Source organism: Marinobacter gelidimuriae (genome assembly GCF_000372805.1).
GTDB lineage: Bacteria > Pseudomonadota > Gammaproteobacteria > Pseudomonadales > Oleiphilaceae > Marinobacter > Marinobacter gelidimuriae.
The window spans coordinates 1-56,592 of the sequence record NZ_KB889827.1 but is presented as its reverse complement, the minus strand read 5'-3'; the positions used below and the strand labels follow the sequence as shown (position 1 = coordinate 56,592).

General features: G+C 55.7%; 55 protein-coding genes and 2 pseudogenes. 39 read left to right on the top strand and 18 right to left on the bottom strand.

Going from position 1 to position 56,592, the window contains the following annotated elements; all coding sequences use genetic code 11:
- Window positions 1–37 precede the first annotated feature (37 nt).
- From A3OI_RS0100295 to A3OI_RS0100270, 6 genes are all read right to left on the bottom strand, one after another.
- On the bottom strand, window positions 38–1,570 hold the full coding sequence (locus A3OI_RS0100295; RefSeq protein WP_018402364.1) for an RNA polymerase factor sigma-54: 1,533 nt from the start codon (window positions 1,568–1,570) through the stop codon (window positions 38–40).
- A gap of 170 nt (window positions 1,571–1,740) precedes the next feature.
- Window positions 1,741–2,466, bottom strand: coding sequence for an LPS export ABC transporter ATP-binding protein (gene lptB, locus A3OI_RS0100290; RefSeq protein WP_018402363.1), 726 nt, complete (start codon window positions 2,464–2,466; stop codon window positions 1,741–1,743).
- Entirely contained in the window at window positions 2,444–3,031 is a 588-nt protein-coding gene (gene lptA / locus A3OI_RS0100285; protein ID WP_018402362.1) for a lipopolysaccharide transport periplasmic protein LptA, read from the bottom strand. The genes lptB and lptA overlap by 23 nt, the downstream gene beginning before the upstream one ends.
- Window positions 3,015–3,632 (bottom strand): LPS export ABC transporter periplasmic protein LptC, encoded by a 618-nt coding sequence (gene lptC / locus A3OI_RS0100280; protein WP_018402361.1) that lies wholly within the window; start codon window positions 3,630–3,632, stop codon window positions 3,015–3,017. The genes lptA and lptC overlap by 17 nt, the downstream gene beginning before the upstream one ends.
- On the bottom strand, window positions 3,629–4,237 hold the full coding sequence (locus tag A3OI_RS0100275) for a KdsC family phosphatase (RefSeq protein WP_018402360.1): 609 nt from the start codon (window positions 4,235–4,237) through the stop codon (window positions 3,629–3,631). Before A3OI_RS0100275 ends, lptC begins: the two co-directional genes overlap by 4 nt.
- Window positions 4,237–5,217, bottom strand: coding sequence for a KpsF/GutQ family sugar-phosphate isomerase (locus tag A3OI_RS0100270; RefSeq protein WP_018402359.1), 981 nt, complete (start codon window positions 5,215–5,217; stop codon window positions 4,237–4,239). Before A3OI_RS0100270 ends, A3OI_RS0100275 begins: the two co-directional genes overlap by 1 nt.
- Before the next feature lie 236 nt (window positions 5,218–5,453).
- On the opposite strand from A3OI_RS0100270, the gene A3OI_RS0100265 reads away from it, so the two are divergent.
- The 11 genes from A3OI_RS0100265 (at window position 5,454) to A3OI_RS0100215 (ending at window position 14,349) form a co-directional block, all read left to right on the top strand.
- Entirely contained in the window at window positions 5,454–6,263 is an 810-nt protein-coding gene (locus A3OI_RS0100265) for an ABC transporter ATP-binding protein (protein WP_018402358.1), read from the top strand.
- Window positions 6,260–7,042 (top strand): lipid asymmetry maintenance ABC transporter permease subunit MlaE, encoded by a 783-nt coding sequence (mlaE, locus tag A3OI_RS0100260; RefSeq protein ID WP_018402357.1) that lies wholly within the window; start codon window positions 6,260–6,262, stop codon window positions 7,040–7,042. The genes A3OI_RS0100265 and mlaE overlap by 4 nt, the downstream gene beginning before the upstream one ends.
- Window positions 7,043–7,069: 27 nt before the next feature.
- Window positions 7,070–7,519 (top strand): outer membrane lipid asymmetry maintenance protein MlaD, encoded by a 450-nt coding sequence (gene mlaD / locus A3OI_RS0100255; protein WP_018402356.1) that lies wholly within the window; start codon window positions 7,070–7,072, stop codon window positions 7,517–7,519.
- A gap of 36 nt (window positions 7,520–7,555) precedes the next feature.
- Complete coding sequence (locus tag A3OI_RS0100250; protein WP_018402355.1) at window positions 7,556–8,218, top strand: MlaC/ttg2D family ABC transporter substrate-binding protein; 663 nt, start codon at window positions 7,556–7,558, stop codon at window positions 8,216–8,218.
- Window positions 8,218–8,559: an STAS domain-containing protein gene (locus A3OI_RS0100245; protein ID WP_018402354.1), complete on the top strand. Its 342-nt coding sequence runs from the start codon at window positions 8,218–8,220 to the stop codon at window positions 8,557–8,559. The genes A3OI_RS0100250 and A3OI_RS0100245 overlap by 1 nt, the downstream gene beginning before the upstream one ends.
- Before the next feature lie 118 nt (window positions 8,560–8,677).
- Complete coding sequence (locus tag A3OI_RS0100240; protein ID WP_018402353.1) at window positions 8,678–8,920, top strand: BolA family protein; 243 nt, start codon at window positions 8,678–8,680, stop codon at window positions 8,918–8,920.
- 30 nt (window positions 8,921–8,950) lie between these two features.
- Complete coding sequence (gene murA, locus A3OI_RS0100235; RefSeq protein WP_018402352.1) at window positions 8,951–10,213, top strand: UDP-N-acetylglucosamine 1-carboxyvinyltransferase; 1,263 nt, start codon at window positions 8,951–8,953, stop codon at window positions 10,211–10,213.
- A gap of 41 nt (window positions 10,214–10,254) precedes the next feature.
- A complete protein-coding gene (gene hisG, locus A3OI_RS0100230; RefSeq protein ID WP_018402351.1) occupies window positions 10,255–10,893 on the top strand; it encodes an ATP phosphoribosyltransferase in 639 nt (212 codons plus the stop codon).
- A 279-nt stretch (window positions 10,894–11,172) separates the two neighbouring features.
- Complete coding sequence (gene hisD, locus A3OI_RS0100225) at window positions 11,173–12,480, top strand: histidinol dehydrogenase (protein WP_018402350.1); 1,308 nt, start codon at window positions 11,173–11,175, stop codon at window positions 12,478–12,480.
- Window positions 12,481–12,519: 39 nt separating this feature from the next.
- On the top strand, window positions 12,520–13,584 hold the full coding sequence (gene hisC, locus A3OI_RS0100220; RefSeq protein WP_018402349.1) for a histidinol-phosphate transaminase: 1,065 nt from the start codon (window positions 12,520–12,522) through the stop codon (window positions 13,582–13,584).
- A gap of 21 nt (window positions 13,585–13,605) precedes the next feature.
- Window positions 13,606–14,349 carry a Nif3-like dinuclear metal center hexameric protein gene (locus A3OI_RS0100215; protein ID WP_018402348.1) on the top strand — a complete coding sequence of 248 codons (744 nt, stop codon included), beginning with the start codon at window positions 13,606–13,608 and terminating at the stop codon, window positions 14,347–14,349.
- 18 nt (window positions 14,350–14,367) lie between these two features.
- Here the strand turns inward: A3OI_RS0100215 and A3OI_RS0100210 are convergent, their stop codons facing one another.
- Complete coding sequence (locus A3OI_RS0100210; RefSeq protein ID WP_018402347.1) at window positions 14,368–14,808, bottom strand: YhcB family protein; 441 nt, start codon at window positions 14,806–14,808, stop codon at window positions 14,368–14,370.
- A gap of 227 nt (window positions 14,809–15,035) precedes the next feature.
- Here A3OI_RS0100210 and zapE point away from each other — a divergent pair, with 227 nt between their 5' ends.
- Together zapE and A3OI_RS0100200 are read left to right on the top strand one after the other, a co-directional pair.
- A complete protein-coding gene (zapE, locus tag A3OI_RS0100205) occupies window positions 15,036–16,139 on the top strand; it encodes a cell division protein ZapE (protein ID WP_228702857.1) in 1,104 nt (367 codons plus the stop codon).
- Between the two features lie 95 nt (window positions 16,140–16,234).
- Window positions 16,235–17,422, top strand: a complete 1,188-nt coding sequence (locus A3OI_RS0100200; protein ID WP_018402345.1) for a thiolase family protein — start codon at window positions 16,235–16,237, stop codon at window positions 17,420–17,422.
- 61 nt (window positions 17,423–17,483) lie between these two features.
- On the opposite strand, the gene A3OI_RS0100195 is transcribed toward A3OI_RS0100200, so the two are convergent.
- Both A3OI_RS0100195 and A3OI_RS24355 read right to left on the bottom strand, forming a co-directional pair.
- The gene (locus tag A3OI_RS0100195; protein ID WP_018402344.1) at window positions 17,484–17,777 is read right to left on the bottom strand and encodes a ComEA family DNA-binding protein; all 294 of its coding nucleotides are present in this window, start codon (window positions 17,775–17,777) and stop codon (window positions 17,484–17,486) included.
- Window positions 17,778–18,197: 420 nt separating this feature from the next.
- Window positions 18,198–18,561: pseudogene (locus tag A3OI_RS24355) on the bottom strand (MBL fold metallo-hydrolase RNA specificity domain-containing protein); the annotation flags it as partial.
- A gap of 256 nt (window positions 18,562–18,817) precedes the next feature.
- On the opposite strand from A3OI_RS24355, the gene rfaH reads away from it, so the two are divergent.
- Together rfaH and A3OI_RS0100175 are read left to right on the top strand one after the other, a co-directional pair.
- Window positions 18,818–19,300 (top strand): transcription/translation regulatory transformer protein RfaH, encoded by a 483-nt coding sequence (rfaH, locus tag A3OI_RS0100180; protein ID WP_081622853.1) that lies wholly within the window; start codon window positions 18,818–18,820, stop codon window positions 19,298–19,300.
- Window positions 19,301–19,502: 202 nt separating this feature from the next.
- Window positions 19,503–19,871, top strand: a complete 369-nt coding sequence (locus A3OI_RS0100175; RefSeq protein WP_018402341.1) for a histone-like nucleoid-structuring protein, MvaT/MvaU family — start codon at window positions 19,503–19,505, stop codon at window positions 19,869–19,871.
- Window positions 19,872–20,018: 147 nt separating this feature from the next.
- On the opposite strand, the gene A3OI_RS0100170 is transcribed toward A3OI_RS0100175, so the two are convergent.
- Window positions 20,019–20,978 carry a sensor domain-containing diguanylate cyclase gene (locus A3OI_RS0100170; RefSeq protein WP_018402340.1) on the bottom strand — a complete coding sequence of 320 codons (960 nt, stop codon included), beginning with the start codon at window positions 20,976–20,978 and terminating at the stop codon, window positions 20,019–20,021.
- Window positions 20,979–20,981: 3 nt separating this feature from the next.
- A pseudogene (locus tag A3OI_RS24525) lies at window positions 20,982–22,018 on the bottom strand (response regulator).
- 120 nt (window positions 22,019–22,138) lie between these two features.
- Between A3OI_RS24525 and sbcB the strand changes: the two are divergent.
- The gene (gene sbcB / locus A3OI_RS0100160; protein ID WP_018402339.1) at window positions 22,139–23,662 is read left to right on the top strand and encodes an exodeoxyribonuclease I; all 1,524 of its coding nucleotides are present in this window, start codon (window positions 22,139–22,141) and stop codon (window positions 23,660–23,662) included.
- A gap of 69 nt (window positions 23,663–23,731) precedes the next feature.
- Here sbcB and A3OI_RS22995 read toward each other — a convergent pair whose 3' ends face one another.
- Window positions 23,732–23,899, bottom strand: coding sequence for a hypothetical protein (locus A3OI_RS22995; protein ID WP_177313666.1), 168 nt, complete (start codon window positions 23,897–23,899; stop codon window positions 23,732–23,734).
- A 640-nt stretch (window positions 23,900–24,539) separates the two neighbouring features.
- On the opposite strand from A3OI_RS22995, the gene prfB reads away from it, so the two are divergent.
- The 3 genes from prfB (at window position 24,540) to ung (ending at window position 27,936) form a co-directional block, all read left to right on the top strand.
- Window positions 24,540–25,635 (top strand): peptide chain release factor 2 gene (prfB, locus tag A3OI_RS0100145; protein ID WP_155902976.1). Its coding sequence is split into 2 segments (ribosomal slippage): window positions 24,540–24,611 and window positions 24,613–25,635, totalling 1,095 coding nucleotides; the frame shifts between segments, so codons are not numbered across the junction.
- Between the two features lie 57 nt (window positions 25,636–25,692).
- Window positions 25,693–27,225, top strand: a complete 1,533-nt coding sequence (gene lysS, locus A3OI_RS0100140) for a lysine--tRNA ligase (RefSeq protein WP_018402337.1) — start codon at window positions 25,693–25,695, stop codon at window positions 27,223–27,225.
- A 3-nt stretch (window positions 27,226–27,228) separates the two neighbouring features.
- Window positions 27,229–27,936, top strand: coding sequence for a uracil-DNA glycosylase (ung, locus tag A3OI_RS0100135; protein ID WP_018402336.1), 708 nt, complete (start codon window positions 27,229–27,231; stop codon window positions 27,934–27,936).
- Window positions 27,937–27,966: 30 nt separating this feature from the next.
- Here ung and A3OI_RS18950 read toward each other — a convergent pair whose 3' ends face one another.
- From A3OI_RS18950 to nadB, 5 genes are all read right to left on the bottom strand, one after another.
- Window positions 27,967–28,341: a hypothetical protein gene (locus A3OI_RS18950; RefSeq protein ID WP_018402335.1), complete on the bottom strand. Its 375-nt coding sequence runs from the start codon at window positions 28,339–28,341 to the stop codon at window positions 27,967–27,969.
- 106 nt (window positions 28,342–28,447) lie between these two features.
- Entirely contained in the window at window positions 28,448–29,500 is a 1,053-nt protein-coding gene (gene ygfZ, locus A3OI_RS0100125) for a CAF17-like 4Fe-4S cluster assembly/insertion protein YgfZ (RefSeq protein WP_018402334.1), read from the bottom strand.
- A gap of 31 nt (window positions 29,501–29,531) precedes the next feature.
- The gene (locus A3OI_RS0100120; RefSeq protein WP_018402333.1) at window positions 29,532–29,990 is read right to left on the bottom strand and encodes a hypothetical protein; all 459 of its coding nucleotides are present in this window, start codon (window positions 29,988–29,990) and stop codon (window positions 29,532–29,534) included.
- Window positions 29,974–30,246, bottom strand: coding sequence for an FAD assembly factor SdhE (locus A3OI_RS0100115; protein ID WP_007350845.1), 273 nt, complete (start codon window positions 30,244–30,246; stop codon window positions 29,974–29,976). Before A3OI_RS0100115 ends, A3OI_RS0100120 begins: the two co-directional genes overlap by 17 nt.
- 55 nt (window positions 30,247–30,301) lie before the next feature.
- A complete protein-coding gene (gene nadB, locus A3OI_RS0100110) occupies window positions 30,302–31,906 on the bottom strand; it encodes an L-aspartate oxidase (RefSeq protein ID WP_177313665.1) in 1,605 nt (534 codons plus the stop codon).
- Window positions 31,907–32,044: 138 nt separating this feature from the next.
- On the opposite strand from nadB, the gene rpoE reads away from it, so the two are divergent.
- The 12 genes from rpoE to pdxJ all read left to right on the top strand — a co-directional run bounded on the left by rpoE (window position 32,045) and on the right by pdxJ (window position 42,740).
- A complete protein-coding gene (rpoE, locus tag A3OI_RS0100105) occupies window positions 32,045–32,734 on the top strand; it encodes an RNA polymerase sigma factor RpoE (protein WP_018402331.1) in 690 nt (229 codons plus the stop codon).
- Window positions 32,735–32,745: 11 nt separating this feature from the next.
- Complete coding sequence (locus A3OI_RS0100100) at window positions 32,746–33,315, top strand: sigma-E factor negative regulatory protein (RefSeq protein ID WP_018402330.1); 570 nt, start codon at window positions 32,746–32,748, stop codon at window positions 33,313–33,315.
- Between the two features lie 30 nt (window positions 33,316–33,345).
- Window positions 33,346–34,416, top strand: a complete 1,071-nt coding sequence (locus A3OI_RS0100095; protein WP_018402329.1) for a MucB/RseB C-terminal domain-containing protein — start codon at window positions 33,346–33,348, stop codon at window positions 34,414–34,416.
- Window positions 34,413–34,892, top strand: a complete 480-nt coding sequence (locus A3OI_RS0100090) for a SoxR reducing system RseC family protein (RefSeq protein WP_018402328.1) — start codon at window positions 34,413–34,415, stop codon at window positions 34,890–34,892. Before A3OI_RS0100095 ends, A3OI_RS0100090 begins: the two co-directional genes overlap by 4 nt.
- 84 nt (window positions 34,893–34,976) lie before the next feature.
- A complete protein-coding gene (locus A3OI_RS0100085; RefSeq protein ID WP_018402327.1) occupies window positions 34,977–36,449 on the top strand; it encodes a DegQ family serine endoprotease in 1,473 nt (490 codons plus the stop codon).
- A 131-nt stretch (window positions 36,450–36,580) separates the two neighbouring features.
- Window positions 36,581–38,383, top strand: a complete 1,803-nt coding sequence (gene lepA / locus A3OI_RS0100080) for a translation elongation factor 4 (RefSeq protein WP_018402326.1) — start codon at window positions 36,581–36,583, stop codon at window positions 38,381–38,383.
- 71 nt (window positions 38,384–38,454) lie between these two features.
- Complete coding sequence (gene lepB / locus A3OI_RS0100075) at window positions 38,455–39,234, top strand: signal peptidase I (protein ID WP_018402325.1); 780 nt, start codon at window positions 38,455–38,457, stop codon at window positions 39,232–39,234.
- A gap of 26 nt (window positions 39,235–39,260) precedes the next feature.
- A complete protein-coding gene (locus tag A3OI_RS0100070; protein ID WP_018402324.1) occupies window positions 39,261–39,650 on the top strand; it encodes a DUF4845 domain-containing protein in 390 nt (129 codons plus the stop codon).
- A complete protein-coding gene (gene rnc / locus A3OI_RS0100065; protein WP_018402323.1) occupies window positions 39,647–40,336 on the top strand; it encodes a ribonuclease III in 690 nt (229 codons plus the stop codon). The genes A3OI_RS0100070 and rnc overlap by 4 nt, the downstream gene beginning before the upstream one ends.
- A complete protein-coding gene (gene era, locus A3OI_RS0100060; RefSeq protein WP_018402322.1) occupies window positions 40,336–41,253 on the top strand; it encodes a GTPase Era in 918 nt (305 codons plus the stop codon). Before rnc ends, era begins: the two co-directional genes overlap by 1 nt.
- Window positions 41,254–41,283: 30 nt before the next feature.
- Window positions 41,284–42,003 (top strand): DNA repair protein RecO, encoded by a 720-nt coding sequence (recO, locus tag A3OI_RS0100055; RefSeq protein ID WP_018402321.1) that lies wholly within the window; start codon window positions 41,284–41,286, stop codon window positions 42,001–42,003.
- Window positions 42,000–42,740 (top strand): pyridoxine 5'-phosphate synthase, encoded by a 741-nt coding sequence (gene pdxJ, locus A3OI_RS0100050; protein ID WP_018402320.1) that lies wholly within the window; start codon window positions 42,000–42,002, stop codon window positions 42,738–42,740. Before recO ends, pdxJ begins: the two co-directional genes overlap by 4 nt.
- A gap of 13 nt (window positions 42,741–42,753) precedes the next feature.
- Here pdxJ and A3OI_RS0100045 read toward each other — a convergent pair whose 3' ends face one another.
- Window positions 42,754–45,639, bottom strand: a complete 2,886-nt coding sequence (locus A3OI_RS0100045) for an ATP-binding protein (RefSeq protein WP_026223902.1) — start codon at window positions 45,637–45,639, stop codon at window positions 42,754–42,756.
- Window positions 45,640–45,879: 240 nt separating this feature from the next.
- Here A3OI_RS0100045 and cysM point away from each other — a divergent pair, with 240 nt between their 5' ends.
- The 8 genes from cysM to A3OI_RS0100005 all read left to right on the top strand — a co-directional run bounded on the left by cysM (window position 45,880) and on the right by A3OI_RS0100005 (window position 56,430).
- Window positions 45,880–46,773, top strand: coding sequence for a cysteine synthase CysM (gene cysM / locus A3OI_RS0100040; RefSeq protein ID WP_018402318.1), 894 nt, complete (start codon window positions 45,880–45,882; stop codon window positions 46,771–46,773).
- A gap of 25 nt (window positions 46,774–46,798) precedes the next feature.
- Window positions 46,799–48,145 (top strand): 23S rRNA (uracil(1939)-C(5))-methyltransferase RlmD, encoded by a 1,347-nt coding sequence (gene rlmD / locus A3OI_RS0100035; protein ID WP_026223901.1) that lies wholly within the window; start codon window positions 46,799–46,801, stop codon window positions 48,143–48,145.
- Between the two features lie 33 nt (window positions 48,146–48,178).
- Window positions 48,179–50,410 carry a GTP diphosphokinase gene (relA, locus tag A3OI_RS0100030; protein ID WP_018402316.1) on the top strand — a complete coding sequence of 744 codons (2,232 nt, stop codon included), beginning with the start codon at window positions 48,179–48,181 and terminating at the stop codon, window positions 50,408–50,410.
- Window positions 50,410–51,258: a nucleoside triphosphate pyrophosphohydrolase gene (mazG, locus tag A3OI_RS0100025; RefSeq protein WP_018402315.1), complete on the top strand. Its 849-nt coding sequence runs from the start codon at window positions 50,410–50,412 to the stop codon at window positions 51,256–51,258. Before relA ends, mazG begins: the two co-directional genes overlap by 1 nt.
- 95 nt (window positions 51,259–51,353) lie before the next feature.
- Entirely contained in the window at window positions 51,354–54,014 is a 2,661-nt protein-coding gene (gene ppc, locus A3OI_RS0100020; protein ID WP_026223900.1) for a phosphoenolpyruvate carboxylase, read from the top strand.
- A 196-nt stretch (window positions 54,015–54,210) separates the two neighbouring features.
- Window positions 54,211–54,864 (top strand): adenylate kinase, encoded by a 654-nt coding sequence (adk, locus tag A3OI_RS0100015; protein ID WP_018402313.1) that lies wholly within the window; start codon window positions 54,211–54,213, stop codon window positions 54,862–54,864.
- A 4-nt stretch (window positions 54,865–54,868) separates the two neighbouring features.
- Entirely contained in the window at window positions 54,869–55,627 is a 759-nt protein-coding gene (gene tsaB, locus A3OI_RS0100010; RefSeq protein ID WP_018402312.1) for a tRNA (adenosine(37)-N6)-threonylcarbamoyltransferase complex dimerization subunit type 1 TsaB, read from the top strand.
- Window positions 55,627–56,430, top strand: a complete 804-nt coding sequence (locus tag A3OI_RS0100005) for a class I SAM-dependent methyltransferase (RefSeq protein ID WP_018402311.1) — start codon at window positions 55,627–55,629, stop codon at window positions 56,428–56,430. The genes tsaB and A3OI_RS0100005 overlap by 1 nt, the downstream gene beginning before the upstream one ends.
- The last annotated feature ends 162 nt before the right edge of the window (window positions 56,431–56,592 follow it).

Here is a 56,592-nt window from a genome sequence, read left to right as displayed (position 1 = left end):
CTCCTGCTATTGCATTGGTGTTGTTACGTTGGTGCTGCTACACCAGTCGCTTTCTTTCGTTCGATGGAGGTATTTGCAGTGCCTCCCGGTATTTGGCCACGGTACGCCGTGCCACTTGGATTCCCTGCTCCCCAAACATGGCGGCAATCTTGCTGTCGCTCAACGGTTTTTTGGAGGTTTCGACGGCTATCAGTTTTTTTATCATGGCGCGGATGGCGGTTGAAGAACATTCTCCGCCAGCATCGGTGCTGACATGGCTGGAGAAAAAATATTTAAGTTCAAAAATGCCGCGAGGTGTGTGCATGAACTTCTGGGTGGTTACCCGGGAGATGGTAGATTCATGCATTTCTACGGCTTGGGCGATTTCCGAGAGGATCAACGGCTTCATGGCTTCTTCCCCCTGGTCTAGAAAACCCTGTTGATATTCCACAATACGGGTAGCCACTTTCAGCAGCGTTTCGTTGCGACTTTGCAGGCTTTTAATGAACCATTTAGCCTCTTGCAACTGATCGCGCATGTAGGTGTTGTCAGCGCTGCTATCGGCGCGCTTTATAAATGAAGCATAGCTGGCATTGACGCGAATGCGCGGTGCAATCTCTGGGTTCAGCTCTACCCGCCAGCGCTCGTTGCGCTTGTACACAATCACGTCTGGAATCACGTAGTCCGGTTCGGTTCGGTCAATCACATCGCCGGGGCGCGGGTTCAGGCTGGTAATCAGCGCCAGTACGTGTTTTAGCTGGTCTTCTTTCAGGCGGCTACGGCGCAGCAGTTGGGCGTAGTCACGATTGCCCAGCAGGCTGATGTAGTGGGTGATGACCATGCGCGCCTGAGAAACCCAAGGGGTGCCTGGTGGCATCTGGTTCAGCTGGATTAGCAGGCATTCCTGCAAGTCGCGGCCAAACACACCGGGTGGGTCAAAAAACTGCAGGCGTCTTAGTACCGCTTCCAGTTCATCCAGTTCCAGAGGGTCGTCGTCATGCTCGTCCTGCAGGCCGGTATAAATCTCGGCCAGCGAGCTGCTCAGGTAGCCGCGCTCGTCAACAGCGTCCATCAGGGCGTGAGCAACGGCGCGGTCGCGGTCAGTCATGGTGGTCAGGTTGAGCTGCCACTCCAGGTAATCGCGCAGGGTTTCAGTAGGTGAGTTGCGGGTTTCAAAATCGTAGTCGTTATCGTCGCCATTACTGCTGGCCGGCGCCGGCGCCGATTGGTATACGTCGTCCCAGGCGGTATCTACCGGCAGGTCGTCTGGCAGGGTATCGGGTATTTCATTTTCGCTGGCCCAGTCGGGACCGTTTTCGTTTTCGTCCCAGTCTTTGCTGGTGTCTGGAGAGGCATCTGCTGCGCTGGAGTCCGTATTTTGATCGGTGTTGGTGTCCGCGTGCGTGGGTTTCTCATCGCCGTGATCGTCGTCTTCCGGTGCTTCCAACATAGGATTGGATTCCAGTGCCTGCTGGATTTCCTGTTGCAAGTCGAGGGTAGAAAGCTGTAGCAGGCGAATCGCCTGTTGGAGCTGGGGCGTCATGGTCAGGCTCTGGCCCAGCTTGAGCTGCAAAGAAGCTTTCATCACCATTCTTGGAAATCCATTACTCGATCGGTTGGCGCGTGGCAGCCACTAAAAAAAGGTTGGCTAACCGGGGTTTGCGTTCACAAGCAAGTTCTCTGCCGAGTCTACTAGAGTTCGCCGGGGAATCAACCGATTCACCTGTGGCGATGTCATCGCAAGCCCACTTCTAAGGTTTATTACAACCGGAATTCATTGCCCAGATAGACCTCTTTCACCCGTTGGTTGGCAAAAATTTCGACGGAGCTGCCTGAGGCAATAATGTGGCCGCCGGAGACAATGTAGGCGTTTTCGCAGATGTCCAGGGTGTCGCGCACGTTGTGGTCGGTGATCAGTACGCCTATGCCTTTGTCGCGCAGGTGGCGAATGATTTGCTTGATGTCGCTAACCGAGATTGGGTCTACCCCGGCGAAGGGTTCGTCCAGCAGAATAAAAGCGGGCTCCATAGCCAGAGCGCGAGCAATTTCTACTCGGCGACGCTCGCCCCCAGACAGTGCCATACCCATACTGTCGCGGATGTGATTGATGTGAAACTCGGCTAGCAATTCCTCTAACTTCGCCTCGCGTTCCGCCCGCTTCATACTTTTGCGGGTTTCCAGAATGGCCATGATATTGTCGCGCACGGTGAGTTTGCGAAACACCGAGGCTTCCTGGGGCAGGTAGCCAATGCCTTTGCGGGCACGGCCGTGCATGGGCAGCGGGGTGATGTCCTGGTTATCGATCGTAATGCGGCCGTGGTCAGCCTGCACCAGCCCGACAATCATGTAAAAGCAGGTGGTTTTTCCGGCACCGTTAGGGCCTAGCAGTCCGACGATTTCGCCGCTGCGAATTTCCAGCGAAACGTCAATCACCACTTTTTTCTGTTTGTAGCTTTTTGCCAGATTACTGGCTCTGAGAACGGCCATCGGATTCCTGTGTGCTGCGCGGCTGGATCGTCATTTCTACCCGGCCTGACCCGGAGCCTGCTTCGGTACTGCCTTGGGCAGTGACGACGCGGTTCACGGTGTCGTAAAGAATCAGTTCACCGCGAAAAATATTGCCAGTTTGCCTGATCACTGCGTCGCGTTCAAAGGTCAGCTGCCTCTCGGCAGCTGACCAGGTTATGGAGAGGGCTTTTGCGTCGGTTTCCCCTTTTCCGTTGGCCGTGGGCTGAACGTAGTGGGCCGGGGTGCCGGTGGCTTCAATGCGGTTAAGCCCATTTATGTCGCGGTAGAGCACCACCTCTTGAGCAAACAGCCTGGTATCGCCTTGCACCAGTTCAACGTCGCCGGTGTAGGTTGCGACACCTTTGGCATCGTCAAGCCGTGCTGAATTGGCGGCCACGTTGATGGGGATGTTGGAATCAAGATCAAAGGCCAGGCCTGGCGTGCTGACGAGTAAGCCTGCCAGCCCGAAGCTCATGCCCAGCCTCATACCCAGGCCTCGTGCGCGGCGCCAAAAGGGTGTGTTACGTTCAGTTGCCAGTTTCATAGCGTCCTTCCACCTGGGAATCAAGTTCCAGAATACGTTCATTGAGCCAGGCTTTCATGCCCGTGGCGTGGGTGATGCCGGTGGCGTCAACGATTTCGACGGGGGCATCGGTGTACGCCATATTAGTGCGGTTATCCAGCGTCAATCTGGTCGTGCTCAAGGTGGCGCTGCGCTCACCAATCTGTCGAACAATGCGCACATCACCCTCAAGCTCCAGCTGGCTGTTGCCGTCGCGCAGTTTGCCGTGTTTGGCGGTAAGCTGCCAGGGTTCTGAACCGGGCTGGCCTTGGATCGTGGCTTGCGGTTCGGCCATGATGGCGTATCCGTTGGCCTCGAACTGTTCAATGCGGGGGCTGACAAACTGGATTTTGATGGCGCCTTGTTCGTCGTAAGAGGTGTACAGGGCGTCCACCACAAAGCTGTCGGGCTCGCGGTCACCGCGCAGTTCGCTGTCTTGTGTTGGCGTTGGTACTTCGTTGTCGCTATGCCATAGCAGGGCAGCGGTGGCAATGAACGTGGCCAGAAGGGCAATCGTTTGCCACCTGGGGCGTTGTTCCGGCAACAGCGCAACAAGCAGGCCGCTGCCTCTACCTAAGGTCACGGTGCGCTTCCCGTGTCGCAGGCGGGCTTAAGACAGGTTTCAAGGTAGGGCGCGAGGGCCGTGTCGAGCTTGCCCTGGGACGCGAGAATCAGGTCGCAAGCCTCGCGCACCGCGCCATCACCGCCGCGGCTGCGGGTGCAATAATCGGCGTGCTCCTGCAGCAGCCAATAGCCGTTGGGCACCGTAATGCCAAGGCCGGCGTAGCGGAGTGCTGGCAAATCCGGCAAATCGTCGCCCATATACGCAATATCACTGGCCGGGATGCCCAGCAGATCGACAATCTCCAGCAGTGCGGTGTGTTTGTCCTTGCGGCCTTGCAACAGGTGCGGGATACCCAGGTCAGTCATGCGTTTTTCGGTCAGTGGTGAACGCCTTCCGGTAATGACTGCGACCGTAATGCCTGCGGCCATCAGCTGCTTGAGTCCGAGCCCGTCGAGAATGTTGAAGGCTTTTAGCTCGTCACCGCTGGCACTGAAGTAAATTTTGCCATCGCTCATGATGCCATCCACATCCAGTGCAATCAGGCGAATGTTGGCTGCCTTGGCAAGCACGCTGGCCGGCCATTGCGGGCGGAAATTAGGGGTATTTTTTACAAGTGTGTCCATTAAATGACCCCCGCACGCAGCAGATCGTGCATATTCAAGGCCCCCACCAGCTCACCGTGCTCACCAACGACTGGCAGGGCGCTGATCTTCATTTCTTCCATAATATTCAGAGCTTCTACTGCCAGTTGGTCGGCGCGGATGGTTTTGCCATTACGGGTCATCAGCTGTTCTATGGCGGTGGTGTGTACGTCTACATTTTTATCCAGGCTGCGGCGCAGGTCGCCGTCAGTGAATACGCCTATCAGGGCGCCGTTACTGTCCACCACAGTGGTCATGCCCAGGCCCTTGCGGGAAATTTCCAGTAGCGCACCGCTGAGGGTCGTACCTTCACTGACTACCGGAACGCTATCGCCACTGTGCATGATGTCTAATACTCGCAACAGCAGACGGCGCCCCAGGCGCCCCCCGGGGTGCGAAAACGCAAAGTCTTCGGCGCTAAAACCCCGTGCTTCCAACAGGGCAACGGCCAGGGCATCGCCCATCACCAATGTGGCGGTTGTACTGGATGTGGGTGCCAGGCCTAACGGGCAGGCTTCTTTAAGTACGCTAACGTCCAGATTGGCCAATGCTTCCTGTGCCAGAACCGACTGCGGGTCACCAGTCATGCTGATCAGCGGCGTGCCCATGCGTTTCAACAGTGGCAGCAGGGTGACCACTTCGTTGGTATTGCCGCTGTTGGAGATGGCGATCACCACGTCCTGGCTGGTAATCATGCCCAGATCACCATGGCTGGCCTCACCGGGATGAACGAAAAACGCCGGTGTGCCGGTACTGGCCAGAGTTGCGGCAATTTTGTTGCCAATATGGCCAGATTTGCCCATACCGGTCACCACGACACGGCCGCGGCAAGCCATAATTGCCTGACAGGCGCTTGTGAATGATTCACCAATACGCTGCTCAAGGCTGGTAATGGCATCGCGCTCGATGCGGATGGTGTTGAGCGCGGATTCTCGGAAATCCTTTGGCACTGGGTCTGTCATCCTGTTCCTGCTCTTTTAGGTCTAATTCGGCTGATGGCCGAGATTTCGCCACTTGGGCTGTCATGAAGCGCCGCTTGGGCTGTCGTGAAACAGAGTATAACATTGCACAGCCGTGGGCTGTCTCTGAATGGGTCAAAACCCGGCTGCGGCCAGTTCGCAAGGTTACATTTTAGCCATAGCGGATTGAGCTTGAGTGCGTCTTGGCATAATGTAGCGGCTCTTTTAAGGGGTAGGTTATGGCAGAAGCTGCTTATATTTTCTTGGAAAACGTGGTTTTTTCGCGGTCTGGGCGGCGTGTTTTTGATGGCCTCAGTTTGCAAATTCCTCGTGGCAAGATCACTGCGATCATGGGCCCTAGTGGCACCGGGAAAACAACATTGTTGCGTCTAATTGGCGGACAACTGAAGCCGGAGTCTGGCTCGGTTTTGGTTGACGGCCACGACATACCCAAGCTGCGGCGCGGTGCGCTGTTTCAGCTGCGGAAAAAGATGGGCATGCTGTTCCAAAGCGGGGCCCTGTTTACCGATGTGAGCGTGTACGAGAACGTAGCCTTCCCCCTGAGGGTACACACCAAACTGCCGGAAGACATGATTCGCGACATCGTTCTGATGAAGTTGGAAGCCGTGGGCCTGCGCGGCGCGCGCGACCTGATGCCCGCAGAGCTGTCCGGCGGCATGACGCGGCGAGTGGCCTTGGCTCGCAGCATTGTGTTGGACCCAGAACTGATTATGTATGACGAGCCCTTTGCCGGCCAAGACCCCATTGCCATGGGCGTGGTGGTGAAGCTTATTCGACAACTGAACATTGCCATGGGTCTGACCAGCGTGCTGGTGTCTCACGACGTGCCGGAATCACTCAATATTTGTCACTACGCCTGTATTCTTTCTGACGGCAAGGTGATCGGCGCGGGCACGCCGGAGCAGCTGCGTGAGCACTCATCAGACAAGGTGCAGCAGTTCTTGCAGGGCAAGCCCGACGGGCCCGTACCTTTTCACTATCCGGCGCCAGAACGCGCCGTCGATTTCGGCCTGGGAGCAAAGCAATGATGGATGCGATTGCCCGCCTGGGCAAAAACACGCTGGATTTTCTGGCGTCTTTCGGGCGAGCCAGTCAGTTTTTGCTGGGCGTGCTGGTAGGTGTGCCAAAACCGTCGGTGGGCTTACCGCTGCTGTTGAAACAGATATATTCGGTTGGGGTGCTGTCACTGGTGATTGTGGTGGTTTCCGGGCTGTTTATTGGCATGGTACTTGGGTTGCAGGGCTACACGATTCTCAGCGACTTTGGCTCTGAGTCGGCCATTGGCCAGATGATTGCCCTGACCCTGGTGCGCGAATTGGGGCCGGTGGTGACCGCGCTCTTGTTCGCTGGCCGCGCCGGTTCGGCGTTGACCGCAGAAATTGGCCTGATGAAAGCCACAGAACAGCTTTCGAGCATGGAAATGATGGGCGTAGACCCTTTGCGCCGAGTGATAGCGCCGCGGTTATGGGCGGGCTTTCTGAGTATGCCCATTCTGGCCGTGGTGTTTTCGATGGTGGGTATCCTTGGTGGTATGCTGGTGGGAGTGGAATGGCTGGGTGTGTTCGAAGGCTCGTTCTGGGGCAACATGCAGGCTTCGGTTGATTTTCGTGACGACGTGCTAAACGGCGTCATAAAAAGTGTGGTGTTTGGCTTTGTGTGCGCCTGGATTGCGGTGTATCAAGGCTATGACTGTGTGCCAACATCCGCCGGCATCAGTTCGGCAACCACAAAAACCGTGGTGTATTCGTCGCTGGCCGTGCTTGGGCTGGACTTTATATTGACCGCCGTAATGTTCGGCAATTTCTGATTATCTGGAAATTAACAGGAGCCGGTGATGGCGCAAAGAACGACTGAAATAATTGTTGGATTGTTCGTGCTGGCAGGTATGGGTGCCATGATGTTTTTGGCGCTGCAAGTCAGCGGTTTGTCATTGGCTGCGGCTGGTAGCACCTACACCGTATATGCAGACTTTACCGATACTGGAGGCCTGGGGCCGCGGGGTAGAGTGTCAATGGCGGGCGTGCAGGTTGGTTCTATCGAGTCTATCGAGCTGGATCGAGACACGTTTAAGGCCCGCGTAACATTGTCTATTGACTCCGATGTCAACAACATTCCTGCTGACAGCGCCGCGATGATACGCACATCCGGTCTGCTGGGTGAGCAGTATATCGACATATCCATTGGTGGTGATTTGGAGTCGCTGCAGCCGGGTGACAACTTTTACACTACCCAGTCGGCGATGAATATCGAACGGCTGATCAGTAATTTTGCCTCTGGCCGCTAAGGCCTTTTTAACAAGCACCCAACCGGAGACACCAAGATGGCCATCGCGCGTTATCGATCCATTTTTCTGTTCGTTTTGCTCAGTCTGCTGGCCGTGTCTGTTCAAGCCGATACTGAAGAACAGTTACGAGCTTATGTGAACGACAACACCCAGCGCATGGTTGAACAGCTCAACCGGGAGCGGGGGCTATACCAAGACGACGCCGAAGCGTTTTACAGCAGCATGAATCAAACGATGGACGGCTTTGTTGACTTTCGCCGCATTGCTGCCCGGGTGATGGGGCGTTATGCCCGCCAGGCGTCTCCGGAACAGCGTGATCAGTTTGTAGAAAAGTTCAAGCGCAGCTTGTTTGAGAGCTATGCCCAGGCTTTAGTAGAGTCGCGCAACTTTCGCATCGAGGTGCTAGGCGCTACGTTCAACCCCCGCGATGATAACCGTGCGTCTGTGGATATGCAGGTGATCACCGAAACAGGCAATCGCTATCCGGTTACCTATTCCATGTATCGCGCCAAAAACGACCAGTGGATGATGGAAAACGTGATCGTGGAAGGCGTGAACATTGGGCTCGCGTTCCGTGACCGTTTCAGTCAGGAAATGGAAGCCAATCGGGACCAAGTGCAGGTGGTGATCGACGGCTGGAATGATGCGGCTGATAGCCTCAATCTGGAGCAGGCCATTGACGAAAAAGCAGGGCAATAATGAGCGCCAGTAACCCGCAGCCAACGCTTAATTTCAGCGACAATAACCTGACAATTGACGGCCAGGCCGATGCTATGGCCGCTGCCGACCTGCGCCAGCGCGGAGAGGCTTTGCTGGCAGGGGCCAAAGGCGACATCACCGTGGATTTGGCCAAGTTGACCAGCGCTAGCAGCTCGTTACTGTCAGTACTTTTGTGTTGGCAACGGTTCGCCCACGAGCGCTCGCTGAACCTGCGCTTTGATCACCCCGGTGAGCGCTTGCTGGCGCTGGCCGCGCTGGCGAATCTGAATGACGCATTACCAGGGTTTTCCGCTGTCAGGCCTGGCGTAAACGCGGATTAACCTGGCAAGCATCGCTGGCGGCCAGCATTGATGCGGATTATCCAATGCGAAAGCTGACCCTGGCTAAGGAATTGGTTACAATTCCGCCCCTTGATTTTTCAATGTCCGTGGAGTGTTTATGGATGTCGCCGAAATTGCCACGCTGGTGCAGAATGAGCTGCCAGACTGTGAGATTCAGGTGCAGATTGACGGTTCACATTGCATGGTTGTGGCAGTGGGCGACGTTTTTGAGGGTTTACCAACCATCAAGCGCCAACAGCTGATCAATAAAGCGCTGTTTCAGATGATTATGGATGGCACCATTCACGCTCTGCATCCCAAGGCCTTTACTCCCGCCGAATGGGCTGCGCGCCAGGGCTGATAGCCCGCAAAATACAGGATACTATTTGTTGTGGATAAACTTCTGATTCGCGGGGGCAGGCCGCTAGACGGTGAAATCCGCATTTCCGGCGCCAAAAACGCTGCTTTGCCGATTCTTGCTGCGACACTTTTGGCCGATGAACCGGTCACCATCAGCAATCTGCCGCACCTGCACGATGTCACCACCATGATTGAGCTGCTTGGCCGTATGGGCGTTGAGCTGATGATTGATGAGAAGATGAGTGTCGAGATTCACGCCAACACCATCAAGCACTTCCATGCACCCTACGAGCTTGTGAAAACCATGCGCGCGTCCATTCTGGTGTTAGGCCCGTTGGTAGCGCATTTTGGCGAAGCACAGGTTTCTTTGCCCGGCGGTTGTGCCATTGGTAGCCGCCCGGTAAACCTGCACATTCAGGGCCTGGAAGCCATGGGCGCTGAGATTTCCGTGGAAAATGGCTACATAAAAGCTAAAACCAATGGCCGCCTGAAGGGCGCGCACATTTTCATGGATATGGTGACCGTTACCGGTACTGAAAACCTGCTGATGGCAGCGACTCTGGCCGATGGCAAAACCATTCTGGAAAATTCTGCTTGCGAGCCAGAAGTGGTGGATTTGGCTGAGTGCCTTATTGCCATGGGCGCCGATATTAAAGGTCATGGCACTTCTACCATTGAGATTAACGGTGTAGAGCGTCTGCATGGCTGCCACCATCATGTACTGCCCGACCGAATTGAAATTGGCACCTATCTTGTGGCTGCTGCTGCTACCGGTGGCAGAATAAAACTGAAAGATACCCGCGAAGGTCTGATGGATGTGGTGTTATCCAAGCTGGAAGAAGCTGGCGCCCACATTACCAGTGGTAAAAACTGGATAGAGCTGGATATGAAGGGCAAGCGCCCCAAAGCCGTCAGTATTCGTACCGCTCCCTATCCTGCATTTCCTACCGACATGCAGGCCCAGTTTGCGGCCATGAACTGTATCGCCGAAGGTACGGGCACCATCATAGAAACGGTTTTTGAAAACCGCTTCATGCATTTGCAAGAGCTGATCCGCATGGGTGCCGATATCACCATGGAAGGCAACGCGGCGATTATAAAGGGCGTTGACCATTTGACTGGCGCACCGGTCATGGCCACCGACTTGCGTGCCTCTGCCAGCCTTGTGATTGCCGGCTTGGTAGCCCAGAGCGACACGGTGGTTGATCGTATTTACCACATCGATCGCGGTTACGAGTGCATCGAGGAAAAGCTGCAGTTGCTGGGTGCCAGCATTCGCCGTTTGCCGGGTTAAGTAACACGGCAGCAAAGAGCTAACGGGAAACCGGATACGATATGACAGATTCCATCACCATTGCCTTGTCGAAAGGCCGCATTCTGGAAGAAACCTTGCCCTTGCTGGCAGAAGCCGGAATTGAGCTGATCGACGACGTAAATAAGTCCCGCAAGCTGGTGTTTCCTACCACCAGCGACCATGTGCGCGTGCTTATTCTTCGAGCCACCGACGTTCCGACCTATGTGCAATACGGTGCTGCTGACTTGGGCGTGACGGGCAAAGACACGCTGATGGAACACGGTGGTGAAGGCCTCTACGAGCCGCTGGACTTGAATATCGCTCGCTGCCGCCTGATGACCGCCGGCGCCAAAGGGTGTCCGGTCCCGACTGGGCGCTTGAAGGTCGCTACCAAGTTTGTGAATCTGGCGCGGCGCTATTATGCAGCTCAAGGCCGCCAAGCCGACATCATCAAGCTTTACGGTGCGATGGAGCTGGCGCCGATTCTGGGTCTGGCCGATGAGATTGTCGACATTGTTGATACCGGCAACACCTTGAAAGCCAACGGCTTGGAAGCGCGGGAATTAATCGAACATATCAGCACCCGATTAATTGTGAATCGTGCCTCCATGAAAATGAAACACGAACGTATAAATCCCATTATCGAAATGATGTCGGCTGCGGTGGAAAAACGCCGTTAGTTCACGGATACATGGGAGGTTGCGTCCGTAAACGGCTTGCGTCCTTGCATTGGTGCCTTTAGCGCCTGTGGGGCGGCCTACCAAAACACGCTCAAGCACGTCCATGTGACGCTTGGGCTACGCCATCCATGGCTCCGCACAGTTTTGGTAGGCCGCCCCACAGTCCCTTCGCTGAACTTTGGGTGGTGGCAAGCCCTTTACGAGCGCTTGCCACGAGTTGCCTATAGGCATCACTTTTTAGTTTCAACTTCAGTTTTTATTCACTACAGGGTTTAACACATGACCGTTAACATCCAGCGATTGAACGCCTCCGATGCAGACTTTGACAGCGCGCTATCTGCCCTGTTGGCCTGGGATGACAGCGTGGATCATCAGGTGAACGAGTCGGTGCGTCATATTCTGCACGAGGTGAAAACCCGCGGCGACGCGGCTGTTCTGGAGTTTACGGCCAAGTTTGACCGCTTGAGCGTTGGCAGCGTAGCCGAGTTGGAAATGAGTCAGGAACGGTTGCAGCATGCCTTGAAAACCATTCCTCAGGACCAGCGTGATGCCTTGGAGCACGCAGCTCGCCGGGTGCGGGATTATCACCAGCGTCAGAGTCAGGAGTCCTGGCAATATGAAGACGCCGACGGCACGGTGCTAGGGCAGAAGATTACGCCGATTGATCGGGCAGGGCTGTATGTGCCCGGCGGCAAAGCGGCCTATCCATCGTCTGTTCTGATGAACGCCATACCGGCAAAAGTCGCCGGCGTGGCCGAAGTGATTATGGTGGTGCCGACACCGGATGGCGTGGTGAATGACATGGTGCTGGCGGCGGCGGCGATTGCCGGAGTAGACCGTGTATTTACCATTGGCGGAGCGCAAGCTGTGGCCGCGCTGGCTTATGGCACTGACACGGTGCCGGCGGTGGATAAGATTGTGGGCCCGGGCAACATTTTTGTAGCTACTGCCAAGCGCGAGGTGTTTGGCACCGTGGGTATCGACATGATTGCCGGGCCATCAGAAATTCTGGTGATTTGTGACGGTCAGACCGATCCGGACTGGATTGCGATGGATCTATTTTCTCAGGCCGAGCACGACGAACAGGCCCAGTCGATTCTGATCAGCCCCAGCGCCGAGTTTCTGGATGCGGTGGAAGTCAGTATTGAACGACTGCTGCCCACCATGGAGCGGGCGGAAATTATCCGCACCTCATTAGCCGATCGCGCGGCTTTGATTCAGGTTGCCGATCTGGCAGAAGCGGCCGAAGTATCCAATCGAATTGCGCCGGAGCATCTGGAATTGTCCGTTGCTGAGCCGCAAGCGTTGTTGGCGGACATTCGCCATGCCGGTGCTATTTTTATGGGCCGGTATACCGCCGAGGCCCTTGGGGACTATTGTGCCGGCCCGAATCACGTGCTGCCTACTAGCGGTACCGCGCGCTTTTCATCGCCTCTGGGTGTCTACGATTTCCAGAAGCGCTCATCCATTATCGGATTTAGCGCCGAAGGTGCGAGCCGTATGGGGCGAGTGGCTTCCGTGCTGGCCAGAGGCGAGGGCCTGACCGCCCACGCGCGTTCGGCAGAATACCGGATTCAGCAAGATTAGACGCCGCATTACCAACGGCCACCGCTACGGAGAAAACCCATGAGCAAATTCTGGAGCCCACTGGTTCACGATTTGGTGCCTTATATTCCCGGGGAACAGCCCAAAATCGCTAACCTGGTAAAACTCAATACCAACGAGAACCCCTTTGGCCCGTCGCCCAAGGTCATCGAAGCCATTCAGGCCGAGCTTAACGATAATCTGCGCCTGTATCCGGACCCCGAGGGTCAGGCGCTGAAGGCAACCATTGCCACCTACCACGGTATTAAAACCGACCAAGTGTTTCTGGGTAACGGTTCCGACGAAGTTTTAGCGCACGTTTTTTGCGCACTGTTTCAGCAGGACCAACCGATACTTTACCCGGACATCAGCTACAGCTTTTATCCTGTGTATTGCGGTCTTTACAACATCAAGGCTCGCAAAGTGCCATTGAATGACGAGTTTGCGATTGACCCTGATGATTACAGCCAGCCCAACGGAGGCGTCATTTTTCCCAATCCGAATGCGCCCACTGGCCGCTACCTGAACCTTACCGAAATTGCGGTGGTGCTAAAGGCCAATCCCGACCGAGTCGTCGTTATTGACGAAGCTTACATCGACTTCGGCGGCGAAACCGCCATTGACTTAATTGACCTTTATCCAAATCTGCTGGTTACCCAAACCCTGTCGAAATCACGTTCGCTGGCGGGTTTGCGGGTCGGGTTTGCTGCCGGTAATGCGGAACTGATAGAGGCTCTGAACCGGGTGAAAGACAGCTTCAACAGCTACCCTCTTGATCGCCTTGCTTTGGCGGGCGCACAGGCCGCGTATGAAGACGATGACTGGTTTCAGGACAGCCGAAACGGGGTAATTCGTGAGCGTGAGCGGGTTAGCGAATGTCTGCAGAAACTGGGCTTTGAGGTGCTTCCGTCCAGAGCCAATTTTGTGTTTGCCCGCCATCCGCAACGGGCTGGAGTTGATTTGGCGAACGGTTTACGCGAGCAGGGTGTGATCATTCGGCACTTCAACAAGCCGCGGATCAACGAGTTTCTGCGTATCACCATTGCTAAAGCGCCGCAGAATGATGCTCTGTTGGAGGCGTTAAAAACACTCTGTGATACACGCTGATTATCGAGGTCTGGCACTGCTATGGCGCATAGAAACGAGATTATGGCGCTGCTGGAGAGCTGGCTGACGCCCGAAAAATTTCAGGATTACAGCCCCAACGGTCTTCAGGTGGAAGGCAAGGCCGAGATAAACACCCTGATTACGGGCGTTACAGCCTCACAGGCGCTACTGGATGCGGCGGTGGAGCTGAAAGCAGATATGGTTCTGGTGCACCACGGTTATTTCTGGAAAGGTGAAGACCAGCGTGTAGTGGGCATAAAGCGCAATCGTTTGAAAACCCTGCTGACTCACGAGATCAATCTGGTGGGTTATCACTTGCCATTGGATGATCATCCGCTGTATGGCAACAACCGCAATCTGGCCAGGGTGTTGGGTATCGATAGCCCGGAGCCTTTGAATGGTCTGGTGTGGCGTGGTGAGTTTGCCCAGACGTTAACGCCACAGGCGCTAAGCGAGCGTATTTCGGGTTGTTTGCAGCGGCAACCTTTGCATATTGAGGGCGGGCCAGACCTGATCAAAACAGTGGCTTGGTGCACCGGTGGTGCGCAGGGTTTTATTGACACTGCGGCGGATGCAGGGCTGGATGCCTACATCAGCGGAGAGATTTCAGAACCCACGACTCATACCGCCAGAGAGCGGGGGATTCACTATTTTGCGGCTGGCCATCACGCCACCGAGCGTTACGGCGTTCAGGCGTTAGGGGAAGCCTTGGCGAAGGAGTTGGGGCTGGCCCACCGGTTTATCGAGTGCGATAACCCGGCGTAGGCCAGCCTTTGCTCAGGCTTAAGCTTTGGCCTTAGCTTTTGCTTTTTCTTTCAGACCGTAATCTTCTGCCAGCGTGCCAGAACCGTCAGGGTCTTTTGGCGCATAGTCGCGAGGCGGTTCTGAACCTTCTTTGCGCTCATCTTTCAGGCGTTGGGCTGAGTTCTGCTCCAGTTCGTGGATCAGCTCGTCGTCGTTACACAGGCGAGTGGCGCTTTTGGCCATGTGCTGATTCACATCGCGATAGCTGTCATTGAAGCGGCGCAGTAGGTGGGCAGACTCCATAAAGTGCTCGTTAACCTGCGCCTGATAGCGGGTATATTCGTTGCGCAGCTCATCAACTTGCTGCTCGGTGCGACGCTGCCGCAGAGATGAGCCTTGCCCGGTAGAGCGGCCCAACAATACCCCGATCAGAATGCCAACCACCAGGGCGGCAACTGCTGCCATAATCAGGTTTGTCATAAGTTGCTTTGTCCTTTTAAAAATAGTGAACCGTAGAACAGGTAATGAGTATAACGTCACTGACTCCATACGCCCACGACAAAAGCTTGAGCCAATCGTCTTATTGTCGCGTTGTGGCACCACATGGCGAAAAACTCAAATTGCGCGAGAATGTAGCGCCAAAATTAACCAGTAACCCGCGGAAACCACTGATGACAGCGTCTATGCCCACTGCCAGTTCGATCAATATGCCACCCTGGCAACGCTACCAGCAGGACCTCCAGCGTCCGGAGTTCCTGCGTGATGCTGCGCAGGAGGATGCGGTAAAGCGTCTTCAATCACTTTACGACAAACTGGTGGCAGCGGAAAGCTCCCGCGACAGCAAGATGTCAAAATTGCGTCGTAAGCTGGGCAAGGGAAAGGGCAAAAAGGAACCGATCACAGGTCTGTATTTTTGGGGCGGCGTTGGCCGCGGAAAAACCTATCTCATGGACACGTTTTTTGAGGCCCTGCCGTTCGATCGCAAAATGAGAGTGCATTTTCACCGCTTTATGCAACGTGTTCATAATGAACTCAAGCTGTTGAAGGGGCAAAAGAATCCCTTGGAGCTCGTAGCCAAAAAATTTGCCGATGAAACCCGGGTCATCTGTTTTGACGAGTTCTTTGTGTCCGACATTGGTGACGCGATGATACTGGCAACCTTAATGCAAGGTCTGTTTGAGCGTGGCGTTACTTTGGTGTGCACGTCTAACATTGTTCCTGACGGCTTGTACAAAGACGGTCTGCAGCGGGCGCGCTTTCTTCCGGCTATTGAGCGGGTAAAAAAACATACCGATGTGGTGAATGTGGATGGCGGCGTAGATTACCGCTTACGCACGCTGGAGCAAGCCCAGCTTTATCATTCACCGCTGGGGGCTGAAGCCGATGCCAGTCTGACCAAGAGCTTTGAGAATTTGGCGGTCGAAGCAGGCAAGCACAGTAAATCGATGGAAATAAACGGTCGCAAGATTCCAGCCCGTGCCCACGCCGATGACGTGGTGTGGTTCGATTTTGAAGCGGTGTGCGACGGTCCTCGCAGCCAGAATGACTATATCGAGCTGGCCCGCCAGTTCCACGCTATTATCATCAGCAACGTGCCGCTGTTGGGCAAGGATAAAGACGACCAGGCTCGGCGCTTTGTTAATATGATCGACGAATTTTACGATCGTAATGTAAAAGTGATTATCTCGGCGGCGGCTCCAATTGTAGAATTATACGCCGGTGGCCGGTTGAATTTCGAATTTGAGCGCACAGAATCGCGCTTGTTGGAGATGCAATCCCAGGACTATCTGGCCGCGCCCCATAAACCGTGAGCTTTAATACAGCGGCTTGAATACTGGAATACGCTCGGGCCAGCGAGTTCCTGCCGATAACAACGATGTCATTATTAAGGGGATAGGAAACCAATATGAGCAGCAGCGATCAGGTTGTAATTGTCAGTGGAGTGCGTACGCCAATGGGTGGGTTTCAGGGCAGTTTGTCCTCTGTGCCTGCACCGGAGCTGGGTGCTGTGTGCATTGCTGAAGCCGTGCGTCGCGCTGGTTTACAGCCCGGTGACGTACAAGAAGTGATCATGGGCAACGTATTACCTGCGGGTTTGCGCCAAGGCCCCGCGCGACAGGCCATGCGCAAAGCCGGCTTGCCAGATAGCACTGGTGCAACCGCCATCAATAAGTTGTGTGGTTCGGGTATGAAGGCGGCGATGCTTGCCCATGACCTGATCAAAGCAGGCAGCAACGACATCATGGTAGCTGGGGGTATGGAGAACATGTCGAGCGCTCCGTATTTGCTGTTAAAAGCGCGCAGTGGCTACCGTATGGGCCCAGGCGATGCACCTCAGGACCACATGTTTTTTGATGGCCTGGAAGATGCTCAAACGGGCCGTTTGATGGGCGCTTTTGCGCAGGAAATGGCTGATAAAAAAGGCTATACCCGAGAAGACATGGATAACTACGCCATCAGCTCCCTCAAGCGTGCGCAACGCGCAATTGAACAGGGCCTGCTAAAAGACGAAATTGTCCCGGTAACCGTTAAAACCCGCAAGGGTGACATCCTGGTAGAGCACGACGAGCAGCCATTTAACGCCAACCTGGAAAAAATCCCGACCTTGCGTCCTGCGTTCAGCAAAGACGGCACCATCACGGCTGCCAATGCCTCTTCTATTTCTGACGGCGCATCTGCGCTGGTACTGATGCGCGAATCCGAGGCTGAAAAGCGCGGGCTCAAACCTTTGGCCCGAGTGGTTGCCCACAGCACGCAATCCCAGCATCCGTCAGAATTCACCTGTGCCCCGGTGGGTGCGCTTGAAACCTTGTTTGCCAAAACCGGCTGGAGTAAGGACGACGTTGATCTGTACGAAATCAACGAGGCTTTTGCCATGGTTGCGATGATGCCCATTCAAGAGCTAGGGCTTGACCCGGATAAAGTGAACGTTCATGGCGGTGCCTGTGCCCAGGGCCACCCCGTAGGCTCAACAGGTTCGCGAATTTTGGTTACTCTGATGTACGCGCTGCAGCGCTACGGCAAAAAGAAAGGTGTTGCGGCCCTGTGTATTGGCGGTGGTGAAGCAACTGCGATGGCGATCGAAATGTTATAAGGCAGCGGTCAGGCTGGCGTTAACAAAACGGGTGGTTGCTTAAGCGCAACCACCCGTTTTGTTAGGGTGCCTTGGGGCTATTTGTGTCTTGAGTCGTCAGTCGGTTTGCATTTTTTTCGACCGTTCGTGCGCCAATACCCTTAACGTTTGTCAAGTCTTGGGCGCTGGTGAACGGGTCATTGGCCTTTCGGTATTCGATAATCGCTTCGGCTTTGCTTTGGCCAATGCCTGAAAGCGAGGCCAGGCTGGTACTGTCGGCGGTATTGATATTGATGCTCGCCGCCTGAGCAAAGGCAAAGCCGGACATCAGGCTTAACAAAAGAGTAAGCGTAGCGAGCAGTGAGCTGCGTTTCATGATTTAACTCCGGACGTTCTCGTCGGTTGTTGTGGTTAGTATCCACACGGCAACATGGGACTAAACCAGAGCCGAAAAGGGCAGACGGAACTTCAGGAGATAAGAAAGTAGGTTGCTACGGGGGCGCACGGCACAGCTGACATCCTTGCCAGCTGTGTTGCCCGTGACTATGACCCCGGCCTGATCCGTCAGGTTTCACCCATCCTGGGCGCATCTTCCCTGAATTCCATCCTTGTATGCCCGACTCCTTCGAGCGCCCCCGGTTCCGTGGGGTTTCTTCCATGTGTTGGCATTCCATGCCAGCGTGTCATCCTTGACCGCTAAAGTGTAACCAATTCCGCTGCGCTTTGTTGTAAGCCTTTTACCCTTTGTTGTGTAAGTTCAGGCTTACAAAAAAACGCACCCAGAGCGCGTGCCACATCATATATCTACCTCAGCTCTCAGCTCCGGCACCTTGGCGTTCCAACCCAGGGTTTCATGCAGGCGACGGCGCATTTGGTCGCTGGCAACCATTCAAGAATCTCGTTGTAGTCGCCGTGGGCCGACAGTGACGTCAGATTGTGTATTTGCGCCTTCACCGGCCAGTATTCACCGTGGAATTTACTTCGCTGGCTCCGTTAACCAAAGCATCACCGCGGGTGCCTTGCGCCTGGAAATCTGCAAAAATAACGCTGTTGCGATGATTGGGCAGCAGGGTTTTCAGGTGGTGCAGTACCCGCCCGCCACTCGCCATGCCGCTGGCGGAGATAATGATGCCGGGATAACGAACGGCATCGAGTTTGATCCAGTGCGTACATACACATGTCATCCTTAAATCAGTCAGTGTCTACTTCAGGGTAGCCTACGGGCCGTTCACGCGTAGTGTTTGCCAATGATCTTGCTGCCATATTCGCGTTACAATTGTGGGCTACGCCTATGTGGCGATAGCGGTCGTTGCGACTGGTTGCTATTGACTGTTGAAAATGGGTTGTAGATAGGTGCGCGATATCAGCAAACCAGCTGTACGTATAATCCACCAGGCATTACTAATAGGCTCTTTTATGAAGTGGTATGTCCTGCAGTGCAAGCCCAGTCAAGGAGATCGTGCTCTTATGCATTTACAAAATCAGGACATTCCCTGTTTTTACCCGAAAGTGATGGTTGAGAAGCTGCGCTCGGGAAAGCGTAGTTGCAAACTAGAGGCGCTGTTCTCGGGCTATATTTTTATCAATTTGTCGCAATTGAATCCAGTCTGGTCAAAACTGCGTTCTACTCGTGGTGTGATAAGAATTGTTGGGTTCGGTGGTAAACCTCTGCCGGTTGAAGATGAAGTGATCGATCATTTGCGCGCCAGTCTTGACAAGGTTGCGTCCGCGGGTGGCATTAAAAGTGGCGACGATGTAGACGTTGCGGAAGGCCCGTTTGCTGGCATGCGGGCAATATTTCAATGTTATGATGGCGATGAGCGAGCAATTGTGTTGATTGAATTCATGCAGAAAAATCAGCGTATATCTGTGCCGATAACGTCATTAAGAAATCAGTGATAATTGATAATGCCTTAACAAAAACGGCAGAGGTTTTGGAGTCTGAAGTGATTGTAAGTTTTAATACGGTGGATATTTCATTAATACTTTGATTTGGCGTTACTGATTCATTACTATTGATATCGACATTTTGGTGACTACATACGATCGGTATAGTGTCATCGTTCATATCAGGCACTTCAGACCTTAAGGTTTAAATTTCATGGCGAAAATTAACGATTATTATCAAAAGAAGCAGCTGATGGAAAAGCTGGCGGCAGAGCTGGAGAAGCTGGAAGAAGATCAAGCGCTGAAAAGCGAATTGGCGTTTGAAACTAAAGTCCGCGAACTGATGGGCGAATACAGCAAATCACCGAAAGACGTCCTGCAAATTCTGGCAGCGATTGATCCGTCCATTGCTTCGACACCAACCGCTACGACTGGCGGTGGAAATCGCGCCAAGCGTCCGGAAAAAACCTATCGCAACCCGCACACCGGCGAAGTGGTTAAAACCCGTGGCGGCAACCACAAGACGCTTAACGAGTGGCGTGAAAAGCACGGAAAAGAGGCAGTGCAGAGCTGGCAGGACTAGTCTGCGAGTCATAATCTGTCTGCAGTCATAGTGTTTAACTGACCGGAGCGTCTATTCATTAGCGCTCCGGTTTGTGTTTTTAGTGGCAAGCATTACTACCGGGGCTCAAGCTGGCTATTGAATTGCCGCAGCTACCATCAAAAACCGTCACGAAAACGTGACAATCTGATTGCGCCCAGCCTGTTTTGCCGAGTACATAGCCTGGTCGGCCTGTTCTAGCCAAGCCATATAATTTTTTGGTCTATCAGTTAATGGTGCGACACCAATACTGATGGTGTAGGTAATGTTGTGGCTGTCTACCGTCACTGGTTCGCGGGAAATGGCGCTTAAAATGCGCTCGCAAATAGTGAGAGCCCCTTCCGTATCGGTTTCCGGCAGGATAATACCGAATTCTTCTCCGCCATAACGCCCGGCGCTGTCTGAATGGCGCAAGTGTCTGCGGATTGTTGCTGCGGTGTGGCGAATGACTTCATCTCCTGCCAAGTGTCCGAAGCGATCGTTAATGGCCTTAAAGTGGTCAATATCAAACATCACCAATGTGCTATTGCCGCCGTAGCGCTGATGGCGTGAGAATTCCGCATCCAGTAGATTTTCCCAGGTTCCACGGTTAAGCAGTCCCGTCAGTTTGTCGATCATGTTTAGCTTGGCAAGTTGATCGTTAGCGCGCTCCAGTGCACGTTTGCTGCTGGCAATATCGGTAACGTCGTAGATCATCAGGCACACTTTTTCTACTTTCCCGGATGGACCGCATAGCGGGCTGATGGTGAGGTTCTGATACATGAACTCTTCGGTACCGGTAATTGGCCGGGTATTGCGAAAGCGCAGCAGGTAAGGGCGCTGCTCCCACGACGTAAACGCGCGAGTGTTCAGCAGGGTCACGGCTTCAACTTTGCGGCTTAGCCAGGCGCGGGGGATGTCCGGGAACAGCTCGAACAACACCTGATTGTGAATTTTGCTGGCGGTCATGCCGCTGTGGTGCTCCATGAAGCCGTTCCACATCTGCACGCGGAACTTCAGGTCTAGCACGACCAGGCCAACCTCCACAGACTCAACCATGTCAGCCATCCAGTGGAACGAGCTTACGCTTTCCGGGTTTAATGATGGCATTCGTTACTCCGCCAGGTATTGTAAACGTTGCTGCAAAAATGGCAGCGAATCTTCGGTAAACAGCACAAGCATGTCACACTGGATATTGTGATTTTCTATGGTGTAAGTAATTTCAATGCACAACAGTTGTTGCTCGTGATTATGATGGTGGTCCAGCAGTTCGGCAATCTGTCGGTGCTGACCTAGTACCGTTGGGTGGCTAAGGCCCAGCCGTAAATCCATCTGATCGCCAATGCCCTTCAAAAATGCGCCGAACAAAATGCTGGACATGTCCATTAGTACTTCAATATTGACCGCCGGGCCGTCCAGGTTGTCGTAGTGCAGCATTTCTGCCATTTCGCGAAAACTGCTGTCTGCGAACAGCAGCATGGCTTCGCCAGCAACTCCGGCTCCGGTGAAGCCCTGGCATGCTGCCGAATAATGCGCTTCATCATCCGCCGCGGCGATGGTCATGTGCAGTTCGGAACTGGCAATAAAAGCCACTTTTGGTATCGGCTGGCGTACGAAAATACCCAGTAAACGTGCTAACAGGTCTGATGAGCGCCCCATGGCGACGTTGGCGATTTCCCGCAGGTAGTCATTCAGCAATAATTGCGGGTCAGGGTTGGTGCTTGCAGGGTGGCTCGGGGTGTCGGTTTCAGGCTGCGAGCCCGAAGGTGGTGATTCCTCTGGCTCGCGGTAAATGCCGTATTGGGCAAGAAGCCCTGCAACCGCTGTCGGGGCGGTCGGTTTGTTAAGAAAAGCCACGGCCCCAAACTAAAAACCCGGGCCTTTGCCTGGGGCTGAATGTCACCAGACACCACAATGGTCAGCAGCTCGATCTGTTCGCTGCGAAGATGCTCGAGCACCACGTAGCCGTCCAGGTCGGGCATATTCAAGTCCAGAAACAGCAGGTCTGGCACGCTGTTGCGTATATGGGCAAGCGCTTCACTGCCATTGCGGCAGAAGCTGACCTGGTGTCGTAGTGCGGTTGGCAGAGCTCGGGCCATCTGTTTGCGAGCCATCTCGGAATCGTCGCAAATCAGTATGTCAGGTAACATGTGCAGGCCCAGACAAAATGGAAGTGTCTGGATATTATAACAGTGAAGCCTCGTGTGTACATTGGTGTTACGTTAATTGTATGAGATCTGTATACATATAAATGGCCGGTGCTTTTGTGTATGCCGGCTACAACCGGGCGCAGGCAGTATTTTCTGTCAGAATCAGCGCCGTATTATTTGCAGGAGCTTGCGGTTTTGACCCCCACATTTTACTGGCACGATTACGAAACCTTCGGTGTCGACCCATTGCACGACCGACCCTGTCAGTTTGCAGGTGTCCGCACTGACAGCGAGCTCAATATTATTGAAGAGCCTTTGGTTATTTTCTGCAGGCCCTCTGATGATTATCTGCCGGCCCCTGAAGCCTGTCTGATTACCGGGATAACACCGCAGCAAGCCACGCAGGAAGGCTATCCCGAGGCCGAATTCATTACGATGATCAACAGCGCCTTCAGTCAGCCTGGCACCTGTGTGGTGGGCTATAACAGTTTGCGCTTTGATGATGAAGTAACCCGCAATACTCTGTATCGCAACCTGCGCGACCCTTACGGCCGGGAATGGCAAAATGGTAATTCGCGGTGGGACCTGATTGATGTGGTGCGCCTGGCTTATACGCTGCGTCCAGAAGGCATAGAATGGCCGCTAAAGCCCGATGGTAGCCCGAGCTTTCGCCTAGAGGATTTGGCCCGAGCCAATGGCCTTGAACATGGCCAAGCCCATGATGCCATGTCTGATGTAACCGCGACGCTTGCGCTGGCGCGACTGATCAAGGAGCGCCAACCCCGGTTGTTTGAATTTGCGCTGGCCAACAAATCCAAGCAGGCGGCCCGCAAAATGCTGGATACCTCCACACGAAAGCCGGTTTTTCACGTGTCCGGAAAGTACCCGGCCAGCCAGGGCAGTTGCGCGCTGGTGGCGCCAGTTGCCGAACACGCCAGCAACAAGAATCAGGTGATTGTTTATGATTTGCGTGAAAACCCTGATGAACTGATTAACGCCAGCGTTGAGCAGATTCGCGAGCAGGTTTTTACCGCGCAGTCTGCGTTACCGGAAGGCATTCGCCGATTCCCGCTAAAGGCGATTCAGCTGAACAAGTGCCCGGTATTGGCGCCGGCGACCATGCTGGCAACGCTCTCGCCGGAACGTTTGCAACAGCTGGACCTGGATGGTGAGCAGATGCGTCGCCATCTGGCCATTCTGCGCCAGGCAGGGCCAGATTTTGGGCAGCGCGTGGCTGCTGCTTTCGAGCGTGATTACGACACTAAGCTGACGGATCCGGACGAACAGATTTATGCGGGCGGCTTTCTCAGCCCGGGGGATCGTGGGCAATTGGATCGCGCGCTGGCAATGGAGCCGCAGCAGCTTGCCGAAAGCGAATTCCAGTTTACCGACCAGCGCTTGGCCGAAATGCTATTTCGTTATCGTGCTCGCAATTATCCGGATACCTTGAGCGGTGAGGAAATGGAGCGTTGGGAGCAGTTTCGGGAGCAGAGATTGACCCAACCAGCGAAAGGTTGGTTGTCACTTGCCGACTATGGCGCGGAACTCCAGCGCCTGATGGCTAAGCCAGATGTCACTCAGCAACAGCGGCACATTCTCGAAGAACTGCACCTGTATGGAGAAGCTATTTCCCCTTACTTGTAGAGGCAACGAATAACGGGCTGTTAAGGCCCGTTGTGTTTTCCTGATTCGCGATAGTCAGAGTTGTCGCAATCAGCGCCGACGCTGAAAGTACACACTCAGTTGCTGGCCTAGCAAACTTTGAACGTGACTGCCGAGAGCTTCCTCGCGAATCTGCTGCTGCACCGGGCCTGTGGCCAGACTGTGACCGTCTTCGTCGCGAGCTTTGACCAGCTTCCACTGCACTTCGTTACTGACCATAGCCAGAACACAATGTTATCAATATCTGTCGCCTCGGCCATGGCGCTGCCGCGAGCTGTTGCAGCCCATCCTCTAGCTCGCCACTGTCGGCAATGTGCTTTACCAGCTGGTGTCTCAATGAGGTGATCAGTGATTCCACAGCAGGGTCGGGCAGAAGGATCTGGTTTAACGCCAGAAGCAGCAGCTCGTCGCTGGCTGCAACGCAGCGGATCAGCGTTATGAACGCTAAGGTGGCTGGCACACTCCAACATAGCGCTGTAAACCCTGGTGTTGGCGTGGCCGCTGCGAATCGGCGTGCGGTAATGTAGATAGGCAACATCAAATTGATTCTGAAGCCGTTTCGCATGGGCTATGCCACTAAATGCGGAAGCAGATTGCCATCGTCCATCTCCACTCTGTCCATCAAACCTTGCGCCTGGGCATTTAACCGTGTGTTGATGAGGAAATAGCGAAACTTGTGCCAGTTTTTGCGAAATCCTTGCCAATTTCGTGCTGAATTAGTGGGTCAGGCAAAAGGGTGTGTCCCAAACGCAAAAAAAGCCCGTTGTGTGTGGCTTTGTAGCGGCTGATTTAACGGCGGATTTCCGGTAGAATCAGGCCCTTGTTTTAATCATCACTTGCCAGAGCGAGTCCGCATTTCATGGAAATTAATCCCATTGTTATGAAGATCAAAGAACTGCGTGAGCGCACTGAAGCGCTCAGGGGGTATCTTTGACTACGACCAGCGCAGCGAACGTCTGACCGAAGTAGAGCGCGAACTGGAAATGCCCAGCGTTTGGGAAAATCCCGAGCGGGCGCAAGCTCTGGGTAAAGAACGCTCCGATCTGGAGCTGATCGTGTCCACCATTGATCGACTGACCAGCGGCCTGACCGACGCCGAGGGCCTGCTTGAGATGGCCGTTGAAGAAGACGACGAAGCCACGGTTGCCGACATCGAAAATGATCTTGCAGAGCTGGATGCAAAGTTGGAAAAGCTCGAGTTCCGTCGGATGTTTTCCGGCGAAATGGACCCCAACAACGCCTATCTGGACATTCAGGCCGGCTCTGGCGGCACCGAAGCCCAAGACTGGGGTAATATGCTGCTGCGCATGTATCTGCGCTGGGCCGAGCGCCGTGGCTTCAAGGCCGAGATTGTCGAGTTGCAGGAAGGCGAAGTGGCGGGCATCAAGAGCGCTACGCTTCACATTCAGGGCGATTACGCCTTTGGCTGGCTGCGCACCGAAACCGGCGTGCATCGTTTAGTACGCAAGTCGCCGTTTGATTCCGGTAACCGCCGCCACACCTCGTTTTCATCGGTGTTTGTGGCACCTGAGGTAGACGACAGTATTGTTATTGAAATCAACCCGGCGGATCTGCGGGTGGATGTGTATCGTGCCTCTGGTGCTGGTGGCCAGCACGTTAACCGCACCGAGTCGGCCGTGCGTCTGACCCACAACCCAACTGGCATTGTTGTAGCCTGTCAAGCCGGTCGTAGCCAGCATCAGAACAAAGATCAGGCCATGAAACAGCTGAAAGCCAAGCTGTTCGAACACGAAATGCAGGCCCGTAACGCCGAGAAGCAAAAGTTGGAAGACTCCAAGTCCGACATCGGCTGGGGCAGCCAGATCCGCTCTTACGTGCTGGATGACAGCCGTGTCAAGGATTTGCGCACCAAGGTAGAAACCAGCAATACCCAGTCGGTACTTGATGGCGATATCGACAAGTTTATTGAAGCCAGCCTGAAAATGGCGCTGTGACCCAGCGCCCTTCCCTTTGATCCGGACTAACCCGATTCTTATTCCCAGTGAGCCAAAATGACTGAACAGATGCACAATGCCCAGCCCGATGACAACAAGCTGATTGCCGAGCGCCGCGCTAAACTGGCGGATATTCGCGAGCAGGGCAATGCGTTTCCCAACGATTTTCGTCGCGACAGTACCGCTGCCGAGCTGCTGGAAAAATACGCGGATTATAGCAAGCAACAGTTGGAAGACATGGCGATTCCTGTGGCCATTGCCGGCCGCATGATGCTGGATCGCAAGGCGTTTAAGGTAGTTCAGGACGTGACTGGCCGAATTCAGGTGTACGCCTCCAAAGACGTGCAAAAGGCCACAAAGCACTGGGATCTGGGGGACATTATCGGGGTTCGCGGCATATTGGCGCGCTCAGGTAAGGGCGACCTTTACGTCACCATGGACGACTACCTGCTGCTGACAAAATCTCTGCGTCCGCTGCCGGAAAAACACAAAGGCCTGACTGATACCGAGTCCCGCTATCGTCATCGTTATGTGGATTTGATGGTCAACGAAGACAGTCGCCGGGTGTTCCTGACGCGTTCGAAAATCATTACCGCCATGCGCCAGTTTTTTGCCGATCGTGACTTCATGGAAGTTGAAACCCCCATGTTGCAGGTGATTCCCGGTGGCGCCACGGCACGGCCGTTTATGACCCATCACAATGCCTTGGGTATTGATATGTACTTGCGCATCGCGCCGGAACTGTATCTGAAACGCCTTGTAGTAGGCGGTTTCGAGCGGGTGTTTGAAATTAACCGTAACTTCCGTAACGAAGGGCTCTCGACCCGTCACAACCCGGAATTTACCATGGTCGAGTTCTACCAGGCTTACGCCGACTACAACGACCTGATGGATCTGACCGAAGACATGCTGCGCAGCATTGCCGAGCAGGTTTTGGGCTCCAGCCTGGTGGTGAATACGGCGGTTGACGCCGACGGTAACGAAACCCGCATTGAATACGACTTTGGTAAAACGTTTGATCGGCTGACCGTCGTTGACGCTATTGTGCGCTACAACGAAAACGTCAGCGCTGAGCAACTGGCGGACGAAAGCTTTGCGTGGCAGATGGCGAAAGACCTGGGCGTTAAAATGAAGGACAACTGGGGCCTTGGCAAAGTGCACATCGAGATTTTCGAGGAAACTGCCGAGCACCGCTTGATGCAGCCCACGTTCATTACCGAATACCCGAAAGAAGTGTCACCGTTGGCCCGCTGCAAAGACAGCAATCCGCTTGTCACCGAGCGCTTCGAGTTCTTTGTCGGCGGCCGCGAAATTGCCAACGGCTTCTCCGAGTTGAATGACGCTGAAGACCAGGCCGAGCGTTTCCGCGCCCAGGTGGCGGAAAAAGACGCCGGCGACGACGAAGCCATGTTCTACGATGAAGACTATGTGATGGCGCTGGAATACGGCATGCCGCCCACCGCGGGCGAAGGCATTGGTATCGACCGTCTGGCTATGCTGCTCACCAACTCCGCGTCTATCCGCGACGTTATCTTGTTCCCGGCCATGCGCCCGGAACACAAAGCGGACAGCAAAAAGAGCGAAGGCTAAGCGATGACACCGCTGCAGGGGCTGGCGCAGCAACTGCTGCCCGGCCGCGGTTGGTCGGAACGGCTGGCAGAAGAGTTCCGGCAGCCGTACATGGCGTCTTTGGCGCCGTTTTTAGCAGCAGAGGAAGCGGCGGGTAAGAATATTTACCCACCGGCGCGCCAGGTATTTAACGCGCTGAACAGTACGCCGTTGGGACAGGTGAAAGCGGTGATTCTGGGGCAGGACCCTTACCACGGGCCGGGCCAGGCCCACGGTTTGAGCTTTTCGGTGTTGCCCGGTACCCGTACGCCGCCATCGCTGGTTAATATGTTTAAGGAAATTCGCAGTGACCTTGGCATAGAGCCGTCAGCGCACGGGTGTTTGCAGGCCTGGGCTGACCAAGGCGTATTGCTGCTGAACAGCGTCTTAACCGTCGAACAGGGCCGTGCTGGTGCGCATCAAGGTATGGGCTGGGAAGAATTTACCAACTCTGTGATCGCAGCAGTCAATGAGCAGGACCAGGGAGTGGTGTTTATGCTCTGGGGCAGTTACGCCCACAAAAAGGGCCGCGGTATTGATCACCAAAAACATCGGGTACTGGAGGCGCCGCATCCATCACCCCTGAGCGCCTATCGCGGCTTTTTAGGTTGTCAACATTTTTCCCGGGCCAATCAATGGCTGGGTGAGAGGGGTCTTGGCGCTATTGACTGGGCGCTGCCCCAGCGCCCCTGATGTTCCCCGCGTTGGCTTTCCCTGCTCTCGCTACTGCAGCATCGCCATGGCGGCCGCCATCTGGGCATCCAGGTTTTCATCGTCACTTCCTTCAGGATCTAGCCCAAGCCGTTCGAACGCGCTAATGGTGCTCCAGTCCATCTGAGCCCAAGGGTGATCGGTTCCGGCAACTCTCTGCAGAGTCGCTATCATCACCAGATCGCTGTAATCAGCCTTGGCAGGGCTGCGGTCGAACTGGTTATAAAGTAACGGAACATCCTGCAGGTCAGCGGGGAAATTCCAGCGCTTGAGGATAATGGCGCCAATCCGCGGGTGCAGTTCAGCAATGATTTCATCCAGCACAATGCCGCTGATTTTGATGGCGGTAATCACGTCGTTCTTGATGGTGTCAGCGATGTTCGACATAGGGTGATCGAGTCCGGTTAAGCGATGAAGCGCGGGCCTGTGGCCTGTTGGGTATCCGCATCGTGACACTAGTTTATAGCAAATTCGGCGGCGCTTGCCTGTCACATTATGTATCTGCCGTCTTCTGCGGCTGTTCGCGTTCCGGCACGGCGTACGCCAGTGGGCACAGCTGTATCTTGGCATCGGCGCTGTTTGCCAGTGTTAGCGGACCATTTGCAGCGTCATGGCGAATGACCGCCAGTAAATGATACTGCTGCGGCCCGGTCTGCAAGGTATTGACCACTTCGCCCACGTTGCGTTCGCCATTGCTGATAGCGTCGCCAACGGCCGGTGCTGCATCGGCGGTAACGGCCAGCCGGTAAAGGCTCTTTTTCAGCTGCCCGAGAAAGTGCATGCGCGCAATAACTTCCTGGCCGGTGTAACAGCCTTTCTTGAAGTGGACGCCTCCCAAATGTTGCCAGTTCAGCATTTGTGGTACGTAGGCGCCGGCGGTTGCGCTGGTCAGCCATGGCACCCCGGCGGCAATTTGTCCGGCTTGCCAGGTAGCCAGGCTGCATTGACGTTTGGTTTGGAGTACATCGGGTAAGGCGCCGTCCGGTGACCAGAGCTCATAGCGCGCAGGGCCTTCGATGGAAGGCTCGAGCAAAATCAGATGGCCGTGCCCAGTGGCCAGGGTGTCTCCGGGTTGCCGCAGATCGGTGACTAGCGCAGCCTGTTCACCAGCAACCGCCTGCGCCAGTTCACTGCCAAAGATGCCGATGATTTTGCTGTCATCCAGGCGGGCCATGGTGGTGCCGCGAAACAGCATCAAATACTTGCGCAGCTCGGCCTCAGTGGCATCCGCCAGCTCGCGGCTAAAGTCCATCAGAATAGCGTCATCGTGGCGCACCATACGCACCAGGGCGTAGGCCCGGCCTTTGCGATTACTGGCGGCTGCATGCAGGGACTTACCCGCGATGACTTCGCTCACGTTCTGGCTGAACTGGCCTTGCAAAAATTTATCGGTGCCAGCTCCACTGACCGTCAGCATCAGGCGGTCATTCAGCTCTGCCCAGTTGTTTTCTGGCAGTGGTTGCTCTGCTATCGCGTTTGCAATGGAGTGGGCAATAGAGTGTGCAGTGGGGTTGTCAGCCGACAGGGCTGTGGTGTTATCGCTCATTACAAACTCCGCAAAACAAATGCAAATGGGGTCAAACGTTGGCGGGCATAGGTTTTTGCCCGAGCCTCAGCCACAGGCGCAAACGGCGCGCATCGTCTGAGGGCAGGTTGCCACGGCCGCCGCTGAGCAGCAATACCGTTGTGTAATAGCGGTTGCTGTGGGCCTGGCGTAATTGCAGAACACTGAAGCGGGCGCCGATGCGGCTGCCAGGGCCCGGATTGACGGCGACCGCCGCGCTGTCGTGGTGTAAGGCCCACAGTTGGCCGTCATGAAGGCGCAATCCGACCACGCAATGTTGCCCTAGCAGCAAGCCGTGGCTGCGAACGGCATGAAACGCACCAACGGCAGCTAAAGGAACCATCGTCAACAGCCACACATGGCCGTCAGTGGACAGTAAACTCACAAAACCCGCTAGCACCAACCAGGGTAGGGCGGCGATAGCACCCACCAGCCCGGTTGGGCGCAGTCTGATATCAATCCGGCTGGACACGTTTCAGAATAACCTCAACGATGCGCTGCAGGTCCGGGTCGTCAGACTTGTTGCGTTGCATAAACCACTCGAACATGTCGCTGTCTTCACACGTCAGCAGTTTTTCATAGCAGGCTTGGTCATTTGGGTTCAAATCACAGTAGGCCTGCTCCAGAAACGGCACCAGGAGATTATCCAGTTCCAGCATACCGCGGCGGCTGTGCCACCATAAGCGCTTGAACTCGGGAGAGTTTGAGGTGATTTGGGTTTCAGACATATCGCATCCTGTCAGTTTTGGGTTTGGTGCTACCTGGTATCACCCCTATGGGGTGTCAGGGTTCAGAGGTACGGTACGTGGTGGGTACCAATAGGGTGTCACGGGCTTCTGCCTGCAGCCCCGGATAATCCAGGGTGTAGTGAAGGCCACGGCTTTCGTGCCTTTGCAGCGCGGAACAGATAATAAGGTCTGCCACGGTAACCAGATTGCGCAGTTCCAGCAAATCGTTGGATACCCGGTAATTACTGTAAAAATCGCCAATTTCCCGAGACAGCAAATCGACCCGGTGCTTGGCACGCTGCAAGCGTTTCGTGGTGCGAACTATGCCGACATAGTCCCACATAAAATGGCGCAGTTCGTCCCAGTTGTGGGAAATGACTACGTCTTCATCAGAATCGCGAACCTGGCTTTCATCCCACTCCGGAACATCTGGCACGGCCGGTATGTCGGCTTCCCGGCGGGTAATGTCTTCCGCGGCAGCGCGGCCATACACCAGGCATTCCAGCAGAGAGTTGCTGGCCATGCGGTTGGCACCGTGCAGGCCGGTAAAAGCGGCTTCGCCGACCACGTAAAGCTGGTTGATATCGGTTCTGGCGCGTTGGTCGCTAATGATGCCACCACAGGTGTAATGAGCAGCTGGTACCACTGGAATTGGCTCGCAGGTGATATCAATGCCATAGGTCAGGCAGGTTTCGTAAATGGTCGGGAAGTGATGTTTTATAAAATCTGCCGGCTTGTGGCTGATGTCCAGATACACGTGGTCTGCGCCCAGGCGTTTCATCTCGTGATCGATGGCGCGGGCAACAATGTCTCTGGGTGCCAGTTCCGCACGACTGTCGAAACGGTCCATAAAGCGGCTGCCGTCCGGCAACTTCAAATGCCCACCTTCGCCGCGCAGAGCTTCGCTGATTAGAAACGATTTGGCGTGGGGGTGGTACAGGCAGGTCGGGTGAAACTGGTTGAATTCCATATTGGCGACGCGGCAGCCCGCACGCCAGGCCATGGCGATGCCGTCACCAGAAGCACCGTCTGGGTTGGTGGTGTAGCGGTAGGCCTTGGAGGCCCCTCCGGTGGCGATTACCGTAAAGCGGGCACGGATCAATTCAACGTGATTGTCGTCGAGATTCAGCACGTAAGCGCCCACGCAGCGATTGCCAGGCAGCGACAGTTTGCGGTTGGTGATCAGATCTACCGCGACCCGGCCAGACATCAGCGTGATATTGGCTCGTGCTTCGGCTTGGGCCACCAGGGTGGTAGACACGGCCTGCCCGGTAGCATCTGCAGCGTGGATAATGCGGCGATGGCTGTGGCCACCCTCGCGTGTCAGGTGAAAAGCGGCGTTGTTATCGCGAGTGAAGTCCACGCCGGAATCAACCAGCCAGTCAACGCTGGCCTTGCTGTGCTCTACAGTAAAGCGTACAGCGTCTTTGTGGCAGAGGCCTGCTCCGGCGTCCAGGGTGTCCTGAATGTGGTTTTCAACGGAGTCTTCCCCGTCAAGAACCGCCGCAATTCCGCCCTGGGCCCAGAGCGTGGCGCCACTGCTGATGGCCGCTTTGCTGAGGACGCAGACTTGCAAATGGGGCGGCAGATTCAGAGCCACCGTCAAACCGGCAGCTCCACTGCCGATCACCAGTACATCGAACTCGAAGGATTGTGGCATTGGGTTGGTATCACAGGCCATAATGTGGATGTGTATTGAACTAAACTTTGTGCTCGCTGTCCATTTGCCAGAACCGGGAAGTCGCTTTTAAGCGGTCGTTTTTCCCGAATACTCCATTAATGGACGCCGGGCAGCAGCATGATACATTCCATTCTCAAGCAGGCCGAAACTCAGGCCACCGAACCAGCGAGTGCCGGCAAACCGTCCATGACGTCCAGTATCGATCAGACAGCCCCCGACCAGGGCGACAGCCAGACCGACTTGCAGTTGGTGCGCAAGGTACGCAATGGCGACCGCGCTGCATTCGATCTGCTGGTGCTGAAATACCAGTCGCGAGTAGCGTCTATCATCAGTCGTTATGTATTCGACAGCCACGAAGTGATGGATCTTACCCAAGAAACTTTCGTTAAGGCCTTTCGCGCTATTGACCGTTTTCGCGGTGACAGCGCATTTTACACCTGGCTTTACCGCATCGCGGTTAATACGGCTAAAAATTATCTGGAAGCGCGCAGCCGGCGCCCGCAGGGCAGCGCGGATTCGGCGGACGCGGAAAACTACGACGATGGCCAACGCCTGCGGGATATTGCTTCGCCAGAGAAGCTGCTGCAGCGCGACCAGCTACAGCAGGCCTTGAACAAAGCCATAGATGCACTGCCGGAAGAATTGCGTTCGGCGTTTTTGTTACGAGAATATGATGGCCTGAGTTACGAAGACATTGCCCGCATACTGGAATGCCCGATTGGCACGGTGCGTTCCCGTATTTTTCGGGCCCGGGATGCGGTAGACCGCCATCTTGGCCCCTTGCTCAACCATTCTGCAAGCAATTGAGGTTGCATCCCATGGATGATCGTCTCAGAGAAACCCTGTCGGCCATGATGGACGACGAAGCAGACGAACTCGCTGTGCGGCGTTTGCTGTCCTTTTCCGACCAGGATGAGGTGCGCGGCCAGTGGCAACGCTGGCAGCAGATTCACGACCTGATGCATGGCACAGGCGCCGCGGCTGACTCGGTCTCGCCGGCCGCCGATGTCAGTGCCGGTGTTTGGCAGCGCCTTGACGGCGGGGTGCCAGCGTCAGAACACCGTGCGGTAAAGACAATCGGCCGTCAGCGCTGGCACTGGCCCGCGGTGGCCATGATTGCGATGGCGCTGGTGGTGGGTTTTGGCGCGGGTTCGGGCTGGCAAAGCGCCGCTGAGCCGGAGCTGATTGCTGCTCAGGCCTCAGCGGAACCAAACGCGGCTGCAACGGTTGCTTCGGTCAGCGAAGTATCGCTGCAGGGCCTGGATGACAGGCAGCGGCAGCAGATTCACCGTTATCTGCTGGAACACGCCCAGCATAACAGTGTGGGTGCCGGTCGGGGCTCGGTGGGCTATGCGCGCCTGGTCAGCGTTGATGCAGGGGGTTATTAAACCGTGAACGGGCAGGCAGGCACAGTATGGTTGCGTTTTTTCCTGGCCCTTGCGGTTATGGGTTTGTGGATGCCGGCTGCGGCACAGGCGACCGAAGCGCAGCCCCAAACCGCCAATAGCGCAGAAGCGGTCAAGTGGTTGCAGCGCCTGGGCCCGGCCATGAACATGACCTCCTACCGGGGTGTGTTTGTGTACGGCCGCGGCCAGCAGGTGCAGTCCATGCAAGTGGCCCACCGCTACAACGGCAGTATGGTTGAGGAAAGACTGGTTATTCAGGACGGCGGGAGCGGCGAAATTGTGCGTCGTGGCATGGAGGTTATTTGCGTGTTGCCAGCCCAAGATACCGTCACACTAGATGCTATTATTCCCTCCGAGCCGCTGGCTGACTCGTTTAGTGATCAGCTATTGCCTGCGACGCGCTGGTACCAGGCGCAAATGCTGGGAGAGGGCCGCGTAGCAGGCTACGCCGCTGTAAAAATTGCCTTGACCGCTAATGACCCTTACCGCTACAGCTATCGCTTGTGGCTGGAAAAAGACACCGGCCTGCTGGTGAAAAGCCAAACCCGTAACGCCGACGACCAGATCCTGGAGCATTTCCAGTTCACCAGTCTCGATATTACCGATGATATCGCCGATAGCGAGCTGCAGATAGCAACGGCAGACAAGAATCAAACCAGTACCATCAGCCTTGAGCCTGGCAGTTCGGCCACCGAACTGGTGACCCGCCTGCAAGGTTGGTCGTTGGATTGGTTGCCCGCGGGTTTTGAGCCCGCGGCTACGCCGCGATCGGATAAACGCCAGGTGATTGCGTTCAGTGATGGTTTAGCGGCTTTTTCGGTGTTTGTAGAAGACGTTGCAAGCCTGGATATGCCGACAGGTGCATCGCGTATTGGTGCTACCACGGTGTATTTGCGGCCAGTGCAGTCAGACGGGCGTCAGGTATTGATCTCGGTGGTCGGCGAAGTGCCTCCGGTCACCGCCCGTAAAGTGGCAGAGTCGGTGCGTTTTGACAGCGCTGCGGTTGATAGTTCTAATGTCGATGGTGCTAATGCTGATAGCGCCACCGCAAGCCTGATCGAGCATCAGGGCGCAAGCCGGTGATCACCGAAAGCGGCCGGGTGGTAGCGGTGTCTGGCAACACCGTCTGGGTGCAAACCATTCGCCAGAGCGCGTGTCAGAGCTGCACTGTTCGCAGTGGCTGTGGTCAGCGAGTGCTGGCGGCTGCCAGCGGTGGTCGGGCCAATCAAGTGCAAGTTCTGAACAGCCTGCACGCGGGTGTGGGCGACGATGTAACTCTGGGCATTGCGGAACAGGCGCTATTGCAGGCGTCGTTAATGGTGTATGCGTTACCGCTGCTGTTGATGGTCGTTGCGAGCATGGCTGCAAGCCAGCTGGTGCCGGGCAGCGACGGCGTAGCTATCCTGGCCGCTGGCCTTGGCTTGGGTGCGGGCTTTTTAGTCGCAAGGCTATGGCAGCGCCGCATGCCCGGTGATTATCAGCCACACTTAATGAAGGTTAATAAGAACGTCCCTGCCCCAAGCGTTATAATTTCTTCCAACGCTCGTATATTGAAATAACGGGAAGTGCCCTCACACACTCATTTGTTAATACTGTTCGCTGGCTGTTTAGGTCAGCTCAGAACTCATTGCGGGAGTTGCTCAATGCCAAAAATACCCTCGGTTGTGGCTGCCAGGCAGTCCACCAACTTCGTTTCTTTGATGTGGGCTGCGCTGCTGTCCACTAGTCTGATGATACTGCTGATATGGAGCCAAGCTACCCAAGCCCGTGGCCTGCCTGACTTTACCGAGTTGGTGGAAGACAATGCCGGTGCAGTGGTGAATATCAGCACCACCTCGGCAGCGCCGGAAAATACAAGCCGTTTCCAGAATCTGCCTTTTGATGAACGTCAGCTTGAGCAGATGCCAGAATTCTTCCAGGATTTCTTCCGTGGCCCCGGCTCCGGTAATCCCCACGGTGGTCGCGCCCAGCCAACCCAGTCTATGGGATCCGGTTTTATTGTGTCCCGCGATGGCTACGTGCTGACCAACAACCACGTAGTAGAGGGCGCCGACGAAATTATTGTGCGCTTGAACGACCGCCGTGAGCTGCCCGCTCGCATGATTGGCACGGATCCGCGCTCCGATATGGCCGTGCTGAAAATTGAAACCGGTGACGACCTGCCTGTGGTTCAAGTGGGCAAATCGAAAGATTTAAAAGTGGGCGAGTGGGTTTTTGCCATCGGTTCACCCTTTGGCTTTGACTATACCGTCACCGCCGGCATCGTCAGCGCTCTTGGCCGCTCCCTACCTAGCGAAAACTACGTGCCTTTTATCCAGACCGATGTGGCTATCAATCCCGGTAATTCCGGCGGGCCGTTGTTCAACATGGACGGCGATGTGATTGGCATCAACTCCCAGATTTATACCCGTTCCGGCGGCTTTATGGGGGTGTCTTTCGCCATTCCGATCGATGACGCCATGAGCGTATTCCGCCAGATCCGCGACAATGGCAGCGTATCCCGTGGTTGGCTGGGCGTGCTTATTCAGGAAGTGAACCGTGATCTGGCCGAGAGTTTTGGCTTGAAGCGTCCGCGCGGCGCGCTGGTTGCCGAAGTGCTTGGTGGTTCACCGGCAGAAGCCGCTGGTTTGCAGTCTGGTGATATTGTGCTGGCCTATGACGGCGAAGAATTGCAGCTGTCATCTGATTTGCCGCCGATGGTAGGGCGCACGCCGATTGGTGAGTCAGCGCGTTTGACGGTACTGCGTGGCGGCAACGAAATATCTATTGACGTTAAAATTGGCCAGCTTCCGGACGAACGTGGCGCCCAGGCGCAGAGCCCCACAGCCCCGGACGACCGTGCTTCGTCGCTATTCGGCCTGAGCGTTGAGCCGCTGCCGGCGAGCATGACCGATGCTCAGGGCATCAGTGCCGGCGTATTAGTGGCTGATGTTCAGGGTGGCGCTGCTTTCGACGCAGGCATACGCCCCAATGACGTGATCACTGAAATCGATCGCAAAGCGGTGACGTCGGTGGCGGACTTCCGCAACATTGCCGGCAATCTGGTCGACGATCGCGCCGTGCCAGTGCGCGTAGTGCGCCAGGGACGTGCGCTCTATCTGGTCATGAAACCTTAGCATCTCTTCAAACCCGGCCGCCGACAGCCATGGCAATGGCGGCCGGTAAACTGTAAAATTCCGCCGTTGCCGAGTCCGGCAGCGGCCCTTTCCGGGCTCAATCCTGTGTCTTATACGAGTATTCATTGTCTGTGACTGAACTGAGCCGAATCCGTAACTTCTCTATTATCGCCCACATTGACCATGGCAAATCCACACTCGCAGACCGGTTTATCCAGACCTGCGGTGGCCTGACCTCCCGTGAAATGGCGGAGCAGGTGCTTGATTCCATGGATATTGAGCGTGAACGCGGTATTACTATCAAAGCGCAGTGCGTGACCCTGAATTACACCGCTCGTGACGGCCAGATTTACAAGCTCAACTTTATTGATACGCCGGGGCACGTAGACTTTTCCTACGAAGTGTCGCGTTCACTCTACGCGTGCGAAGGTGCGCTGCTGGTAGTAGACGCCGGGCAGGGCGTTGAAGCCCAGTCAGTGGCCAACTGCTACACAGCCATTGAACAGGGCCTGGAAGTGGTGCCGGTGCTGAACAAGATGGATTTGCCGCAGGCAGAGCCGGAGCGCGTAGCCGCCGAGATTGAAGACATCATCGGAATAGACGCCAGCAGCGCTGTACGCTGCTCGGCAAAGAGCGGCATGGGTGTGGAAGACGTGCTGGAAGATCTGATCCAGAAAATTCCACCGCCAACCGGCGATCGTTCGGCGCCGCTGCAGGCACTGATTATCGATTCCTGGTTTGATAACTACTTGGGTGTTGTGTCGCTGGTGCGGGTGACCCAGGGCGTACTCCGAAAGGGCGACAAAATTGTTATCAAATCGACAGGTAAGGCCTGGAATGCGGACAAAGTGGGTATTTTTAACCCAAAACCCCACGACACCAACATTCTGGAAGCGGGTGATGTCGGTTTTGTGATTGCCGGTATCAAAGCCATCCATGGTGCGCCGGTGGGCGACACCATCGTGCACCACAAGTTTGCCGACGAAACCCCTATGTTGCCGGGTTTCAAGAAAATTCAGCCGCAGGTATACGCGGGTCTGTTTCCGGTCAGTTCCGAAGATTACAACGATTTCCGTGATGCGCTTGATAAACTGACGCTGAATGACGCGTCCCTGTTTTTCGAGCCGGAAAGCTCCGATGCTTTGGGCTTTGGTTTCCGCTGTGGTTTTCTGGGCATGCTGCACATGGAAATTATTCAGGAACGGCTGGAGCGCGAGTACGATATTGATCTGGTTACCACCGCGCCCACAGTAATCTATGAAGTGGTTACTAAGCAGGGTGAGACCTCATCGGTAGACAGCCCCTCGAAGTTGCCGGATATTGGCTCCATTGAAGAAATGCGTGAGCCTATTGTGCAAGCCAATATTTTGGTGCCGCAAGAGCATTTAGGGAATGTAATCGCCCTGTGTGAGCAAAAGCGCGGCGTACAAAAAAGCATGCACTTCACCACCAGGCAGGTGCAGCTCACCTACGAGCTGCCCATGGCCGAAGTGGTTCTCGACTTTTTCGACCGGCTAAAATCCGTCAGCCGAGGCTTCGCTTCACTGGATTACCACTTCATTCGGTTTCAGGCCGCCAATCTTGTGCGCCTGGACGTGCTGATCAACGGTGAGCGGGTGGATGCTCTGGCCTTGATTGTTCACCGTGAACTGGCGAATCACAAGGGCCGTCAACTGGTGGAAAAAATGAAAGAGCTGATTCCGCGGCAGATGTTTGATATTGCCATTCAGGCGGCTATTGGCAACCAGGTAGTGTCACGAGTGACGGTGAAAGCCTTGCGTAAGAACGTGACCGCCAAATGTTACGGCGGCGATGTCAGTCGCAAAAAGAAACTGCTGCAAAAGCAGAAAGACGGTAAAAAACGCATGAAGCAAGTGGGTAACGTAGAAGTGCCCCAAGACGCGTTTCTAGCGGTATTGAAAATCGACAACTAGAAAATCGACAAAAATTAGGCGTCTGATAAACAGGCACCTGATAAACAGGCATCTGATAAGTAGGCATCTGAATGGATATCGATTTTCCGCTGATTTTGGTCATTCTGACCTTTGCAACGGGTTTGGTCTGGCTCGCCGACACGCTGTTTTTACGCCCGCGCCGCGCCGCTAAAGCGAGTGCCGTGGCCTCAGAGAAAGACTCGGCCGTAAAAGAGCCTTATCTGGTCGAGCTGAGCCGTTCGTTTTTCCCGGTATTGGCCATTGTGTTGGTTCTGCGTTCGTTTCTGGTAGAGCCATTCCAGATTCCCTCTGGCTCTATGTTGCCTACCCTGGAGGTGGGCGATTTCATTCTGGTAAACAAGTTTGCTTATGGCCTTCGGCTGCCGGTTCTGGGCTCAAAAGTGGTCAGCATCGACGATCCAGGCCGCGGTGATGTAATGGTATTCCGCTACCCTGAAGACCGCAAAACCAACTACATAAAGCGAGTGATTGGGTTGCCCGGTGACCAGATTCGCTACCGCGATAAAACTCTGTTCATAAACGGTGAAAAGGTGGAATCGCGATTTGTGGCGCGTCTGCCGCCCAACGAATACAGGCGCGAACAGCTAGGGGGGGTAGAACACGATATTTTTCTGACCAAGGGCCGTCTGGGTACCGGCGGTGAAGGCGAATGGCAAGTGCCCGAAGGCCACTATTTTGTAATGGGTGACAACCGTGACAACAGTAATGACAGCCGCTACTGGGGCACGGTTCCAGACGACCTTGTTGTCGGCAAGGCCTTTGCCATCTGGATGCACTGGGAGTCGCTGGCCAGCTTGCCATCGTTTCGCCGGGTGGGTGGCTTAGACTAATGGGAAACCTAATGAGGATGCAGGGGATGAACAACAACAACTGGTCAGATATAAACAGGCAGCGCGGCGCATCCGGGTTGGTCATGCTGGTCATGGTTCTGTTTTTTGGCAGTCTGCTGACTATGTTGCTGAAACTTGGGCCAGCGTACATGGATGATTACACCATTCAGAAAGCACTCGAAGGCCTGAACGATACCAAAGGATTGTCAGAAATGGGGCCGGCGGAAGTGCGTTCACACATTAATAAGCGCCTGAGTGTGAACAATGTTCGCACTCTTAGTGCCGAGAGTATTACCGTTGACAAAGACGGTGACCGGGTACTGATTGTGGTGGACTATGAAGTGCGCTCGCCGGTAATTAGTAACATAGACGCCGTGATGCACTTCAAGCACGCTTACGATATGAGTGGCCAATGAGCGTACAGCCCGACCTTGAGCCCTTGCAGCGACGTATCGGTTATCAGTTCAAATCCCAGGAACGTTTGCTGCTGGCTCTGACCCACCGCAGCTTTGGCAATCAGAACAATGAACGCCTTGAGTTTCTGGGTGACTCCATTGTAAACATGGTGATCGCCGAGCATTTGTTCAGGCGCTTTCCCAAAGCCCGTGAAGGGCAGCTAAGCCGCTTGCGGGCGCGCATGGTCAAGGGCGTAACTCTGGCGGAAATTGGGCGGGAGTTTGATTTAGGCTCCTATCTGCGCTTGGGTTCAGGTGAGCTAAAAAGTGGCGGCTTTCGCCGTGAATCCATACTGGCGGATGCGGTAGAGTCCGTCATCGGCGCTATCTATCTGGACAGTGATTTTGTTACCTGTCAGGCCCAGATATTGCGCTGGTTTGATGTGCGCCTGCAGAATCTGGACTTACAGGATACCCAGAAAGACCCGAAAACCCGCCTGCAGGAATATCTTCAGTCGCGCCAGTTTCCGCTGCCGATTTATGACGTTCTGTCGGTTGACGGTGAAGCCCACAATCAGACATTTCACATATCCTGCGCGCTGTCCTCATTGGGGCGCAAAACCACAGGCAGCGGCAACAGTCGCCGCATAGCCGAACAGCAAGCCGCCCGCAATGCCCTGAAAGAACTGGGTGTGGAGAACGATTGATGACGGATACAACCCGCCCGCAAGACCCTGACAGCCGTTGTGGCTTTGTGGCCATCGTAGGGCGCCCCAATGTGGGCAAGTCTACCTTGATGAATCACATACTGGGCCAGAAACTCAGTATTACCTCGCGCAAGCCGCAAACCACCCGTCACCAGGTTTTGGGTATAAAAACCATTGGCCCGGTGCAGGCTGTGTATGTCGACACACCGGGTATGCATGAAGAACAACCACGGGCGATAAACCGATACATGAACAAGGCTGCTACCTCGACCTTGAAAGGTGTCGACGTGGTGGTATTTGTGGTTGAACAGTTGGCCTGGACCACCGCCGATGAACTGGTGCTGGAGAAGCTTTCGAGCTTGAAATGCCCGGTGATTCTGGCGATCAACAAGGTCGACAAGATTGAAAAGCGGGAAACCCTGCTACCGCATCTGGACATGCTGTCGCGCAAGCGCGATTTCGCCGAAATGATTCCCGTCTCGGCCCTGCGCGAGACGAATCTGATACCGCTGGAAGAATGTGTCGGCCGCTTTCTGCCGCAGAGCGTGCACTTTTACCCGGACGACCAGATTACCGACCGCAGCGAGCGCTTTATGGCCTCGGAAATGGTGCGTGAGAAAATCACCCGCCAGCTAGGTGCCGAATTGCCCTATTCGGTGGCGGTGGAAATAGAAGAGTTTAAGCACGATGGTAAAACGCTGCACATATCAGCCGTGATACTGGTTGAACGTGAAGGCCAGAAGAAAATCATCATTGGAGATAAGGGCGACCGCCTGCGCAGCATTGGCCAGGATGCCCGGATCGATATGGAACGCATGTTCGACAACAAAGTGATGCTGCGGCTTTGGGTGAAGGTCAAACGCGGCTGGGCCGACAGTGAACGGGCTTTGAAAAGCCTGGGCATGAACGACTTCTGAGTCTGCCATGAGGGCTAAGGTGCTTCTTCTATGAGGGGCAAGGTGATTCAGGAGCCGGGCTATGTGATCCATCGCCGGCCCTGGCGTGAAACCAGCTTGCAGGTAGATGTGTTCACCCTGAATTATGGCCGTGTTGACTTGATTGCCCGCGGCGCCAGCACCAAAAAAAGCCCGCTCAAGGCTCAGTTGCAACCTTTCCAGCCGCTATTGCTGGACTGGGTCGGCCGCGGGGGCCTGAAAACCCTGACCCAGGTAGACGTTTGCCATGCGCCGGTTCTGGCGCAATCGCAAGCGCTGTTCAGCGGTTTTTATCTGAATGAATTGCTGCAGCGCGTTCTGCCCGCAGCTGACCCCTATCCGTTGTTATTTGCTGCCTATCTTGATGCCATGGCCGAGCTGGCCGCTGCCGCCGAGCTGGAACCAGTGCTGCGGCGTTTCGAACGCAGTCTGGCGCTGGCCCTGGGGTACGATTTTGCCTGGGACCTGGCGACCGATAGCGGTGCGCCGGTGCAATCGGGCTGGTTTTACGGATACCATCCGCAGCAGGGCATTGTTGAGCGCCCGGGTGCCGATGTGCGGGTGAAAAAACTTCGTGGCGATGCGCTGCTTGCGCTGGCTGCCGATGATTACAGTGACATTGACGCGCGCCGCAGCGCCAAGCGGGTGATGCGTGCGCTGGTAGACTATTTGTTACAGGGGCGACCGCTGCACAGCCGCCAACTTTTTATCCAGTCAGGGGCAGTAAAATGAACTCCAGAGTATTGCTTGGTGTGAATATTGATCACGTGGCCACGTTGCGTCAGGCCCGCGGCACGCGGTATCCCGATCCGGTACAGGCTGCATTGCTGGCGGAAGAAGCCGGCGCCGACGGCATTACCATTCACCCGCGGGAAGACCGCCGTCACATTCAAGACCGTGACGTGCTGCTGCTGCGCGATACCTTGCAAACCAAAATGAATCTGGAAATGGCGGTGACCGATGCCATGCTGGATTTTGCCGAACAAATCCGTCCGGCTTGCGTGTGCCTGGTGCCTGAAAAGCGTGAAGAGCTGACCACCGAGGGCGGTTTGGACGTTGAAGGCCAGGAAGACCGCATCGCCAAAGCCTGCGAACGCCTCGCGGCCATAGGCGCGGAAGTATCCCTGTTTATCGACCCGGACAAAACTCAGATTGATGCCGCCGTGCGCTGTGGCGCGCCAGTGATTGAATTGCACACCGGCGAGTACGCCGAGGCCAGCGGCGCGGCTGCGGATGCGGATGCGGCCTTTAAAGTATTGGTGGAAGCGGTCACTTACGCCCGCAAGAAGGGTTTGGTGGTTAATGCAGGCCACGGTTTGAACTACCACAACACCGAGCGGGTGGCAGCGATTGCCGGCATTAACGAGCTGAACATCGGCCACGCTATTATTGCCCGGGCGGTTTTCACCGGTTTGAAAGAAGCCGTGCGGGATATGAAAACACTGATTGATAACGCTTGCCGGCGTTAGGAATGCGTCGGCTTTAAGAGTGCGTAAGGCTGCTGTGTTGCCTGAAGAGTAACTGCCAATGGGTGTTGTCGCCCCAGTTCAATAGCCGCTTCAATGCTTTTAACAGCTGATCGGTCAGGTCCTCAATATCGGTGTCAGCCGTTTTTAACGCGGTTTCCAGCTGATTGGCAGCGGCCCGCACTTCCGGTACGCCGCAGTAGCGGGCGCCACCGTGCAGCTTGTGCACGCACTCCAGCAGTTCCAGCCTGTTGCCGCTGTGCCAGTGCTGCTCAATGGCTTCTACGGTGGGTGTTATCTGTTCCAGCAGCATGCTGAACAACTCTTCGGCCAGGTCTGCTTTGCCGGCTGCCAGGCGCAGGCTTTCCTCAATACTGATGCATTCGCGGGTTATTTTTCGATTCGACGGTCGCAGTGCTCGGTGGCCGTCGCGTGCCTCGTCAGCCCGGCCGCCGTCGCCTGCGCTGTCGCAACACACAAGCCCTGTGTGCTGCTCTACGGCGTCTAACAGTTGGCGGCTACTGACCGGTTTGGTCATATAGCCGTCGAATCCCTGCCGCGCCAACCGGCCTCGCTCGTCACTCATGGCGTGAGCGGTTAATGCAATAATGGCGGCGCGCTGGCGACCGGCGGTTTCCAGTTGCCTTAGCTTTCGGGTGGTAGCAACGCCGTCCATACCGGGCATCTGCAGGTCCATGAATATCAGATCAAATTGACGGGAGCGCGCTTTTGTCAGTGTTTCAAAGCCGCTGGCGGCGCCTACCGTGTTTACGCCCGCATCCTGTAGCAGGGTCAGTACCAGTTTGAGATTGGCTTCGTTGTCGTCTACCGCCAAAACCCGGGGGTTAAGGCGTTCGCTGTTGGGCTGCGGCTGAGGTGCTTCCAGACCGTAACTGCGATCCGCCGGGCGGTCGTTGGCGTTGATACCGTGCACCAGCAACACCAGTTCATTGTAGAGCGCCTCGCGCAGAACCGGTTTGATCAGGTGACTACTGACATTGGCCACAAGGGGTGTGTCGTGGCTTTCCAGAGTGGGCGTCAGCAACAGGGTGCGACAATCACGGTCAACCTCAATACTGTGCACCAGACTGCGATATTGGCTGGAATTGAGCAGATGGCGATTAATACCAATCAACGCGACGGCAAAGCCGGCCTGCTCCCGTTGTGCCTGTTCGATGCGCTCTTGCATGGCGCCAGAAGAGCTAACCCGCTCTACGGTAACGCCCCAGGCCCGCAACAGGTGTTCCATCGCCAGGCCAGTGGTTTTTTGTTGCTCCAGGTAAATCATGCGTTCACCGCGAAGGCCGTTACGGGGGCTGTCGCTATCGTTTTGGCTGGCCCGCGTGCTGGTCAGGGTAAACCAGAATGTGGAGCCTTTCCCGAGCTCGCTTTCCAGGCCGATCTTGCCGCCCATTTCCTCTGCCAGGCGCTTGGATATCGCAAGCCCCAGCCCGGTACCACCGTATTGCCGCGCGGTTGATGCGTCGGCCTGACTAAACGCATCAAATAAAGATCGCTGTTGTGCCTGTGACAGCCCCATACCGGTATCCGCTACGCTGACGCGCAGGGTAACGGTGCCATTATCGGCGTCTTCTTCTTCCAGGCTGGCACGCAGGACGACTTCGCCGGCGCGGGTAAACTTGATGGCGTTGTTGAGCAGATTGGTAATAATCTGTTTCAGCCTTAATGGGTCGCCCATCAGGTTGTCGGGCACATCGTTGTAAGCCAGTGTGACCAGGTCCAGGTTTTTGTTGTGGGCCGCTGGTGCCAGCATCACCATGACATCTTCCACAATGTCCCGTAGTTGGAACGGCACCCGGTCAAGCGTGAGCTTGCCGGCTTCAATTTTGGAAAAGTCGAGAATGTCGTTGATGATGGTCAGCAGGATTTCTGAAGACTTGCGAATGGTATTCAGGTGGTCTCTTTGCTGCCGCGCCAGGGAACCTTTCAGTAGCAGTTCGGTGAACCCGATAATACCGTTCAGCGGAGTACGGATTTCGTGGGACATATTGGCCAGAAATTCCGATTTTATGCGGCTCGCTTCCAGCGCTTCCTTACGCGCAAAATCCAGCTCGATATTCTGGATTTCAATGGTTTCCAGGGTTTCTCGCAGGTCTTCGGTGGCCTGATCAACGTTTTGCTGCATGTCTGCCTGGGCCTTGCTCAAGGCGGTTGCCATGGCGTTCAGGCCAGACTCAAGCTGTTCGAACTCTGGCCCTGCTCGGGTATAAACCCGGGTTTCCAATTTACCTTCTTTGAGCTCGGCAACGGCTTTGTTCAGTTTATACACCGGGCTGGTGAAAGCCCGGCTCAGGCGCAGCGACACCAGCATGCTGAACACCACACCGGAAAGGACTAGCAGCAGGGAAATCAGCAGCGCTTTGTAGGTTTCTTTTTCGGTGCGGATATGGGACATTTCCACCGCTACCCAGCCCAGAGTTTGCTGGGCACTGGGCATCTCAGCTTCGCCATTGGCATTGAGCAAATTCTCGATCATCAGGCCCTGCAGGGTCACCGGCGTAATAAAAAGAGTGCTCTGCTGGCGCGGCAGCTGCTGCGCGACCTGATCCTGCAGCCGCTCGGCGATATCGCGTTTGTGGGTGTCTGGGCCGGTGTGCAGAAGACGCTCGCCGGCGCTGTCGAAAAAGCTGATAGAGCGCACATCCTGCTCTTGCAGCAAGGCATTGGAAAGGCTGTATAACAAGTGCCGGTTGGCCGTAAACAGGCCGTATTCTGAGCCCGCCGCCAGTTGCCGCGACAAGGCTTCGCCACGGTCCCGCAGCAGGCTTTCAATCTGGTTAACCCAACTTGAACTGAAAAACAGGCCCAGCAGTAAAGTGGTAGCCAGCGTGGGCACCAGTGTGGCCATCAGTACCTTGTTGCGAATGCCCCAGTGACGAATACCCCGGTTGGTAAAACCCCAGCGCCCCATAAACAATTCCTGAAAATGGCATTTTGCCCGCGTACTACGGGCATCAGTCTGTTGGTTCGGTGTTTGCGCCCGACGGGTGTTGTTGCCGGCAGCCGTTAACGTAATTCGTAGCTATAACGCCAGGCTCTTGCGATAGCAATAAGCGGTATTGGGCTGGAGTTGCTATAAAGCGTATGATTTAACCCCAAAAGTATACCACAGGGACTCATTATGTATTTTCCAACCATTGAAGATTATGTTGGTAAAACCCCCCTGGTTTGCCTGCAGCGCCTGCCAGGCGATACCAGTAATGTCATCCTTGCCAAACTGGAAGGTAATAATCCGGCCGGTTCGGTCAAAGATCGGCCCGCGATTAGCATGATCCAACAAGCCGAAATCCGCGGCGACATCAAGCCCGGCGATACCCTGATCGAAGCCACCAGCGGTAATACCGGTATTGCCCTGGCTATGGCGGCGGCGATAAAGGGTTACCGCATGGTGTTGATTATGCCCTCCAATATGAGCGAAGAGAGGCGCGCGTCCATGCGCGCTTATGGCGCCGAAATTATTGCGGTGAGCAAGGAAGACGGTATGGAAGGCGCCCGCGATCTGGCCGAACGCATGCAGGCCGAAGGCAAAGGCAAGGTTCTGGACCAGTTCGCCAATGCTGACAACCCACTGGCGCACTACCGCACCACCGGCCCTGAAATCTGGCAGCAGACCAATGGCCGGGTAACCCATTTCGTGGCCTCTATGGGCACCACGGGTACGGTTATGGGCGTGTCCCGCTACTTGAAAGAGCGCAACCCCGACGTCCGCATTGTTGGCCTGCAACCCAGCGAGGGCGCGGCCATACCGGGCATTCGGCGCTGGCCAGAAGCCTATATGCCTAAAATTTTTGATGCCAAGGCGGTTGATCAGGTAATGGATATTGGTCAGGTCGAGGCCGAAACCACGATGCGCGCGCTGGCCGAAAAAGAAGGTATTTTTTGCGGCGTATCGTCTGGCGGTTCCATCGCCGCGGCGCTGCGACTTTCCCAAACGCTTGAAAACGCCGTTATCGTGGGCATTATCTGTGACCGTGGTGACCGCTATCTGTCTACCGGCGTATTTCCTGGCGCCTGAGTCTGATTAAAAAAGAGAAGAATTGATGAGTAGAAGACGCAGAAAAGTGTTGCCTCAGGAACCTGTGCGCTGCGAGGTCGAAAAGCTCGGCCATGATGGCCGTGGTATTGCCCGTAACGAGGGTAAAGTGCAATTTGTCAGCGGCGCGCTGCCAGGCGAAACAGTGATGGCCAAGATGGTTGGCAGCCGCAGCAAATTTGACGAATTGCGTACCCTTGAGGTACTCAGTGCGGCTCCCGACCGCCAGACTCCGCCCTGCGACTTTGCCGCCGTGTGCGGTGGCTGCAGCCTGCAGCACATGAGCGCAGAGGCGCAGATTGCGTTCAAGGAAAACACTCTGAAAGAACACTTTGCCCATTTTGGTGGTATCGATCCCGAACAGTGGGTTAAACCGCTGCGCGCTGACACCTTGGGTTACCGCCGCAAAGCGCGGCTGGGTGTGCGTTTTGTAAAAGCACGTGAATCAGTGCTGGTTGGCTTCCGCGAAAAGAGCAGTAATTTTCTGACGGATATTGACCGCTGCCTGGTGCTGGACCCACGTATTGGCGAACGCATTATGCCGCTGCGCGAATTGCTGCACGGCATGGATGCTTTTGACCGCATTCCCCAGGTAGAGGTTGCCTGCGGTGATGATGTGGCAGTGATGGTGTTCCGTAACATGGAGGACTTGAGCGACGGCGACCGCAGCAAGCTGATTGTGTTTGGTCAAAACCACGATCTGCACATTTATTTGCAACCTAAAGGCCCGGACACGGTTCACCGTATCTGGCCGGAATCTACAGGTCACCAGGATGAACGTTTGAGTTACAGCTTGCCGGAATTTGATTTGACCCTGGCGTTTCACCCAATGGACTTCACCCAGGTGAATGCCAGCATCAACCAGGTGATGGTTAAGCGCGCCATCGACTGGCTGAACGTGCAGCCCGGCGAGCGAGTCTTGGATCTTTTTTGCGGCTTGGGCAACTTTACCCTGCCGCTGGCCCGCAGTGGTGGCCAGGTGGTCGGTGTCGAAGGCGACGACGCCATGGTTCAGCGCGGCCGCGAGAACGCCGCGCTGAACGGTCTGGATAATGTCACCTTTTTTGGCGCCGACTTGCACGGCGATTTTACCGGCCAGAGCTGGGCCAAAGAGGGTTTCGACAAAATCCTGATTGACCCGCCGCGCTCCGGCGCCCAAGACATTTGCCAGTACTTAACCGTCTTTAACGCCAGCCGCATTGTGTATGTGTCTTGCAACCCGGCCACCTTGGCGCGGGATGCGGGTGTTATGGTGCGTAATGGCTACCGCCTGGTGCAAGCGGGTGTCATGGATATGTTCCCGCATACTACTCACGTGGAATCCATAGCGCTTTTTGAGCGTGATTCTGGTTAAGCGCGATTCCGGCTAATCTGGAAAAGAGTCGACATGGTAAAAGTTCGCGAAGATTACGCCGTGACCGGCAGTGGTGAAGTAGATATTGCCCACTGCGTGCGCCAGCTGGCCGAGCAGACCCGGCTTGAGGATGACAGCCTGCTGCGCCAGGCTTGCGAAAGAGCCGCGGCCATTGACCTTCAGGCCTATCGGGAAGACCGACAATGGACCCCCGGCGCCAGCAGTTTCCGCACCGGCATTGAAATGGCTCGAGTGCTGGCAGAGCTGCACCTGGACCAGGCCAGCCTGACGGCTGCTGTGCTGTATCGCGCTGTGCGCGAAGAACGGGTAACGCTAGAAGCCGTGCGTAAAGAGTTTGGCGACGAAGTGGCTGGCCTGATTAACGGCGTGCTACAGATGGCGGCGATTTCGTCTATCCACCACCCCCTGAAAGGCAATGTTCTGGGCCAGAGCGAAGGTCAGCTCGACAACGTGCGTAAAATGCTGGTGACCATGGTTGACGACGTGCGGGTTGCGCTGATCAAACTCGCTGAGCGCACCTGCGCCATCCGCGGAGTGAAAGACGCATTGCCGGAAAAACGCATGCGGGTTGCGCGGGAAGTATTTGAGATCTATGCCCCGTTGGCGCACCGGTTGGGCATTGGCTATATCAAATGGGAGCTGGAAGACCTGTCTTTCCGCTACCTGCACGAAACCGCTTACAAGAAAATTGCCAAACTGCTGGATGAAAAGCGCCTGAATCGGGAAAGCTACATCAAGCGGGTGGTGGCTGCGCTGGAGTCGGAGCTGGGCAGCGCCGGCATCAAAGGCGATGTGTCGGGCCGCGTTAAACACATCTATAGCATCTGGCGCAAAATGCGCAGAAAAGGCATTGATTTCAGCCAAGTGTATGACGTGCGCGCCGTGCGTATTCTGGTGCCGGAGGTACGCGACTGTTACGCCGTGTTGGGCATAGTCCACGGTCTGTGGCGCCATATTCCTAACGAATTTGACGACTACATCGCTAACGTCAAAGAAAATGGTTACCAGTCTCTGCACACCGCGGTCATCGGCCCGGAAGGCAAGGTGATGGAGGTGCAGATTCGCACCCATGAGATGCACGAAGAAGCCGAACTGGGTGTCTGCGCCCACTGGCTTTATAAAGGGACCGACACCAAAAACAAATCCACCGGTTACGATGCCAAAATAAACTGGCTGCGCCAGGTGCTGGAGTGGCAAGAAGAGCTGGGCGATCTGTCCAGCTTGGCGGAACACCTGAAATCCGAGGTGACATCCGATCGGGTTTACGTGTTTACGCCTGAGGGCCATGTGGTTGATCTGCCCCAGGGTTCCACCGCCGTAGACTTCGCTTATCGGGTACATACAGAAGTCGGTCACGCTTGCCGAGGCGCGCGCATCAACGGGCGTATCGTGCCCTTGATCTACCCGCTGAAAACCGGCGACCAAGTGTTCATACTGACGTCTAAAAATGCGACACCCAGCCGCGATTGGCTCAACCCCAACCTGGGCTACATTCGGAGTTCACGCTCCCGCTCCAAGGTTATCAGCTGGTTCAAACAGCAGGATCGCGGTCGTAATATCAGCGACGGCCGTACCATTCTGGACGACGAATTCAAGCGTTTGTCATTGCACGACTGCAATCTGGAACTGCTCGCCAAAAAGGTGAATTACCACAGCGCGGAAGACCTGTGTGCGGCCATTGGCGCGGGCGACCTGCGCCCAGCCCAAGTGGCCAATGTGGCCCAGCAAATGCTGGAGCCAAAAAATGAGCAGCCCGAACTGAAGCTGCGCAAGCAAAGCAAAGCCTACGATACCGAATCTGACATTCGCATTGTGGGTGTGGGCCAGCTGAAAACCCAGGTGGCTAAATGCTGTAAGCCTCTACCGGGTGATGATATTGGCGGCTACATTACAGTTGGCCGCGGTGTGACCGTTCACCGGCAGGACTGCAACACCTACATGGGGCTGGCGGAAGCAGAGCCACACCGCATTATCGACGTCAGCTGGGGCGTGCGCCAGGCCTCGGTATACCCGGTGGATATCAGCGTTGACGCCTACGACCGTTCGGGCCTCTTGCGCGATATCACCCAGGTGCTGTCGGCATCGCGCTGCGATGTGCTGGCGTTACACACCCAGAGCAATCGTGACGACAACACTGCCAATCTGACGGTCACTGTAGAAATCTCCGATCTGGAACAACTGGCCAAACTGCTGTCCCAGATCCGCAACCTGCCCAACGTCATCGAGGCTAAGAGAAAACGCTGATGAGCTATTCGCTGGACGACTTGAAAACCCTGATGGCACGCTTGCGCGATCCAGACACCGGTTGCCCCTGGGATGCCCGCCAGACGTTTGCGTCCATCGTGCCCCACACCTTGGAAGAAGCCTACGAAGTGGCTGACGCCATCGAACGCGAGGATTATCCCCACCTGGAAGATGAATTGGGTGACCTGCTGTTCCAGGTCATTTTTTACAGCCAGATTGGGCAGGAAACGCAGCATTTTGATTTTGATTCGGTGGTGGACAACCTGGTGCGTAAACTGATTCGACGCCACCCCCATGTGTTCCCCGAAGGCACGCTGGCGAGCCGGATTGACCCACACAATCGCCCAGGCGAAGACTGGATCAAACAAAGCTGGGAACGCATCAAGGCGGAAGAACGGTCGCTAAAGCCTGCGCCTGACAGCGCCGAACCCGCGGGCCGTCTGGACGCTATTGCCCGTACTCTGCCGGCCATGGCGCGGGCTGAAAAACTGCAAAAGCGCGCTGCCCGCCACGGTTTTGACTGGCCCGATATCGGCCCGGTGTTCGACAAGCTGCACGAAGAAATTGATGAGCTGAAAGAAGCTTGGCAGGTCGCCAGTAACGGCAGCGGCGAACGCGATGCGCTCGAAGATGAACTCGGCGACGTGATGTTCGTGTGCGTGAATCTGGCGCGCTTTATGGAAGTAAACCCGGAACACGCTTTAAAGCGAACCAACCATAAATTTGAAGCACGCTTTCGCGCCATCGAGGCTAAGTTGCTGGCCCAGGGCCGTGATATGGACAGCGAAACCCTGGAAACGCTGGACGCTATCTGGCAGTCAGTGGAAGGTGTAGAGCGCCAGCGCTGAGGCCGTTAAGCCGCGTAGACTTCGGCAGTGGTTCCTTAGTATCTTAACGAGGAACAAATCTGATGCTGCCCTAAACATGACAAAAGGATGCCAATGTGACTGAATTACATCCGGATTTGCGGGAAAACGTGAGGATGCTGGGAGAGCTGCTGGGGCAGAGTATACGTCAGCATCCCGGGCAGCAGTGTTTTGACACAATTGAAGAAGTACGAGCTGCCGCCAAAGCGGACCGGCTTCAGGAAAGCGGCTCGGGCCAACGCCTGGTGAATTTGTTGGGCCAGCTGGGCGACGATGAAATCCTGCCGGTGACCCGCGCCTTTAACCAATTTCTGAACCTGGCCAACCTGGCCGAGCAATATCATGGCATCCGTCGCAATCGCGGTCACAGCGCTGATCTGATGGTGGAATCATTCTCCGAAGTGTTCCAGCGTCTACTAGCCGGCGGCATAAGCGCTGACGAACTGCATCGTCAGGTGGTCAATTTGCGGGTGGAGTTTGTGCTGACAGCTCACCCAACAGAAGTGACCCGCCGCACACTGATTATGAAGTACGACGACATGTCGGACTGCCTGGAGCAGCTGGACCATCAGGATCTGATGCCCAGCGAGCGCGACGAAATTGTGCGCCGTTTGACCCGGCTGATTGCCGAGGCCTGGCACACCGATGAAATTCGTTACGATCGCCCCACCGCGGTAGACGAAGCCAAATGGGGCTTTGCGGTGATCGAAAACAGCCTGTGGACAGCGTTACCGAGATTCCTCGAAAGCCTGGATACCGCTCTGGTGGACGCCACCGGTAAAGGCCTTCCGCTGCAAGCCACTCCGGTGCGGGTAGCGTCCTGGATGGGCGGTGATCGTGACGGCAACCCTAACGTCACCCACCAGGTTACGCGCAAGGTGTTTTTGCTGGGCCGCTGGATGGCTGCAGATCTGTATATGAAAGATATCACAGCGCTGCGCGCCGAACTGTCTATGTGGCAGGCCAGCGATGAGCTGCGAGCAAAGGTAGGCGATACCCGTGAACCTTATCGCCAGATTCTGGGCGAGCTACGCGACCAGCTCAGCCGCACCCGTGACTGGGCCGAAGCCAGTATCAGTGGCGCTGCCGCCGACAGCAACGGCATATTGTTCGCCAACAGCGACTTCACCGAACCCCTGGAGCTGTGCTACCGCTCACTGGTTGAGTGTGGTCTTGAGCACATCGCCAATGGACCGCTGCTGGACACTATTCGCCGTGCCCATACCTTTGGCTTGCCATTGAGTCGTCTCGATATTCGCCAGGAAGCGGCCCGTCACGCTGAGGCTGTGGCCGAAATTGTGGGTTATCTGGGGCTTGGGGATTATCAGGCCTGGTCAGAAGTAGAACGTCAGGCGTTTCTGGTGCGCGAGCTTAAAGGCCGTCGCCCGCTGATTCCGCGTAACTGGCAGCCCAGTGAAGCGGTGGAGGAAGTGCTGGCCACCTGCAAGGTGGTGGCCGAGCAAACGCCGCAGGCGTTGGGCTCCTATGTGATTTCCATGGCCAGTAAGCCGTCCGATGTGCTGAGCGTTATTCTGCTGCTGCGCGAGGCGGGCATGCAGTATCCGATGGCGGTTGTACCGCTATTTGAAACATTGAATGACCTGAGCGGCGCGCCGCAAAGCATGACCGAGCTTTATCAGATTGACTGGTATCGCGAATACTGCGACGGCAAGCAGGAAGTCATGATCGGCTATTCCGATTCGTCGAAAGATGCCGGCCAGATGATGGCTGCATGGGCCCAGTACCAAGCCCAGGAAGCGCTGACAAAAGTGGCCGCAGAATACGATATGCGCTTGACCTTGTTCCACGGCCGTGGCGGCACGGTTGGTCGTGGAGGCGGCCCGGCTAACCGGGCTATCCTGTCGCAGCCGCCGGGATCGGTCAACGGCAGCTTCCGCATTACCGAGCAGGGCGAGATGATTCGCTTCAAATTCGGTATGCCGGATCTTGCCGTGCAAAGTCTGACGCTTTACACCACCGCGGTCATCGAGGCCACACTGGCGCCGCCGCCCCAGCCCGAAGACAGTTGGCGAGAAACCATGAACTGGCTGACTGAACGCTCGTTAAAGGCTTACCGCGATGTGGTGCGGGACGACCCGCAATTTGTGCCTTATTTCCGCCAGGTTACCCCGGAGCAGGCGCTGGGCAAACTGGCCTTGGGCAGTCGCCCGGCGCGGCGCAAAGCCGGTGGTGGCGTTGAAAGCCTGAGAGCCATACCCTGGATATTTGCCTGGACTCAAATGCGCCTGATGCTGCCGGCCTGGCTGGGCAGCGACGTAGCTCTGGAAGCAGCCGCCGAAGACCAGCGTATAGACCAGTTGCGGGAAATGATGGCGGGTTGGCCGTTTTTCCGCACCTACATCGATATGCTGGAGATGGTTTTGGCAAAGGCCGACCTGCGCATCGCCAGCTATTACGAGCAGACCCTGGTGGACGACCCGGCGTTGCGAGTACTGGGTGAAAATCTGCGCCAGCGCTTGAGCCGCTGCATTCATCGGGTGCTGGAATTGAAGCAGCAGGACCACCTGCTGGCAGACGAGCCGGTATTTGCGCACTCCATGAACGTGCGCAATCCGTACACCGACCCATTGCATTATCTGCAGGCAGAATTGCTGCGGCGCGAGCGCCAAAGCGAAGGCAAGGGCGGCGACCGTGACGGGAAGGTACCGGAACTGGTTGAGAGGGCTCTAAAGGTCACCATGGCAGGGATTTCAGCGGGTATGCGCAACACCGGCTAAGGCAGACTTCATTTCGGTATTCCACTGTATACAAACGGGCATGATACTGAGGTCGGCTTTCGCTTGCCGGCTCGACTTCGTATAATGCTCCACCCTTAAGCCTTAACTCGGGTAAAAAAAGTCGAGAGGCTGCGGCAAAGGCACCTGTTTTTGCCATAGCTTTTTCAATTTAGTCATCATTTCAGGAGCATAAACTATGCGCATCATCATGTTGGGCGCCCCGGGCGCTGGGAAGGGTACACAGGCTCAGTTCATGACAGAGCGGTTCGATATTCCTCAGATCTCCACCGGCGACATGTTGCGCGCCGCGGTTAAGGCCGAGTCGGATCTGGGCAGTAAGGTCAAGGAAGTGATGGCCTCGGGTGGTTTGGTGTCAGACGACATTATCATCGCTTTGATTGACGAGCGTATCCAGAAAGCGGATTGCAAAAACGGCTTTCTGCTCGACGGCTTTCCGCGCACCATTCCTCAGGCTGAAGCGCTTAAAAACCAGGGCATCGCTATCGATTACGTGGTTGAGATCACCGTTTCCGATGAAGAAATTGTCAGCCGCCTGTCAGGCCGGCGCGTGCACGAAAGCAGTGGCCGCATCTATCACGTCAAATACGATGCACCAAAAGTGGAAGACAAAGACAACGAAACCGGCGAAGCGTTGATTCAGCGTGAAGACGATAGTGAAGAAACCGTGCGCAAACGCCTGGGTATCTATCACCAGCAAACCTCTCCACTTATAGGTTACTACAAGGATTGGGTTGCCAAAGATGCGGACAGCGCGCCACGTTATGTTCAAGTTGAAGGCATTGGCAGTCTGGACGATATTCGCGCCCAGATCAGCGCCAAGCTGAAGTAGGTCAATGAAATTACTGGCACTTGACACTTCGGCCGCAGGCTGCTCGGCGGCTCTCTGGCTGGGCAGTGCAAAGGCGGGTTTAGCCTATGAGCGTTTTGAAATTGCGCCACGGGGCCATACCCGCTTGCTGATGCCTATGGTTCGCAGCCTGTTGCAGGAACACGGGTTTGAACCTGCTGATCTCGACGCAGTCGCGTTCGCCTGCGGGCCGGGTTCGTTTACCGGGTTGCGTATTGCCACTGGCGTGGTGCAAGGCCTGGCCTGGGGGCTGAACATACCGGTCATACCGGTGTCATCGCTGGCGGCCGTGGCCTTGGATGCCTTGACCCAGGCCGGTGCCGCTCAAGGCCAGCGCGTGGCGGTGGCCTTTGACGCACGTATGGGCGAGGTGTATTGGGGCTGTTATCAGCTGCTTGATGGCGCACCGGTACTGCTCGGAAAAGAGCGGGTTTGCGCACCCTCTGCGCTGGCAATGCCGGCAGCAGAAAGCTCTGCTGGCGACGTTGAAGGTGCTCATGCCAGAGCCGACAACGCCGATTGGCTTGGTGCAGGTTCCGGTTGGGCTTTGAGTGAACAGATGCCCGAGGCTGTGACCTCTGCGTTGGCGGCCTTGCCCAGCACTGATTTGGTGCCAAGAGCTGCGTGCGTTGCCCGCCTGGCCGCCAAACAGTTTGCCGCGGGTGCCGGTGTGTCGGCACAGCAGGCCCAGCCTGTGTACCTGCGCGACGAAGTAACCTGGCAAAAACTGCCCGGCCGCGAATAATGCAGAATTCTCTGGCCGTAGCCTGTTCTGCGCTAGGCGACAAGCACCGTGCACAGGAGTTGGCCACAGAGCTAGATGTGTCTCTGGTGGCCGCCACAGATCCGCGCCGCGTGACAAGTGTTCCTTTGCTGTTGACCCTGGATGAGCAGGGGCTGGCCTTGCAGTTAACGGGGAAGGGCGCGCCGGGCCCCGTTCGGGCCGAATTCGTCAGCGGCAAAATGGGCTTTCGTCGCGAACACGGCGGTGGCACCGGGCAACTAGTGGCGCGGGCGGTGGGTCTGCATAAAACCCGCACCCCTTTGCACGTGCTGGATGCCACTGCAGGCCTGGGCCAGGACGCGTTTATTCTGGCGGGCCTGGGCTGCCGGTTGACTCTGTTTGAACGCCACCCCGTTATTCACGCTTTGCTGCAAGACGGCTTGGCCCGTGCGGCACTCAACGTTGAGTGTGCGCCGGTGGTTGCGCGCATGGACCTGCGCGTCGGCAGCAGTCTGGATTTTCTAAGCCAGGCCGAATCCGGCGAGCCGGAACACGCGTTGGCAGACGTTATTTATCTGGACCCAATGTTTCCCCACCAGGATAAAACCGCTCTGGCGAAAAAGGAAATGCAGGTGTTCCGCCATCTGGTGGGGCAGGATGACGACACGCCACAGTTGCTTCAGTTGGCGCTAAACGCCGCGCGCTACCGTGTGGTGGTCAAACGCCCGCGCAAAGCTCCGGCTATAGATGGCGCAACACCCACCACCCGGGTAGAAGGCAAGAGCAGTCGCTACGATATCTACAGCTTGCGAGCTCTACCCTGAATCTGTGCTTTTAACGAAATGAGCGGAATTCCAATTCAAAATCTCTGATTTAGTGTTGGATGGATAGCGCTTATTTGGGTCGGTCTTGGTTTTCGATGTGCGCACGAATTGTGGCTTCTTTTCATGGGAAAATGATACTGTATAAATGATTGACACCAATTT

Bases quoted from the DNA above. Each gene is read 5' to 3' on its own strand.
- A3OI_RS0100295 (WP_018402364.1), bottom strand. From the start codon at position 1,570: ATGGTGATGAAAGCTTCTTTGCAGCTCAAGCTGGGCCAGAGCCTGACC.
- lptB (WP_018402363.1), bottom strand. From the start codon at position 2,466: ATGGCCGTTCTCAGAGCCAGTAATCTGGCAAAAAGCTACAAACAGAAA.
- lptA (WP_018402362.1), bottom strand. From the start codon at position 3,031: ATGAAACTGGCAACTGAACGTAACACACCCTTTTGGCGCCGCGCACGA.
- A3OI_RS0100275 (WP_018402360.1), bottom strand. From the start codon at position 4,237: ATGGACACACTTGTAAAAAATACCCCTAATTTCCGCCCGCAATGGCCG.
- A3OI_RS0100270 (WP_018402359.1), bottom strand. From the start codon at position 5,217: ATGACAGACCCAGTGCCAAAGGATTTCCGAGAATCCGCGCTCAACACC.
- A3OI_RS0100265 (WP_018402358.1), top strand. From the start codon at position 5,454: ATGGCAGAAGCTGCTTATATTTTCTTGGAAAACGTGGTTTTTTCGCGG.
- mlaE (WP_018402357.1), top strand. From the start codon at position 6,260: ATGATGGATGCGATTGCCCGCCTGGGCAAAAACACGCTGGATTTTCTG.
- mlaD (WP_018402356.1), top strand. From the start codon at position 7,070: ATGGCGCAAAGAACGACTGAAATAATTGTTGGATTGTTCGTGCTGGCA.
- A3OI_RS0100250 (WP_018402355.1), top strand. From the start codon at position 7,556: ATGGCCATCGCGCGTTATCGATCCATTTTTCTGTTCGTTTTGCTCAGT.
- A3OI_RS0100245 (WP_018402354.1), top strand. From the start codon at position 8,218: ATGAGCGCCAGTAACCCGCAGCCAACGCTTAATTTCAGCGACAATAAC.
- A3OI_RS0100240 (WP_018402353.1), top strand. From the start codon at position 8,678: ATGGATGTCGCCGAAATTGCCACGCTGGTGCAGAATGAGCTGCCAGAC.
- hisG (WP_018402351.1), top strand. From the start codon at position 10,255: ATGACAGATTCCATCACCATTGCCTTGTCGAAAGGCCGCATTCTGGAA.
- hisD (WP_018402350.1), top strand. From the start codon at position 11,173: ATGACCGTTAACATCCAGCGATTGAACGCCTCCGATGCAGACTTTGAC.
- hisC (WP_018402349.1), top strand. From the start codon at position 12,520: ATGAGCAAATTCTGGAGCCCACTGGTTCACGATTTGGTGCCTTATATT.
- A3OI_RS0100215 (WP_018402348.1), top strand. From the start codon at position 13,606: ATGGCGCATAGAAACGAGATTATGGCGCTGCTGGAGAGCTGGCTGACG.
- A3OI_RS0100210 (WP_018402347.1), bottom strand. From the start codon at position 14,808: ATGACAAACCTGATTATGGCAGCAGTTGCCGCCCTGGTGGTTGGCATT.
- zapE (WP_228702857.1), top strand. From the start codon at position 15,036: ATGCCACCCTGGCAACGCTACCAGCAGGACCTCCAGCGTCCGGAGTTC.
- A3OI_RS0100200 (WP_018402345.1), top strand. From the start codon at position 16,235: ATGAGCAGCAGCGATCAGGTTGTAATTGTCAGTGGAGTGCGTACGCCA.
- A3OI_RS0100195 (WP_018402344.1), bottom strand. From the start codon at position 17,777: ATGAAACGCAGCTCACTGCTCGCTACGCTTACTCTTTTGTTAAGCCTG.
- rfaH (WP_081622853.1), top strand. From the start codon at position 18,818: ATGAAGTGGTATGTCCTGCAGTGCAAGCCCAGTCAAGGAGATCGTGCT.
- A3OI_RS0100175 (WP_018402341.1), top strand. From the start codon at position 19,503: ATGGCGAAAATTAACGATTATTATCAAAAGAAGCAGCTGATGGAAAAG.
- A3OI_RS0100170 (WP_018402340.1), bottom strand. From the start codon at position 20,978: ATGCCATCATTAAACCCGGAAAGCGTAAGCTCGTTCCACTGGATGGCT.
- sbcB (WP_018402339.1), top strand. From the start codon at position 22,139: ATGCCGGCTACAACCGGGCGCAGGCAGTATTTTCTGTCAGAATCAGCG.
- A3OI_RS22995 (WP_177313666.1), bottom strand. From the start codon at position 23,899: ATGGTCAGTAACGAAGTGCAGTGGAAGCTGGTCAAAGCTCGCGACGAA.
- lysS (WP_018402337.1), top strand. From the start codon at position 25,693: ATGACTGAACAGATGCACAATGCCCAGCCCGATGACAACAAGCTGATT.
- ung (WP_018402336.1), top strand. From the start codon at position 27,229: ATGACACCGCTGCAGGGGCTGGCGCAGCAACTGCTGCCCGGCCGCGGT.
- A3OI_RS18950 (WP_018402335.1), bottom strand. From the start codon at position 28,341: ATGTCGAACATCGCTGACACCATCAAGAACGACGTGATTACCGCCATC.
- ygfZ (WP_018402334.1), bottom strand. From the start codon at position 29,500: ATGAGCGATAACACCACAGCCCTGTCGGCTGACAACCCCACTGCACAC.
- A3OI_RS0100115 (WP_007350845.1), bottom strand. From the start codon at position 30,246: ATGTCTGAAACCCAAATCACCTCAAACTCTCCCGAGTTCAAGCGCTTA.
- nadB (WP_177313665.1), bottom strand. From the start codon at position 31,906: ATGCCACAATCCTTCGAGTTCGATGTACTGGTGATCGGCAGTGGAGCT.
- rpoE (WP_018402331.1), top strand. From the start codon at position 32,045: ATGATACATTCCATTCTCAAGCAGGCCGAAACTCAGGCCACCGAACCA.
- A3OI_RS0100100 (WP_018402330.1), top strand. From the start codon at position 32,746: ATGGATGATCGTCTCAGAGAAACCCTGTCGGCCATGATGGACGACGAA.
- A3OI_RS0100085 (WP_018402327.1), top strand. From the start codon at position 34,977: ATGCCAAAAATACCCTCGGTTGTGGCTGCCAGGCAGTCCACCAACTTC.
- lepB (WP_018402325.1), top strand. From the start codon at position 38,455: ATGGATATCGATTTTCCGCTGATTTTGGTCATTCTGACCTTTGCAACG.
- A3OI_RS0100070 (WP_018402324.1), top strand. From the start codon at position 39,261: ATGAACAACAACAACTGGTCAGATATAAACAGGCAGCGCGGCGCATCC.
- rnc (WP_018402323.1), top strand. From the start codon at position 39,647: ATGAGCGTACAGCCCGACCTTGAGCCCTTGCAGCGACGTATCGGTTAT.
- era (WP_018402322.1), top strand. From the start codon at position 40,336: ATGACGGATACAACCCGCCCGCAAGACCCTGACAGCCGTTGTGGCTTT.
- recO (WP_018402321.1), top strand. From the start codon at position 41,284: ATGAGGGGCAAGGTGATTCAGGAGCCGGGCTATGTGATCCATCGCCGG.
- pdxJ (WP_018402320.1), top strand. From the start codon at position 42,000: ATGAACTCCAGAGTATTGCTTGGTGTGAATATTGATCACGTGGCCACG.
- cysM (WP_018402318.1), top strand. From the start codon at position 45,880: ATGTATTTTCCAACCATTGAAGATTATGTTGGTAAAACCCCCCTGGTT.
- rlmD (WP_026223901.1), top strand. From the start codon at position 46,799: ATGAGTAGAAGACGCAGAAAAGTGTTGCCTCAGGAACCTGTGCGCTGC.
- relA (WP_018402316.1), top strand. From the start codon at position 48,179: ATGGTAAAAGTTCGCGAAGATTACGCCGTGACCGGCAGTGGTGAAGTA.
- mazG (WP_018402315.1), top strand. From the start codon at position 50,410: ATGAGCTATTCGCTGGACGACTTGAAAACCCTGATGGCACGCTTGCGC.
- adk (WP_018402313.1), top strand. From the start codon at position 54,211: ATGCGCATCATCATGTTGGGCGCCCCGGGCGCTGGGAAGGGTACACAG.
- tsaB (WP_018402312.1), top strand. From the start codon at position 54,869: ATGAAATTACTGGCACTTGACACTTCGGCCGCAGGCTGCTCGGCGGCT.
- A3OI_RS0100005 (WP_018402311.1), top strand. From the start codon at position 55,627: ATGCAGAATTCTCTGGCCGTAGCCTGTTCTGCGCTAGGCGACAAGCAC.